This window comes from Kitasatospora sp. NPDC096140 (assembly GCF_040303045.1).
Classification (GTDB): Bacteria; Actinomycetota; Actinomycetes; order Streptomycetales; family Streptomycetaceae; genus Kitasatospora.
This window is the reverse complement of sequence record NZ_JBEOUW010000001.1, coordinates 56699-111965: the sequence shown is the minus strand read 5'-3', so window position 1 is coordinate 111965 and position 55267 is coordinate 56699. Positions and strand designations below refer to the sequence as shown.

Below are 55267 nucleotides of genomic sequence, written 5' to 3'. Positions count from 1 at the left end.
GCGGCGCCGGGAGCGGCCTCACCCGCCGGCAGCTGCTCGGGGCCTCGGCCGCGCTCGGCGGCGCGGCCTGGATACTGCGCGGCACCGTCGGGCCGGACAGCGCCCGGGCCGCCGCGCCCGTACCGCCCGGACTCCCCGCCGACACCGAGCTCTACCAGCGGGTCTTCGAGAACTGGTCCGGCGAGGTCCGCACCGACCAGTTGTGGACCTGCGCGCCCCGCACCCCCGAGGAGGTCCCGGCCCTCGCGGACTGGGCGCACGCCAACGGCTGGCGCCTGCGGGCCACCGGCTACCGGCACACCTGGGCACCGCTCACCGTCGCCGACCGGACCCCGGAGAGCGCCCGGGTCCTGCTCGTGGATACCAGCCGACACCTCACCGCCGTCACCGCGGACTCGCCCACCACCGTGCGGGTGCAGACCGGCGCCACCATGGAGGCCCTGCTCGCCCACCTGGCCGACCGCGGCCTCGGCCTGACCGCCTGTCCGGCCCCCGGCGAGATCACCGTCGGCGGCGTGCTCGCCATCGGCGGCCACGGCACCGCCGTCCCGGCGGCGGGGGAGGTGCGGCCGGACGGGCACGGCTACGGCTCGGTGAGCAACCAGGTCGTCCGGCTCACCGCCGTCGTCCTCGACCCCGCCACCGGCCGCTACGCGCTGCGCACCTTCGACCGCTCCGAGGCCGACAGCGCCGCCTTCCTGGTGCACCTGGGCCGCGCCTTCCTCACCGAGGTCGTCCTCAGGGCGGGCGCCGACCGGCCGCTGCGCTGCGTCAGTCGGCTCGACATCCCGGCGAGCGAGCTCTTCGCCCCGCCGGGAGCCGGAGGTCCCGCCGGTTCCGCCGGTTCCGCGGGTTCCGCCGGGGGCACCGCGGGCACCGGGTCGGGCGGAGGCGGCGGGCTGCTCGGGGGGCTGCTCGGCGGACTTCTGGGCGGTGGCGGCCCGCGGACCTTCGCCGAGTTCGTGGAGCGCGACGGCCGGGCCGAGGCGATCTGGTTCGCCTACACCGACTATCCCTGGCTCAAGACCTGGAGCGTCGCCCCGACCGAGCCGCTCGGTTCCCTCGCCGTCGACCACCCCTACAACTTCCCCTTCTCGGACAGCGTTCCGGAGCCGGTGGCCCGACTCGCCGGCCAGATCGTCTCCGGCGCCTGGGGATCGGCCCCACTGTTCGGCCAACTCCAGTACCTCGTGGCGAAGGTGGGTCTCACCGGCGATGTCACGGACGTCCTGCTCTCCGGTGGGCTGATCCGCGGTCTGCTCACCGGCGACGTCCTCACCCACCTGCTCGCGGGCGGTTTGCGCTCCGACCTCTGGGGCCCCTCGCGCACCCTGCTGCAGTACGTCCGCCCCACCACCCTGCGGGTCACCGCCAACGGCTACGCGGTCCTCGCCCGGCGCGCCGACCTGCAGTGGGTGGTCAGCGAATTCGCCGCGTACTACCGGCAGTTGCTCGCCGAGTACCAGGCCCGGGGTGAGTACCCGGTGAACGGGGCGGTGGAGATCAGGGTCACCGGCCTGGACGACCCGGCGTACTCCGGCGTCCCCGGCGCCCGGCCCCCGCTGCTGTCCGCGCTGCGCCCGCGCGCCGACCGCCCGGAGTGGGACACCGCGGTCTGGCTCGACGTCCTCGCCTTCCCCGGCACGCCCGGACTGGAGCGCTTCGCCCGGGACCTGGAGCAGTGGCTGCTGCGCACCTTCGACGGCACCCGGGCGGGCCTGCGGGTCGAGTGGTCCAAGGGCTGGGCCTACACCGCCGACGCCGCCTGGTCCGACCGTGACATGATCGACCGGGTCATCCCCGCCGGCCTGCGGGCCGGCGGCGGGCCGGGCTGGGACGAGGCGGTCGCCGTCCTGGACCGGTACGACCCGCACCGGGTGTTCGGAAACCCCTTCCTGGACGGCCTGTTGAAGTGAGGCCAGCCGACCGGGGGGCTGACTGAGTCAACTGACGCTGCGTCAGATGTGCTCCATCACGATCACCGCCAGGGTGTCCGGAGCCAGGGCGCGGAAGACGTGCGGGGAGTCGCCCGGGTAGCTCACGTAGTCGCCCGGGCCCAGCTCGACCGGCGCCTCCGTCGGCCCGACCAGGGCGCGTCCGGAGCCGATCATCACGTGCTCGACGGTGCCGGGCATGTGCGGGTCGGAGGCCCTGGTCTCGCCCGGCTGCGCCTCGATCCGGTAGATGTCGCGCCGGGCGTTGGGCGGGCAGGAGGAGAGCACGGTGGCGGCGTAGTCGGCGCGCTCGGAGTGGGTCACCGGGCCCTCGCCGGCCCGGATCACCTTGACCGCGGGGCGCGGCGGGTCGACCAGGCGGCTGAACGGCACGTTCAGCGCGACCCCGAGTGCCCAGAGCGTCTCCACGCTGGGGTTGCCCGCGCCCGACTCCAGCTGGGAGAGCGTCGACTTGGCGATCCCCGCGCGCCGGGCCAGTTCGGCCATCGACAGCCCGCTGCGCTCGCGCTCGCGCCGGATGGAGGCGGCGATCTGGCCGATCAGCTCGGTTCCGGAGCCGCCGGCGGCGATGGCCGGGGTGGTCTGGTCACTCATGCTCGCCACTCACGCTCTCCTCTGGCTCCTTCACTGCCCGCCGGACCTGCCGGGCCGCCGGGCCGCCGGTGCGACCCGTATGACCCGTACGACCGGTGCCGTTCATGCTGCCACGACCGCCCGGGCCTGCGGGCATGCTCGGATCGACCGGCGTTCGGCCTGTCGGTCTCATTGTTCGCCTTGACGAACCCGGGGGAACGGGTTCACTCTAATGGACATGCGTTCGCTACTCCGAACACTGGAGCGTGCCACTCTTCGTGACATCGCCCTGGTCTGCCTGGCCGACGCCCTCGTCGGCGCTTCCTTCGGCGCGATCAGCGTCTCCGGCGGTCTGCCCCTGTGGGTGCCGGTCGTGCTCTCCGTCCTCGTGTTCGCGGGCGGCTCCCAGTTCGCGGCGGTCGGCGTGGTGCTGTCCGGCGGCGGCGTGCTCGCGGCCGTCGCCACCGGCCTGGTGCTCAACGCCAGGCTGCTGCCCTTCGGCTTCACCGTCGCCGACGTCCTCGACGGCCCGTGGTGGCGCCGGCTGGTCGGTGCGCAGCTGATCACCGACGAGACCGCCGCCTTCGTCCTGCAGCAGCGCGGGCCGCGGCGGCGCAGGGCCGTGTTCTGGCTCTGCGGGATCGCCCTGTACGCGGTGTGGAACGTCTCGGTGCTGCTCGGTGCCGTCGCGGGCGGGATGATCGGCGACACCGACGCGCTGGGCCTGGACGCCGCCTTCCCCGCGGTGCTGCTCGCGCTGGTGCTGCCCTCGCTCACGGACCGCCGCACCCGTACGGCCGCGGTCGTGGGCGCGGTGGTGGCGGTCGCGGTCACGCCGTTCGTACCGGGCGGGCTGCCGGTGCTGCTCGCCCTCGTCGGGCTGCTGTTCGCCGGCCAGCCGGGCGCGGCGGAGGCGTCCGACGGGAAGGTGCCCACGGACGAGGCGTCCGCCGGGGAGACGTCCGAGGGGGAGAACGACGGGCGGCCACCCGCGGGCGAGGCGTCCGAGAGGAAGGCTCCCGTGCCGGCCGGCCGGGTGGTTCGGGCGGATCCGCCGATGACGATGAAGGAGGCGGCCCGATGATGCCGCTCTACGCCGTGCTGTTGCTGGCCGTCGGGACGTACGCCTTCCGGCTCGCCGGGCCGCTGCTCGGCGGTCGGCTCACCCTCTCCGACCGGCTGCGGCACCTGCTGGCGGTCGCCGCGGCGGTGCTGCTGGTCGCCCTGGTGGCGACCGGGGCGCTGACCCAGGGGCACGGCTTCGCGGGGTGGGCCCGCCCGGCGGGGGTGCTGGTCGCGGGGGTGCTCGCCGTGCGCCGGGCGCCGTTCCCACTGGTGGTCGTCGCGGGCGCGGCGACGACGGCGGTGCTCCGGCTGTGCGGGGTGGGGTGAGCCGACTCAGCCGCCCAGGGCCTTGAAGAAGACGGTCGTCGGGTGGAGGACCCCCGACGGGTCCGTCGCGTAGTCCGGGACCGAACCGACCCGGGTCCAGCCCGCCGCCGCGTACATCCGCTCCGCGGGGCTCCCCGTCTCGGTGTCCAGGACGAGCAGCCGCAGTCCCAGACCGTGCGCCCGCTGCTCCAGCGCCGCCAGCAGCCGCCCGGCGAGCCGGTGCCCGCGGTCCGCCGGATGCACCATCAGCTTGGCCACCTCGCCCCGGTGCCGGCCGTTCGCGGGTGCCGCCGGGCGCAGCTGGACCGTCCCGGCCAGCCGTCCGTCCGCCCCGGCCCGGACCGTCCACAGCAGCAGCCGGCCGTCCGCGACGTCCGGGCCCAGGGCCCGCCACCACGCGAGGGCCTCGCGGTGGTCCAGCGGTGCGAGGAAGCCCAGCGAGGCGCCGGCGTGCACGGTGTCCACCAGCAGCGCGGCCAGCTCCTCCGCCACGCCGGGCAGCTCCTCCGCCGTCACCGGGCCGATCGCGTACGCGTCGTCGGCCACGAAGCCGTCCATGTCGCTTTCCTCACTCGCTCGCACCCACCACGGCCCGGCCACGTGCGGAATACTCGCCGGTACTCCGCAGACCCACGCCGGGACCGGGCGCCGAGACCGGTACTCCGCCGAGACTACAAGGAGCTTCGATGACGAAGCCGACCCGGATCGACCCGTCCGACCTGCTCGCCGTCGGCGACCTCCTCACCGACGAGGAGCGGCTGATCCGCGACACCGTCCGCCGGTTCACCGAGGAGCGGATCCGCCCCCACATCGGCGACTGGTTCGAGCGCGGCGTCTTCCCGGCCCGTGAACTCGCCCCCGAACTCGGCGCCCTCGGCGTGCTCGGCATGCACCTCGACGGCTACGGCTGCGCGGGCGCCGGCGCGGTGGCCTACGGCGTGGCCTGCATGGAGCTGGAGGCGGCGGACTCGGGGCTGCGCAGCTTCGTCTCCGTCCAGGGCTCGCTCGCCATGCGCTCGATCCACGCCTTCGGCTCCGAGGAGCAGAAGCAGCGCTGGCTGCCCGGCATGGCCGCCGGCGAGCTGATCGGCTGCTTCGGGCTCACCGAGCCGGACTTCGGATCCGACCCGGCGAACATGCGCACCCGGGCGGTCCGCAAGGGCGGCGAGGGCGGCGACTGGGTGCTGTCCGGCAGCAAGATGTGGATCACCAACGGCAGCATCGCCGACGTCGCCGTGGTCTGGGCGCAGACCGAGGAGGGCGTGCGCGGATTCCTGGTCGAGCGCGGCACCCGCGGCCTGACCACCACCGACGTGCACGGCAAGCTCTCCCTGCGCGCCTCCGTGACCAGCGAGCTCGCCTTCGACGAGGTGGTCCTGCCCGCCGACGCCGTGCTCCCCGGGGTGGTCGGCCTGCGCGGGCCGCTCTCCTCCCTCAACGAGGCCCGCTACGGCATCCTCTGGGGCACCGTCGGCGCCGCCCGTGACTGCTACACCGCCGCGCTGGACTACGCCAAGAGCCGGATCCAGTTCGACCGTCCGATCGCCGGCTTCCAGCTGACCCAGCAGAAGCTGGTCGAGATGATGCTGGAGGTCGAGAAGGCCTACCTGGTGGCGCTGCGGATCGGCCGGCTCAAGGAGGACGGCGCGGCCCGCGCGCCGCACGTCAGCTTCGGCAAGCTCAACAACGTCCGCGCCGCACTGGAGATCGCCCGCAGCGCCCGGACGGTCCTCGGGGCGAACGGCATCACCACGGAGTACCCGGTGCTGCGGCACGCCAACAACCTGGAGTCGGTGCTCACCTACGAGGGGACCAGCGAGATCCACACCCTCGTCCTCGGCGAGGCCATCACCGGCGAGCCCGCGTACCGCTGACCGGCCGTCCACCCCGCCTGAGCAGGAGAAATCCGGTGGCCGGGCCCGCGACGACCCGGCTACCGTTCCCTGCCATGACCAGTCAGCACGCCCGGACACCCCGGACCACCACCCTCTGGCGCCCCACCGGGCCCCAGGAGCTGGCGCTGGTCGAGGCCGCCGACTGGCGTGCCTGGCCGGCCCGCCTGCCCGACCAGCCGATCTTCTACCCCGTCCTCGACGAGGACTACGCGATCCGGATCGCCCGGGACTGGAACGTCCCCGCCTCGGGCGTCGGCTACGTCACCCGCTTCGAGGTCGAGACCGGGTTCCTGGCCCGCTACCCCGTGCAGCAGGTCGGCGGCCGGACGATCCTCGAACTCTGGGTGCCCGCCGAGGAGCTGGACGAGTTCAACCGGCACATCGTCGGCCGCATCGAGGTCGTCCACGAGTTCCGGCCCGCGCCGTGACGGGGCCGACCGCCGCGGGGCCGGGTGGGCACGTGGCGGCCGCGTGGGCGGGTGGGCCGGCGGCGGCCGACCGCGTCCTGCTCACCTCGGCCCAGCCGACCAGCACCACCGCCCTGCTCGTCGAGGCGGCCGCCCGACGCGGTCTCACCACCGCCGTCCTGCACGGCCCGGAGACGGTCCGGCAGCTCGCCGGGCGGCCCGTGCACTGGTACGGCGGGCCGCTCGCCGCCGCCCGGATCGCCGCTCCGCTGGGCCTGGCCCTGCTCGAACCCGAGGACGACTGGCTCGCCCGGCTCCCCGAGGAGTTCACCCGCCGCCGGATCGAGCTGACCACGCTCGCCGAGGCCTGGACGCTGCGCCACCCGGCGTTCGTCAAGCCGCCGGCCGACAAGTCGCTGCCGCCCGCCGTCTACCCGGACGGCTCCCGGCTGCCGCGCACCGGGGAGCGGATCGGTCCGGACACGCCCGTGCTGGTCAGCGAGCCGGTGACGTTCGCCGCCGAGTACCGGCTGTTCGTCCGCGACGGCGAGGTGCTCACCGGCAGCCGCTACGCCCGCTTCGGCCGGCTCGACCCGGCGCCGACCACCCCCGAGGCCGTCGCCTTCGCCCGCCGGCTGCTCGCGGCCGTCGGCGACACCCTGCCCGGGGCGGTCGCCCTGGACGTCGGCCCGATCGCCGACCCGTACGACCCGGCCGAGCGGTGGGCCGTGGTCGAGGCCAACCTGCCGTGGTTCGCGCACTGCTACGCCGCCGACCCGGAGCGCGTCCTGGACGTCGTGCTGCACGCCGCCGGCCCGGCCGCCGAGCTCGCGGAGACCGACCGCCGCTTCGTCCGCGCGGTCGCCTGACCGAGGGTCGGTCCGTCCGGTCCTCCGGTGCCGGGTCGGTCGGGACGGTATGGCTGCCCCGGGGCGGTCGGGACGGCCTTCCGGCCCCGGGCCCGTCCGGACGGCCGTCGGACGGCCGATCGGCGATCTCCCGACACCCGGCGGACACCTGCCGTTCGACGGTGCGACGCCGGACGGTACGGCGGCCGGTGAAGCATGGCGCGGTCGGCGGCGGCCCCTGACGGGCGCGGCCGAGCGCGTGCACGACCGAAAGGAACCCCCGCCATGTCCGCTGTCCAGTGGCCCCGCCCCCGGGTGCTCGTCGTCGGGATCGACGGCGTCCGCCACGACTACCTCGCGCAGGTGCCGATGCCGCGCCTCCAGGAGGTCGCCGAGGCCGGGTTCCTGGTGCCGGTCACCGTGGCGGACAGCACGCCGACCATGTCCGGCCCGTGCTGGGCCACCATCGTCACCGGCGTCGAGCCCGCCAAGCACGGCGTCTGGGGCAACCACCTGGCCGGCAACCGGCTGGACGTGTTCCCCGACTTCGCCACCCGTCTCAACCGCGGCGACCGCCGCCGCACCTTCGTCGCGGCCGGCTGGGACCCGCTGATGATCAACGAGTCCGGTGGCCCGCTCTTCCGCGCCCCCGGCCGGCTCTCCTACATCGCCCCGGCTGAGGACACCCCCGAGGCCTGGGAGGTCGTGGACGAGGAGGTCACCCGGGAGGCCGTCCACGTCCTCGGCACCGCCGACCCCGAGGCCTCCTTCGTCTACCTCGGCGCCGTCGACGAGACCGCCCACTTCCTCGGCTGCGGCGACGAGTACCGCGCCGCCATGCTCGCCGCCGACGAGCGCCTCGGCCGCCTCCTGGACGCCGTCCGCGGCCGCGCCACGTACGCCGAGGAGCAGTGGACCGTCATCGTCGTCACCGACCACGGCCACGTCGACGCCGGCGGCCACGGCGGCCGCACGGTCGAGGAGCGGACGGCCTGGGTCGCCTGCGCCGGGCACGGCATTCCGGCCGGACCGCCCGCCAGGGAGATCCGCCACCCGGACGTCGCCGCCCAGGTGTACGCCTCCCTGCTGCGCCCGATCGACCCGCACTGGACCCTCGACGGACGCCCCTTCCCGGTGGCCCGCCCGGTGCCCGTGACGGTCTGACCCGTGGCGGTCCGACTCGTGGCGGTCCGACTCGTGGTCGTCCGACCCCGTGGCGCGGACCGGTGGGCCCGCGCCGATCCGCGCCGATCTGCAGGTCCGCGGCGATCCGCGGGACCCGGCCGAACGCGGCCGGACCCGACGGCGACCTGACGCCCCGGGGTCCCGATGCCCCGGGTGCAGCAGGCCCGGCTGCGGCGGTGCCGGGCTTGAGCGAGGCTCGATCGGGGCTCGGGCGGCACTCGACCCGGGTGTGCCAACCTGAGCGCCGGACCGGCACGTGCCGGTCCTCCGGAGCTCAGCGCCTCTGCCGGACGGCATACGCCTGAAGGTGGAGACGGTACCCCGTGGGTTGGAGACAAGATCGCGACTTGGTGGTGACGCTCCGCCGGAGCGGCACGGGCCACGATGGTTGCACCGGATGGCGCAGTGCGTCGGCCGGGCCGGCAGAGCAGACCCAAGCGGATCCAGATGGCTGCCGGCGGCGGACGCGGGGCGACGGAACCGGGCACGGACACCGGCCGAGAGCACCGGCCACGGACACGGACACGGAGAGGACAGTCGGGCATGAAGGGCATCGTGAGCAAGGTCGCGCTGGGAGTCGCGGGCACCGGCATGGCCGTGGCCGTGGCGGCCGTGGCAGTCGGTCCGAGGGTGTCCGACTGGTACGACGGCCGCCACCAGGAGCAGGCCTCGTACGAGACCGGCACCCAGGCCAAGGCCGACGGCCGCTCGATGCCGGCCTGGCTGCCCGACAACGCCTCCGGCGTGAAGTACCTGATGTCCACCACGGGCGACGACCGCCTGCTGCGCGCCACCCTTCCGGAGGGGCGGCTGCCCGTCGGCTGCACCACCGGGCTGCCGGGCAAGTCCGCGCACCCGGTGCCGATGACGCTCAAGGCCGGCTGGTTCCCGGAGGGCGTCGCGGCCAAGGCCAGCGGCACCTGCGGGCACTACAACGTGACGCTGACCGGTAACCAGCTCTACGCCTGGCAGGACGGCGCGGCGGTGCAGGCGGCCCTCCGCGCCGAGCACGCCGCCAAGCACTGAGCACCCACCGGGCGCCGTGCGCCGAGCGCTGACCGGGCCTGAGCAGCCACCGGGCCTGAGCAGCCGCCGGGCCTGAGCAGCCACCGGGCCTGAGCGCCGGCAGGGTACGGAGCGCCGACCGGCCCGGAGGCGGCGGAACGGCCGATCTGGCCGGGAAACAGACGGACCACCAAGCGGCCCGCCGGGCACCGAGAGGTGCGGGCGGGCCGCCCCCGTGCGTGTACGGTACGTCGGTGTGCGGGAGCGGCGACCGCACTCGGGTGCGCCCCCTGCTGTCGGAACCGGACCGGGCTGCGATAGGACGGAGCGCGAACGACCCCCGTCGCCCCGTCCGTGAGGAGAGCCATGCCCGGCCCGACCGTCGGCCCCACCGATGACACGTCGACCGCAGCCGTCACCACACCCGCCACCGGCCAGGCCGGCACCGGTTGGGCCACGATCGCCGTCCTGGGCGGCCTCACCGCACTCGGACCGCTCACCACCGACCTCTACCTCCCCGGCCTGCCCGCGATCGCCGACGACCTGGTGGCCGAACCGGCCGCCGTCCAGCTCACCCTCACCTTCTCGATGTTCGGGGTCGCGGCCGGGCAGATGCTCTTCGGACCGCTCAGCGACCGCTTCGGGCGCCGCCCGCCGCTGCTCGTCGGACTCGTCGTCTACACCCTGTCCAGCGTGGTGTGCGCGCTCGCGCCGAACCTGTCGGTCCTGATCGCCGCCCGCTTTGTCCAGGGCGCGGCGGGATCGGCCGGGCTGGTCATCGGGCGCGCCGTCTCCCGGGACCGCTTCCAGGGCGTCGCGCTGCTGCGCTTCCTCGCCTCGATCGCGCTGATATCGGGGCTGGCGCCGATCCTCGCCCCGATCATCGGCGCGCAGCTGCTGCGGTTCACCTCGTGGCGCGGCACCTTCGGCACGCTCACCGCGCTCGGCCTGCTGCTCACCCTGGCCGCGTTCGGCGCGCTGCGCGAGACGCTGCCGCCGGAGACCAGGGAAGCCGGCGGGGTGGGCGCGACCTTGCGGGCGATGGGGCGGTTGCTGCGCAACCTGCCGTTCCTCGGGCTGGCGCTGACCAGCTCCCTCGCCTTCGGTGCGCTGTTCGGTTACATCAGCGGGTCCTCGACGGTGCTCCAGCACGTCTACCAGGTCTCGCCGCAGACCTACAGCCTGCTGTTCGGGCTGAACTCGGTGGCGATCGTGGTGATGACGCAGGTGAACGGGCGCGTGCTGGCGCCGCGCTGCACGGCGCGGGCGCTGATGCTGGGCAGCCTCGCGGTGGCGGTCGCGGCCGGGGCGGCGCTGGTGCTGCTGACGACGGTGTGGGACTTCGGGCTGGTCGGGTTCTGTGCGCCCCTGTTCGTGATGATGGGCAGCTTGGGGGTGCTCCTGCCGAACACCGCCGCGCAGGCGCTCGGCCTGGTCGAGCCGCAGGTCGCCGGCACCGCGTCGGCGCTGCTCGGGACGGGCAACTTCCTGGTCGGCGCGGTGGTCGCCCCGTTGAGCAGCCTCGGCGGCCGGCCGTCCGCGGTGCTGCTGGCCGTGGTGGTCCTGGTCTGCGGGCTGCTGGCGAGCGCGGCGTACCTGGCGCTGTGCCGGCCGGCGCGGATGCGGGCGGCAGGGGCCTGAGGCGAAGCCGGGCGGACGGACGAACGGATGACAGCTGACAGATGTTGAAATCTGTCAGCTGTCATCCGTCATCTGTTATTTGTCGGCCGCCATCCGTAGGCCGTCATTCGGCGGCCGTCATACGGCGTCCGGCGTCCGTCGTCCGTCCGGTGCCACCCGCTACGCGATCGAGAAGTCGTCCCCGAACACGTTGCCCTGGCCGTACCAGCCGTGCAGGTACACGGTGACGGTGCCGGAGGCGCCGGTGGTGAAGGGGACGGACAGCTTGGTCCAGCCGGCGGAGTTGGCCCAGGTGGCGGCGCTGGCGCCGCCGCTGACCCCGACGTAGGCGTAGTTGCCCTGCACCCAACCGGACAGCGTGTAGCTCGTGTTGGGCTTCAGCGTGACGCTCTGGGAGCACTGGCCGGTCTGGCTCGCGGTGGCCGCGGCCTGCAGCGCGTGGGTGCCGGAGTGGGCCGGGGTGGAGACCACGGCGCCGCCGCTCTGGCAGGTCCACGGAGCGAGCGCGCCGCTCTCCAGGTCACCGTTGACCACGCCGGTCGTCGGGGTGGTCCCGGTGACGGTCAGCGAGTAGGTCGTGGCGTGGGTGCCGGACGGCGCGGTGGCGGTCACGGTCAGCGGGTAGGTGCCCGCTGCCGCGGCCGAGGTGGTGGAGACGTTGAGCGTGGCGTTGCTCCCGGCGGTGACGCTGCCGGGGGTGACGGTCGCGGTGACGCCGGCCGGTGCGCCGCTGACCGAGAGGTTGACGCTCTGCGCCGAGCCCGCCGTCACGGCCGTCGCGATGGTCGCCGATGCCGACGAACCGGCCGCCACGGTACCGGAGTTCGGGTTCACCGCGACCGAGAAGTCATTGCCGGGCTGGGTGCCGGTGACGTTCAGCGTGAAGACGCCGGTGTGACTGCCGGAGGCCGCCGAACCGGTCACGGTGATCGGGTAACTGCCGGGCGCCGCGGCCGAGGTGGTGGAGATGTTGAGTGTGGCGTTGCTCCCGGCGGTGACGCTGCCGGGGGTGACGGTCGCGGTGACGCCGGCCGGTGCGCCGCTGACCGAGAGGTTGACGTTCTGCGCCGAGCCCGCCGTCACGGCCGTCGCGATGGTCGCCGAGATGGACGAACCGGCGCTGACCGTACCGGAGTTCGGGCTGACGGAGACCGAGAAGTCGTTGCTCACCGTGGAGCCGCTGGTGAACGGCGCGAAGATGTGGGTGAAGTCCCAGGTGTTCTGGTTGATCCCGGAGCAGGAGTCGCTCCCGGCCGTCCCGGGGCAGCCGCCGTTGTCGCGCTGCAGCGCCCAGAAGGACAGGGTGTTGATGCCCTTGGAGACCGCCCAGTTGTACACGGTGGTGGCGTTGGCCACGGTGAAGGTCTCGGCCGCCCCGTAGTCGTCGATGCCGAGCATCTCGGTGATCCCGATCGAACCCCAGAGCTGGGCGGGGGTCTTGGACGGATAGAGCCTGGCCAGCTGGTTGTAGAGGCCCTGCGCGGAGGTCTGGGTGTCGGCCGCCATGTCGTGGGTGGCGCCGTCGTAGTAGTCGAAGGTCATCATGTTGACGACGTCGATCCGCGCGTTGTTGCTGACCGCGTTGCGCAGCACCGCGAGGCCGCTGTCGGCGAGCCCGCCGGTGGTGGTCGGAAGGGTGTAGGAGAACTGGATGCTCCGCCCCTTGGTGGCGGCCCAGTCCTGCACCAGCTTGATCGCCTTGTTGCGGCGGTCGATCCCGGCGGTGTTGGTCAGCGAGTTGTCCTCGATGTCGAGGTCGATCCGGCTGATGTCGTAAGTCGTGATGACGTTCTCGAAAGCGGCCGCGATCTGGTTGACGTCGGTGCAGCTGTCGGCCAGTTCGGTGCCGGTGTTGTCGGCGGTGTAGCCGCCGAAGGACGGGATCACGTCTCCGCCGTTGGCGCGGATGGTGGCGATGTCGGCGCCGAAGGTCGAGGAGGAGACCGGCATGGAGGAGTCGCCGTTCCAGTACGGCGTGCACGAGCCCTTGGTGGCGGCCTGCAGGAACGCCATGGTCAGGTGCTTGGCGCCGGACTGCGCGGCCAGCTGGGCCGGGCTCTGGCCGGTCCAGGCTTCGAAGTAGGGGGCGAAGACCCGGCTGGGGAGTGGGGTGGCGGCCTGGGCGGGGGCCGTTCCGACGGCGACCAGGCCGGCCGAGGCGGCCAGCGTGGCGCAGGCCGTCAGGGCGGCCTGGATCGTTCTGCGAAGACGCATGGATTCTCCAACAGACTTGGTGGGGCAGGACGTTGGGGAGGTGCGATCGATCCCGGGCGGGCGGCCGTGTGGGGAGCGGCCGGGTGAGCCCTGGCCCGGGGATCGGATCGGGAGCGGTGCGGTGTGCGGGCGTGCGGCGGTCCACCGACTCGCGTGGAGGCGGGCGGCGGCGCGTGTGCACGCGGCTGTACGGAGCGGGGGTGGAGCGGAACAGGGCAGGGCAGGGCAGTGCCTCAGCCGCCGGTGGTCACACCCCCACAGTGCATCCCGGTCGGATCGACATGCTTATGTTTGGACTAGACCACTGGTCTGTCAAGAGACCTGACAGTTCGTCAGCATACGGCCCGGGCGGCCGTAGGGCGCGGATTGGCGGCCGGGGTGGAGGGGTCGCCCGGGGGAGCGTCACCGGGGCGGAAGGAGACCGTGGCCGCGCACCCGGTGGGTGGGGCGCGGCCACGGCGGCCCGGCGCTCAGGACACCGGGCGGTTCGGGGCGTCGCGGCGCGGGCGCCGCGAGCGGGGGTGGCGTGACGCGTGGGTCAGCGCGCGGCGGGGCAGAGCGTGGCGCGCAGCGCGTCGTTGATCTTGGCGGCGGTGTCCGGCCCGAAGCCCTGCGGGTGGTCGGGCGAGGTGAAGCGCTGGTTGGCCAGCTCGACCAGCTTCCCCTTGTCCTTGGGGAACTGGTACATCGACTGGCACTGGTTGCGCGCCCGGTCCACGGCCTGGTCCGGCTTGCCGCCGACGATCGCCGGGTCGATCGCGTCCAGTGCGGCGACCAGCTTGCCGGTCAGGTCGGCGCCCGGCTTGGTGGGCAGCCCGGCGTCGGCGGGCGGGGCGGGCTTGGCCGGTGCGGGGGCTCCCGAGGCGCCGGCGTCGGCGGGCGCGGCGGGCGTACCCGCCGAGCCGTCGGCCGTGGGGGCGGCCGTGCCGGGCGCGGGGGCCGCCGGCGTCGGGGCGGCGTCCGAGGGTGCGGCGGCCGAAGCGGTGGAGGCGGCGGTGGCGGTGGGGGAGCCGGCCGCGGAGGTGGCCTTGCCCGAGCTCGATCCGGAGCTGGAGCAGGCAGCGAGGCTCACCGCGGCGAGTGCCGTGAGGGTGGCGGCGAGGAGTCGAGTGCGCATGGCGCCCAGACTGTCATGTTCGCGGCGCGGAAGGGAAGGTCCCCGGGGAGTGCGGGCGGGGGCGCCGGGAACGGCGGACGGCGGCCCGGGGAGCGAGTCCCCGGGCCGCCGTCCGTCGTGCGGGCCGGACCGGTCGTCAGCCCAGGCCGTTGGACTTCAGCCAGTCCTTGGCCACCGCCGACGGGTCCTCCTTGTCCACCGCGACCCGCTTCATCAGCGCCGTCAGCCCCGCGGTGTCGAGCTTGGCCGACACCGCGTCGAGCGCCGCCGTCGCGGTGGCGTCCACACCGGCCTTGTTGACCAGCGGGGTGATGTTCTGCGCGCCGAAGACGTTCTTCGGGTCGGCCAGCGGGACGAGCTTGTACTGGACGATCTTCGGGTCGGTGGTGAACACGTTGCCGACCTGGATGCCGCCGTCCTTGAGCGCGTTCGCGGTGGTGTCGGCGGTGGGCTTCCACTCCTTGAACGTCAGCGCGTAGACGTCCTTGAACTGCTGCTCGCGGCGGGACTTGAACTCCGGCGGGCCGCCGATGGTGAACTCGCCGGCCTTGGCGGCCAGGTCGTCGATGCTCTTGAGGTTGTACTTGGTGGCGGTCTCCTGGGAGACGCTGAGCGAGTCCTTGTCCTCGGCGGGGGAGGAGGCGAGGATCCCCAGCGAGGCCGGCAGCGTCTTGGCGAGCGCCGCGTTCACGTCCTGGGTGGTGACGGCGGTGGCCTTGGCGTCCAGGTAGGCGAGCAGCGCACCGTTGTACTCGGGCAGGACGGTGAGGTTGCCGCTCTGCAGCTGGCCGTAGAGCACCTCGCGGCTGCCGATGTTGAACTTCTCCTCGACCTTGACGCCCTTGGCCTTGAGGGCCTGCGAGTAGATCGAGCCGAGCAGCACGTTCTCGGGGAAGTTCGCGGAGCCGACGACCACCGTCGAACCGGAGCCGCCGCCCGAACCGCCCGCCGCCGGGGCGCCTGATGCCGCCGAGGCGCTGGAACCCCCGCCGAGCGGGTCGCCGCCGGAGGAACCGCAGGCGGTGGCGCCGAGCGCGAGCGCGGCGAGCGTGCCGATCACGACCGCGCGTCGGCTTCGCTTCATTGTCGACATGGTGACAGATGTCCTTCCGGGAGGATGGGGAGAGGTGGTTCAGCTGGCCCGCTGCTGGGCGCGCACCCCGGGCGGGAGCGCGAACCGGGCGAGCAGGGCGAAGAACAACTGGGCGCCGACCGCGAGCAGCACCACCAGCAGCGCCCCGCCCACGGTCACGGCGTACTTGCGGGTCGCCAGCCCGTCGATGACGTAGCGGCCGAGCCCGCCCAGCCCGACGTAGGCGGCGACCGTGGCGGTCGCGATCACCTGGACGGTCGCGGTGCGGAAGCCCGCCAGCAGGGTCGGCGCGGCCGAGGGCAGGCAGACCTGCGTCAGCACCTGGGGGTGGGTCAGGCCGATGCCGCGCGCGGCGTCCCGGACGTCCGGGTCGGTGCCGCGCACCCCCTCGACGGCGGCCACCAGCAGCGGCGGCGCGGCGAGCGCGACCAGCGGGATCAGGACCGCGGTGTCGCCGACCCCGGCGAGCAGCACCGCCAGCGTCACCAGCCCGAGGGTGGGCAGGGCGCGGGCGGCCCCGGCCAGCGCGGTCACCACGGTGACACCGCGCCCGGTGTAACCGATCAGCAGCCCGAGCGGGACGGCGAGCAGCGCCGCGAACAGCACGGCCTCGCCGGAGAGCAGCAGGTGTTCGTAGACCCGGTGCACGATCGCGTCCGGGCCGCTGCGGTGGTCCGGGGAGGTGAAGAAGTCTCCCAGCCAGTCGAGCCAGTTCACGAGCCCGCCCCCTTCTCCCGGACGGCCCAGGGTGCGAGCACCCGCCGGGCCCCCACCAGCACCAGGTCGACGGCCAGCGCGAGGACGGCGATCAGCGCGATGCCGGCCACGATCGGGGTCGGGAAGGTGCGCTGGAAGCCGTCGATGAACAGGTAGCCGAGCCCGCCGCGGCCGACCAGCGCCCCGACGCTCGCCAGCGAGATGCTGGACACCGCCGCGACCCGCAGTCCGGCGATCAGGTACGGGACGGCGGCGGGCAGTTCGACCGAGGTCAGCCGGTGCCACGGCCCGTACCCCATCGCGGTGGCGGCCTGCCGGACGGCGTCCGGGACGGCGCGCAGCCCGTCCACGGTGGTCGGCAGCAGGACGGCGAGGGCGTAGAAGGTGAGCGGGATCATCACCGTCGCCTGGGTGGCGAGCCCGGTGTACGGGATCAGCACCACGAACACGGCCAGCGAGGGCAGTGCGTAGACGATGTTGAACACGGCGGACAACGGCTGGTAGAGCCGGGGGAAGCGGGTGCAGGCGAGGCCGAGCGGGACGGCCAGCAGCAGGCCGATGAGCACGGGGACGAGGGCGATCACGGCGTGGTCGGCGAGCAGGTGGCCGAGGTAGCCGAGGTGGTCGCCGATCCAGTACCAGCGGACGATCGGTTCATCGTCCACCGGAGGCCCCGTCCTGGCCGTCGCCGTTCTCGGTGGTGTCGTTCCCGGTGGCGCCGTGCTCGCGGCCGCCGTTCCCGGTGGTGCCGTCCTTTCCGCCGCCGTCCCCGTTGCTGCTGTTCGAGGGCGGTGCGGCGAAGGGCCCGTCGGTGCGGACGGCACCGTCGGCGCCCGGCCGGAGCGCGGCGAGGACGGCCTCGCGGCTCGCGGTGCCGGTGGCGCGGCCCTCGGCGTCCAGTGCGACCGCGACCCCGGCGGGGGAGAGGACGGCGGCGTCCAGCGCGGTGCGCAGGGTGTCGGTGTCCGGGCGGAAGCCGGCGGCCGGGTGCAGCTCGGCGGTGACCGCGTCGCGGTCGATCCAGCCGATCGGGCGGCGCTCGTCGTCCAGCGCCAACTCCCAGCCCCCGTACCTGAGTCCGCCACCGGAGCCGTTCGTGACGCCGCCTCCCGCGCCGTTCGTGACGCCGACCCCTGAGCCGTCCTTGAGCCCGTTGCCCAGGGGGCGCAGCACGACGGCGTGTGCGGGGCACAGGCCGAGGCCGCGCAGGCCGCGGTCACGGCCGAGGAAGGCGGCCACGCCGTCGTCGGCGGGGGTGGTGAGCAGGGTGTGCGGGTCGGCCAGCTGGGCGATCCGGCCGCGCTCGCGCAGCACCACCACCTGGTCGCCGAGCCGGACGGCCTCCTCGATGTCATGGGTGACGAACAGCACCGTCTTGTGCAGCTCGGACTGCAGCCGCAGCAGCTCCTCCTGGAGCCCGGCGCGCACGACCGGGTCGACGGCGCTGAACGGTTCGTCCATCAGCAGCACCGGCGGGTCGGCGGCCAGGGCGCGCGCCACGCCGACCCGCTGCTGCTGCCCGCCGGACAGCTGGAACGGGTACCGCTTGGCGGTCTCGGGTGCGAGCCCGACCAGTTCGAGCAGTTCGGCGGCCCGCGCGCGGGCCTTCTTGCGGTCCCAGCCGAGCAGGTAGGGGACGGTGGCGATGTTGTCGATCACCTTGCGGTGCGGGAACAGCCCGGCCTGCTGGATCACGTAGCCGATGCCGCGCCGCAGTTTGGCGGGCTCCAGCTCGGCGACGTCGGTGCCGTCCAGCAGTACGCGGCCCGAGGTGGGCTCGACCATCCGGTTGACCATGCGCAGCAGGGTGGTCTTGCCGCAGCCGGACGGTCCGACCAGGACGGTTATCCGACCGGTCGGGACCTCAAGGTCCAGGCCCTCGACGGCGACTGTGCCGTCGGGGTGGCGCTTTCCGGCGCCCTCGAATCTGATCACGGGGTGTTTCCTCGTCAGGGCGCCCGGAGGAGGCGGCGCCTGTGTCGGTCGGTCTTTCGGTTGTTGGCGGTTTGTCGACAAACAGCGGTGCGGATCGGTGCCGGTGGCGCTTGTCGTACCAACCGCCCCGGGCAATCCTCCGCCCGCGTGGCTGCCCAGGATCGGACCGGCGGAAACTCCGATCAGACTATGACCTGCATCATCTCCTGTCTCTGATTTACCGTCGGGCGCGTGCCGTGCGGCCGACACCGTGGCTGGGCCCCGGCGAGGCCCGGCAGCCGCGGTGGTCCCGGGTCAGCCGCCCGGACGGGTCGGCAGACCGGCCGCCGCCCAGCCGACGAACCCGCCGTCCAGGTCGGTCGCCCGGTGCAGGCCCAGTTCACGGAGCGAGGCGGCGGCCAGGCTGGAGGCGTAGCCCTCCGAGCAGACCACGATCACCTCGATGTCGTAGCCCGCGGCCTCGGGGATCCGGTGACTGCCCGTCGGGTCGAGCCGCCACTCCAGCACGTTGCGTTCGATGATCAGCGAGCCCGGGATCTCCCCCTCGGCCGCCCGCTGGGCCGCCGGGCGGATGTCCACCAGCAGCGCGCCGTCCAGCTGCGCCTGGTACGCCTCCCGGGCGCGCGGACGGTGGACGCCCTCGCGGGCCCGCTCCACCAGGTCGTCGATCGTGGTCACCATTGCTCCGGTCCTTCCTCCGAGGTGCGCACGAGCCCTCCGGCCCGCAGGTCGTAGTGCGCCATCGAGCCCAGCGGGGGCGAGTAGGCGTGCAGGGTGACGGCCGGGCCGGACGCGGTGTTGCGCACGTCGTGCACGTACTCGGGGCCGAAGGCGCGGGCGGTGCCGGCCGGCACCCGGCGGATCAGCAGGCCCTGGTCCGGACCGCCGAGGGACAGCTCCTCCAACTCGCCGAGGGCGACGGTGAACGCCCCGCGGGAGCCGCCGTGGTCGTGGAAGCCGGTGGACTGGCCGGGGAGCCAGCTGATCAGCCACACCTCGTGGTCGTCCTCGGCCACCAGGCGCCGGTACCAGCGCTCCTCGGTGGCGAGGCGGACGTGGTGGATCCACCGGTCGGGCTGCTCGGCCAGCTCGCGGACGATGGTCCGCAGGGTGCCGGGGCTGAGCGGGGCGCGGGCGTCCACCGCGGGGGGCGTGGTCGTCGGGGGCTCGGAGACGGGGGCCGGGCCGGTGTGCAGGCTCATCAAGGCGTCCTCGGGTGCGCGGGAACGTCGGCGGGTGTGCCCGGGGGCGGCGCGGATCGGCGGGCGCGGGCCGACGGAGCGGCCCGGTACGCACGGGGTGCGCCGGGGTGCGGGCGGGAAGGTCAGGACTGCGGGTGCGGGTGCGCGGCGTGGGCCCTGGCAGACGTCACAGGGCGGGACCGGCGGGGGAGTGCGAGGTCAACAGGCACAGATGGAACTCGCCTGGCGTCGCAGATCGACGTGCAGGCGGCAGACCAGAGTGGTGCCGGAGTCCATGCCCGGGATCCTTGCCGAGCGAACCGGACGAAGTCAAGCCGCGCCGACCGTCCGTCGATCTTCCGCCGTGCGCTGTCCGCCGCCGCCGCGGCCGAACGGGAACGCGGCGGCTCGAATGAGTAAGGAGGCTACGGACGGGGTAGATGAGCTTTTCATCCCACCCACGGCCGCCCGCGTGTCCGCACAACGAGATCGCCCCAGACGCGTTTCCGCCGACGTATTGTCAGGCCACCAAGGCCCGGCCTACCGTCAACAGATCGCTTTCTACGCACGTAGACCCCCTGCGGATCCCCGAGCGGACCCGCAGGTGAGACCCGCCCCGTCAACCATCTCACCGCGGGCCCGACCGTACGGCCGGGCCGCGGAGTTGCGGAGGTTTCCCATGTCGCAGATCGTCCGTGCCGCCCTCGTCCAGACGCGTTGGACCGGTGACCAGGAGAGCATGATCGCCCTCCACGAGCGGTACGCCCGCGAGGCCGCCGCCCAGGGAGCGCAGATCATCGGCTTCCAGGAGGTCTTCAACTCCCCGTACTTCTGTCAGGTCCAGGAACCCGAGCACTACCGGTGGGCCGAGGCCGTCCCGGACGGGCCGACCGTACGCCGGATGCAGGACCTCGCCCGCGAACTCGGGCTGGTGATCGTCGTCCCGGTCTACGAGGAGGAGCAGACCGGCGTCTACTTCAACACCGCCGCCGTGATCGACGCCGACGGCAGCTACCTCGGCAAGTACCGCAAGCACCACATCCCGCAGGTCAAGGGCTTCTGGGAGAAGTACTACTTCAAGCCCGGCAACCTCGGCTGGCCGGTGTTCGACACCGCCGTCGGCAAGGTCGGCGTCTACATCTGCTACGACCGCCACTTCCCGGAGGGCTGGCGCGCGCTGGGCCTGGCCGGCGCGCAGATCGTCTACAACCCCTCCGCCACGAGCCGCGGGCTGTCCGCCTACCTCTGGCAGCTCGAACAGCCCGCCGCCGCCGTCGCCAACGAGTACTTCGTCGCCGCCATCAACCGGGTCGGCACCGAGGAGTACGGCGACAACGACTTCTACGGCACCTCCTACTTCGTCGACCCGCGCGGCCAGTTCGTCGGCGACGTCGCCTCCGACAAGGAGGAGGAACTCGTCGTTCGCGACCTCGACCTCGGCCTGATCGAACAGGTCCGACAGCAGTGGGCGTTCTACCGCGACCGCCGCCCCGACGCCTACGGACCGCTCGCCGAGGCCTGAGGAGCAGCGCGATGACCACCCGCGACCCGCAGCAGCGCACCGTCGTCCGCGGCGGCCTCGTCATCACGGCCACCGAGGAACTCCACGCCGACGTCCTGATCGAGGGCGAGCGCGTCGCCGCCCTCGCCGCCACCGGCAGCTCCGCCGCCGAGGCCTGGACCGCCGACACCGTCATCGACGCCACCGGCCACTACGTCATCCCGGGCGGTGTCGACGCCCACACCCACATGGAGCTGCCGTTCGGCGGCACCGCGGCCTCCGACACCTTCGAGACCGGCACCCGGGCCGCGGCCTGGGGTGGCACCACCACCATCGTCGACTTCGCCGTCCAACCGGTCGGCGGCTCGCTGCGCGAGGGCCTGGACAGCTGGCACGCCAAGGCCGACGGCAACTGCGCCGTCGACTACGCCTTCCACACCATCGTCTCCGACGTCAACGACGGCGTGCTCAAGGAGATGGACGCCCTCGTCGACTCCGGCGAGTCCACCTCCTTCAAGCTCTTCATGGCCTACCCCGGCGTCTTCTACAGCGACGACGGCCGCATCCTGCGCGCCATGCAGCGCGGCGCCGCCAACGGCGGGCTGATCATGATGCACGCCGAGAACGGCATCGCCATCGACGTCCTGGTCGAACAGGCGCTCGCCGCCGGACACACCGCCCCGCGCTACCACGGCGAGGTGCGCCGCGAACTGCTGGAGGCCGAGGCCACCCACCGGGCGATCAAGCTCTCCCAGGTCGCCGGCAGTCCGCTCTACGTGGTGCACGTCTCCGCCGCCGCCGCCCTCGCCGAGCTCGCCCGGGCCCGCGACGAGGGGCTCAACGTCTTCGGCGAGACCTGCCCGCAGTACCTCTTCCTCTCCACCGACAACCTCGCCGAGGAGGGCGCGGACGGCTTCGAGGGCGCCAAGTACGTGTGCAGCACACCGCTGCGACCGCGCGAGCACCAGGAAGCGCTCTGGCGCGGGCTGCGCACCAACGACCTCCAGGTGGTCTCCACCGACCACTGCCCGTTCTGCTTCGTCGGACAGAAGGAGCTCGGGCGCGGCGACTTCTCGAAGATCCCCAACGGCCTTCCGGGCGTGGAGAACCGGATGGACCTGCTCCACCAGGCCGTCGTGGACGGGCACATCAGCCGGCGCCGCTGGGTCGAGATCGCCTGCACCACGCCGGCCCGGATGTTCGGGCTGCACCCGCGCAAGGGCACCATCGCGCCGGGCGCCGACGCCGACCTCGTCGTCTACGACCCCACGGCGGTGCAGACCGTCTCCGCCGCGACCCATCACATGAACGTGGACTACTCCGCGTACGAGGGCCGCCAACTCACCGGCCGGGCGCGGACGGTGCTCTCGCGGGGCACCGTCGTGCTGGACGGGGACACCTGGCTCGGCCGGGCCGGTCACGGGACCTTCCTGCGCCGCGACACCTGCCAGTACCTGCTCTGATCCACGGCCCGCGCCGTGCGGACGTCCGCTCCCTTCGTACGTCCGCTCCCTTCCGTATCCGCACGTCTTCTTGTCGACCAGCCGCCGCCCGGGCCCGACCGGCGGTCGGGCGGCGGTCCCACCCTTGTCATTGGAGCCAGTCATGGACATCGGCCTCGTCCTGCAGACCGACCCGCCCGCCCGCCTGCTCATCGACCGGATGATCCGCGCCGAACGGGCCGGGTTCAGCCACGGCTGGACCTTCGACTCCTGCGTGCTGTGGCAGGAGCCGTTCGTCATCTACAGCCGCATCCTCGCCGAGACCGAACGCCTGACCGTCGGCCCGATGGTCACCAACCCCTCGACCCGCACCTGGGAGGTCACCGCCTCCCTGTTCGGCACGCTCAACGACATGTTCGGCAACCGTACGGTCTGCGGGATCGGCCGGGGTGACTCCGCCATGCGGGTCGCCGGACGGCACCCGGCCACGCTCGCCCGGCTCTCCGAAGCCATGCACGCCATCAAGGAGTTGGCGGAGGGGCGGACCGTCGAGGTGGACGGCACCGAGATGCACCTGCCGTGGGTCGGCGAGGGCGCCTCGCTGCCGATCTGGATGGGCGCCTACGGGCCCAAGGCACTCGCGCTGACCGGCCGTCAGGCCGACGGTTTCATCCTGCAGTTGGCCGACCCATACCTGACCGAGTTCATGATCAAGGCGGTGCGGGCGTCCGCCGTCGAGGCGGGCCGGGACCCGGATTCGGTCACCATCTGCGTCGCCGCCCCCGCCTACGTCACCGCCGACGACTCGCCCGCCGCCCTCGCCCACGCGCGGGAGCAGTGCCGCTGGTTCGGCGGGATGGTCGGCAATCACGTCGCCGACCTGGTCAACCACTACGGCGAGCACTCCGATCTGGTGCCGGAGGCTCTCACCGACTACATCAAGGGCCGCCAGGGCTACGACTACAGCCACCACGGCCGGGCCGGTAATCCGGACACGGCCTTCGTCCCGGACGAGATCGTGGACCGCTTCTGCCTGATCGGCCCGGCCGAGGTGCAGCGCGAGCGCCTGGCGGAACTCCGCTCGCTCGGCGTCGACCAGTTCGCCGTCTACGCCATGCACGACGCGATCGAGAGCACCATCGACGCCTACGGGACGGACGTCATCCCCCACTTGTGACCTGCCTGTGAATCCAGGTGCGGCAGACGGGAGTTGCCCATGGCCCACACCGCGACCGGCGACGGACGGCAGTGGCATCACCCCGACGGACGGGTCGAACTCGACCCGGCCGCAGGGGAGTTGCCCGACAACGGCTTCACCAGCGACGACCTGCGGCCGGTCCCGGTGGCGCGGCGCACCTGGTCCACGTACAACTTCCTCGCGCTCTGGGTCGGCATGGCCCACAACATCCCTTCGTGGACCCTGGCCTCGGGCCTGGTCGCGATCGGCATGGACTGGAAGCAGGCGGTGCTGACCATCGCACTCGCCAACCTGATTGTGCTGGTGCCGATGCTGCTCACCGGGCACGCCGGCACCAAGTACGGCATCCCGTTCCCGGTGTTCGCCCGGGCCTCGTTCGGGCTGCGCGGCGCCAACCTGCCCGCGCTCCTCCGGGCGGCCGTCGCCTGCGCCTGGTTCGGCATCCAGACCTGGATCGGCGGGGAGGGCATCTTCCTGCTCGCGGGCAAGCTGCTCGGTGAATCATGGCGGACCGCAGGGGAGTTGGGCGGGTACCCGTGGACGCAGTGGCTGTCCTTCCTGGTGTTCTGGGTGATCGAGATGCTCATCATCGCCCGGGGGATGGAGGCACTGCGGCGCTTCGAGAACTGGGCGGCGCCGTTCGTCATCGTCGGCGCGCTCGCACTGCTCGGGTGGATCACCGTCAAGGCGGGCGGGTTCGGACCGCTGCTCGACCAGCCGTCCGCGCTGGGGTGGGGCCGAGAGTTCTGGAGGGTCTTCTTCCCGGCGCTGATGGGCATGATCGGGTTCTGGTCCACCCTGGCGCTCAACATCCCGGACTTCACCCGCTTCGGCGGCAGCCAGCGGGCGCAGATCCGCGGGCAGGCGCTCGGCCTGCCGACCACGATGACCCTCTTCGCGCTCCTGTCCGTGCTGGTCACCTCGGGCTCCCAGGCCGTGTACGGCGAACCGGTGTGGGACCCGATCCAGCTCGCCGCGAAGATGGAGAACCCGGCGGGCATCCTGTTCGCGCTGCTGACAGTCCTGGTCGCGACGCTGTCGGTGAACATCGCCGCCAACGTCGTCTCGCCGGCCTACGACCTCACCAACCTGCTGCCGCGGTTCGTGAACTTCCGCACCGGGGCGCTGATCACGGGCGTGGTCGGGATCGCGATCTTCCCGTGGCGGCTGATCGCCGACCCGCACGTCTACATCTACACCTGGCTGGGTGTGGTCGGTGGGCTGCTGGGCACCGTCGCCGGCGTCCTGATCGCGGACTACTGGCTGCTGCGCGGCACCCGCCTCCGGCTCGCCGAGCTGTACCGGCCGGGCGGGGCGTACTGGTACGCGGCGGGGTGGAACTGGCGGGCCGTGGTGGCCCTGCTGGTGGGCGGCCTGCTGGCCGTCGGGGGCTCCTACTCCACGGTGGACGCCCACGGTGTCGCGCAGGGCCCGTTCCCGGCGAACGGCCTCGTCCCCCTCCTCAAGCCGCTCGCCGACTACGGCTGGGCCGTGGGCCTCGCGGCTGCGGCGAGCCTCTATGTGCTCCTCAACCTCGGTCGGCGGACCGGGGCCGGGGCCGGGGTTGAGGCCGGGGTTGAGGCCGGGTCCGAGCCCGGGTCCGGGCCCGAGCCCGGGGCTGAGGCCTGAGGGCGGCGGGCGGACGGGTGGCGGCGAACAGCTGACAGATTTCGAAATCTGTCAGCTGTCAGCTGTTCGCTGTTTGCTGATCGTTGTTCGTTGTCATCTGTCGCGCGCCGCCTGCCGCTCGTCACGAGCCTGCTGCCGCCCGCTCGACGGCGGCGAGGACCTTTGCGGCGCCGTCCTCGGCGGCGAGGGCGGCGGCGACGGCGCGGGCGCGGGCGCGGTGGTGCGGGGTGTCCAGGGTGCGGCGGAGGGCGGCGGCGAGCCGGTCGGGGGTGAGGGACCGGAGGGGTACGGGGCCGGGGGAGACCCCGAGGGCGGCGAGCCGGGCGGACCAGAAGGGGGCGTCCAGCTGGGCGGGGACGGGCACGGTGGGCGTCCCGGAGCGGAGGGCGGCAGCCGTGGTGCCGGCGCCGGCGTGGTGGACCACCGCGGCGGTGAGGGGGAACAGCCAGTCGTGCGGGGTGTCGCCGATGGTCAGCACGGTGTCCGTGTCCTCGGCGGCCAGGCCGCTCCAGCCCGTCTGCAGGAGGAGCCGCACCCGGGCGCTGCGAGCTGCCGCGAGGACGGTGGCGGTGAGTCGTTCGGGATCCGGGACGACCAGGCTGCCGAAGCCGACGAAGACCGGCGGCGGACCGGCGGCGAGGAAGTCGAGGAGCCTGGCCGGGGGTTGCCAGTCGGGCTGTGCAGCCGGCCACCAGTAGCCCGCCACGTCCAGCCGGGGGTGCCAGTCGGGCGGGCGGGGGACGACCGTCGGCGAGAAGCCGTGCAGGACGGGGTGGTTGCGTCGGGCCCGGGCGATGCCGAGCGGCGGCAGGCCGAGCCGACGGCGCAGCCCGCGTACGGCCGGGACGAACAGCTGGTCGGTCGCGGCCTGGACGGCGTGCCCGGCGAGCAGGTTGCCGGGTCGGGAGAGCGACCGGGCGCCCGTGACGGCGGGCGCGAACTCCCTGGTGGGGGCGATGGGTTGGAGGAACAGTCCGATGGTGGGGACGTCGGCGGCCTCGGCGGCGACCTGGCCGAGCGCGCTGGTGGTGCTGGTGGTCAGCAAGAGGTCGGTGCCGAGCGCGACGGCCTCGGCGATGCCGTCACCGAGTGCGGGCATGAACTTCCGGCCAAGTCGCAGGAGTTGGAGGACGGCCCCCGGTCCGCTGCCGGCCTTCAGCAGTCGCCGCCCCTGTTCGGAGGCGAGTTCGGCGCGCGGGTCGACCGGCAACGCCCGGAACTCCAGCCCGGCCGCTCGCACGGAATCGGCGAAGGCGGTGTGAGTGGCGACGGCCACCTGGTGGCCGGCCGCCCGCAGACGGACCCCGAGCCCGGTGAAGGGGGCCACGTCGCCGCGGGACCCGGCGGTGGCGATCAGGATGCGCATGGCCGCAGTATTCCGGCGCGGGCGGCCCTCAGGAAGGACACCACGCAGGGTGGGACGGGGAAGGGCGGTGGCCGGTCCCGGGTGCGGCGCCCCGCACCGACGGAACCGCGCGGCGGGAGGCGGCGTCCTTCGGGGCAGAGCGGACGGAACGGGGCCGTCGCGCCGGGACGGGAAGGAAGACGGATGAGCATCGTCGCGTGGATCGTGCTGGGCCTGGTGGCAGGTGCGCTGGCCAAGCTGCTGCTGCCAGGGAAGGACCCGGGCGGCCTGATCGTGACCACCCTGATCGGCATCGCCGGATCCTTCGTCGGCGGCTGGATCGCCTCGCACTTCATGCACCGGTCGATCAACGCGCACTTCTTCGACGGTGCGACCTGGGCGTCGGCGATCGGCGGAGCGCTGGTGCTGCTGATCGGCTACCGGCTGCTGTTCGGCAACTCGCGCCGCTAGGGCCCGTCTTCAAGCCCGGGTCGTCCGCCCGCAGGGCGGGCGGGGCGGCGTTCCGGCGCGGGGTCGTCCGGTGGCCGGTTCGGGTCGGTCGTCGCGGGTACCGGAAACCAAGCAGCCCCCTCCGGCGTCCTTCGGACCGGACCCGGTGTCTCGACGGGGCCGTCACGCCGATGACGCGAGGGGCGACTGATGAGCTGGATGGCGTGGATCGTGCTGGGCCTGGTGTCGGGGACCTTGGCCAGGATGGCGATGCCGGGGAAGGGCGAGCGCGGTCTGATCGGGACCACCCTGATCGGCATCGCCGGCTCCTACGTCGGCACCTGGATCGTCTTGCACTGGATGCACGGGTCGGTGAAGGTGAGCTTCCTCGACCTGACGACCTGGGTGTCGGCGATCGGCGGCGCGGTGGTGCTGCTGTTCCTCTACAGGGTGCTGCTGCGCATCGTGCGGCGCTGACCGCTCGGCTGGTCCTGCTGGTCGCCTGACGCGCCCGGCCCGTCCGCGGTGTCCGGTCCGTCTGGCGCGCCGGGTCCGTCTGGCGCGTCCGGCCCGTCCGCGGTGCCCGTGACCCAGGCCGGCAGCGCCTCGCGGGCGTCCAGCCAGGCGGCCGGGACGTCGGCGAGCCCGGTACGGGCGGCGACCACGCCGGCGGCGATCGCGCAGGTGGTGTCCTGGTCGCCCCAGCCCTCCAGGGTGTGCCAGAGGGCCTCGGGCAGCGAGTCCGGGTGCCCGGCGGCGGACCACAGGGCGAACGGGACGGTGTCCGGGGCGGAGATCAGGGCCCCGGAGCCGAGCACGCCGGCGGCGTGCCGGACGCTGGTGTGCTCGGGCAGCCGGGCGGCGATCCGCAGGCCGGAGCGGACGTCGCTGTCCGGCAGCCGTCCGGCGACCTCGGTCAGCAACGCGGCCCGGCCGGGCGGGGTCCCGCCCCGGCTCCGCACGGCGAGCGCGGCCGCGAGGGCGACCGCCACCGAGCCGACGACCGCCTCCGGGTGGAAGTGCGTGGTGAGCGCCTGCAGTTCGGCCTGCCGGGCCACCGCGTCCAGGTCGTCGGCGAACCAGGCGCCCAGCGGGGCGACCCGCATCGCGGCACCGTTCCCGTACGATCCCTGGCCCTCGAACTGGCCCGCGGTGATGGCCCGCCAGTCCCCGCCCGCCCCGATCCCGCGCAGCACCCGGTGCATCGACGGGCCGTACTTGCGGCCGTACTCGCGGGTGTACTCGGCGGCGAACTCCCCGGCCAGCGCGTCCTGTCGGACCTCGCCGTGGGCGGCCAGGTGGCGGACCAGCACGAGAGCCATCGCGGTGTCGTCGGTCCAGTGCCAGGGGGCGGGGCGGGTCAGCCGCGCGGCGAGGGCGACGGGCGCCTCGTCCACCGGGACCGAGAACCAGCGGTCGCCGAAGGCATCGCCGAGGGCGAGCCCCTGCAGGCTGTCCAGGACCGGGCCGGCCGCACGCATGTCATCCTCCGAGTGAGATCGATGGTGCGGGCAGTCTGCCGGACGGCCGAGGCGCCGGCGACCGGATATCCCTCCGGGCGTCGGCGCCTCGATCGTTCGGGGTGGTGCGTCACTTGGCCCTGAGGCCGCCGAGGACGAGCTTCCAGACGGCCTCGAAGCGGTCGTCGGCCTCCGGCGCCGACCAGGTGGCCGCGTAGGCCGGGTCGTGGAACGGGGCGGTGGCGTCGAAGACGGCGCGGGCGGTGTTCAGGATGTGGGCCAGCTTGAACTCCTTGCCGTCGATGCCGTCCTGGACGATCTGCGCGATCTGCTTGACCAGGGTGTCGATGTGCGCGTCGACGGTGCCGCTGTTCTCCTCGACCAGCACCATGTACGTGGCGAACAGCTCCGGGTCGTCGAGCGCCTTCTTCCGCTTGGCCGCGAACAGCGTCGTCAGCCAGCGGTGCAGGCGCTCGGCGGCGGAGCCGCCCTCGGTGGAGATGGCCGCGAGTCGGTGGTGCGCCTGGTCGAGCCAGCGCTGGGTGACCGCCTCGCGCAGCGCGGCCTTGCTCGGGAAGTGGCGGTAGACGCTGCTGTGGCTGACGCCGAGGATCCGGGCGACGTCCACGACGGTGGCCTTGGCCGGGCCGAACCGCCGGAGGACGTCCTCCGCCGCGATGAGGATCTGCTCGGCGGTGAGTGTGGTGTCCGTGGTCACGGGGGAGGTCCGTCCTTAGGGTCGTCCGGTTGGTGCGGCGGTGCTGTGGTCCGGCGGTGCGGTCGTTCGCGGCTGCGGCTGCGGCTGCGGCTGTTGCTGTTCCGGCCCGGGCCGGTCAGCGCTCGCTGTCCAGGTGGGCCATCTGGGCGGCAGCGTACCGGTCACCTGCGGCGGAGCCGGCGGGGACGGCCGCCTCGACGGCGGCGAGGTCGGCCTCGGTCAGGGTGAGGTCGAGGGAGCCGAGGGCCTCGGTCAGGCGCTCCCGGCGGCGGGCACCGACCAGCGGGACGACGTCCTGCCCGCGCGATGCCACCCAGGCGATGGCGACCTGGGCCACGCTCGCGTCCTTCGCGGCGGCGATCGTGCGCAGCGCCTCGACCAGCGCCAGGTTGTGGGCCAGGTTCTCGCCCTGGAAGCGCGGGCTGTGGCTGCGGAAGTCGGTGCCCGCGAGGTCGCGGCCCTGGTTCCAGTGGCCGCTGAGCAGACCGCGGGAGAGCACGCCGTACGCGGTGATGCCGATGCCCAGCTCGCGGGCGGCGGGGAGAACGGCGGCCTCGATCGAGCGGCTGAGCAGGGAGTACTCGATCTGCAGGTCGCTGATCGGGTGGACGGCGGCGGCGCGGCGCAGGGTGTCGGCGCCGACCTCGGAGAGGCCGATGTGCCGGACGTAGCCGCCCTTCACCAGGTCGGCGATGGCGCCGACGGTCTCCTCGATCGGGACCTTCGGGTCGAGGCGGGCCGGGCGGTAGACGTCGACGTGGTCGGTGCGCAGGCGGCGCAGGGTGTAGGTCAGCGCGGTCTTGGTGGCGGCGGGGCTGGCGTCGTAGCCGAGCCACTGGCCGTCGGGGCCGCGCTGGGCACCGAACTTCACGCTGATCTGCACGCTCTCGCGGTCGCGGCCGCGCAGGGCCTCGTGGATCAGCAGCTCGTTGTGGCCCATGCCGTAGAAGTCGCCGGTGTCGAGGAGGGTGATCCCGGCGTCGAGGGCGGCGTGGATGGTGGCGATGCTCTCGGCCTCGTCGGCCGGGCCGTACAGGTCGGACATGCCCATGCAGCCGAGGCCGAGGGTCGAGGTGACGGGCCCGGTGGTGCCGAGGCGGCGCTGTACGGGGCGGGTGGTGGAGGACATGGGTACTCCCGGAGGGGTGGTGGGGGCAGGGTGGCCCGGGTGCCACTATGGCACGATGGCGAACAGATTTCAAAATCTGTTCGCTGTCGTCTGTTATCTGAAAGTTGAAATCTGTCGATTGTCATCTGTTAGGGCTTGTCGCACACCCCGGATCGGTCGCCGTACGGCCTGGCCGGAGCCGGGCCAAGCCCCAGTCCTGTGCCCGGTCCATCATCGAGCGGCCGGGGCTGCCCCGCCCGTCGGTCCGGGGAGCGGAGGAGGTGAGCGCGGGCGGGCGGCAGATTGCGCCACACCGTGCGCTCGCCCAGCCCGTACGCCGCCTCGAACTGCCGCAGCAGCCGCACCACCGCCCGGTGGCGGGCGCCCCGGCGGGGGCCCGAGGCGAGGGTGCGCGCCGTCGTGGTGCCGAGGTACCCGAAGTACGTCAGCTCACCGCCGGGCGTCAGCAGGCGCAGGTAGAGGTCGAGGATCTCGCGGACCTGCGCGGGGCGGAAGTTGGTGAACGGCAGCCCGGACACGATCGCGTCGTACCGCTCCTCCGGATCCGCCGGGCCCGCCCCCACCTCCGTTCCCCTCCCCGTCGATGCCGATGCCGATGTCGACGCCGAGGGGCGGCGGTGCGCCAGCTCCTCGACCCGGCAGGCCGAGAGCCGCAGCCCGATCCCCGGGTGGCGGGCGGCCAGCACCGGGTCGTCCCGAAGCCGGCCGGCGAACCGCGGGTTCGCCTCGACGACGTGCAACCGGTCGCCCGGGCGCAGCGCTCGGACCAGACGGCGGGTCACCACGCCCGTGCCGGCGCCGACTTCGAGCACCGAGATCGGGTGGTTCGGGCGGCTGGTGACCGGTACCACCAGCGCGTTCACCAGTTCCGGGCCGCTCGGGGCCAGCGCGCCGGTGTCGTGGAACGTGCGCAGGGCCTCGGAGAGGAACAGCAGGCCGTCCCCGCCGGAGGGCCAACCGTGGTTTGAGGGCGACGAGTCGGGGTGAAGCCGGAGCTGGTCGTTCGTCATGTCTTCGACGGTAGGAAGGGCGGGAGTACGGCGGATCGGCCGGTCGGCGACGCGCACCCCCGACGAAAGTCGAGGGTGCGGTTGGCCGGAAGACAGAGGCAACCAGGAGCCGGGCGCGCCTAGCATCGAGCCCGGGTTCACGCCCGAGCCGGTGGTCACGTCAGAGGCCGTGGCGCACACCCGCGACCGTGCTCAGGTCCGAGCGGCGGACGGCCGGCAGGACGTCGGAACGAGGAAGGGGGAAGCCCGATGCGCAGGAGTCCGCTCGGCTGGTACGGCCCGGATCAACGGCCCTGGATCGAGACGTCGCTGCTGCTCGGCCTGCTCGCCCTGACCGTCGAGGAGGCCCTGGTCCAGTGGCTGAGCGCGGACGGCCCGCTGCGCGTACCGCGTACGGTCGTGGCCGCGCTGGCCTCGCTCTCCCTCCTCTTCGCCCGCCGCCACCCGGTCGCCTCCGCCGTCCTGCCGGTGCTCACCGCAGGGCTGTTCGACCGGGCCTTCCCCGGCATGTTCAGCGTCTTCCACCTCGCCTACCTCGGCCGGACGGGGCCGGCGTCGGTCGGGGGCGTGGTCATCGCCGTGGTCAGCGCGTTCGACGCGGACTCACCGGCCGGCTGGGCCGGTGCGTTCGGCTCCCAACTCCTCTTCCAGGGCGCCACCTTGGCGGTCGGGCTGTGGCTGCACGGCAGGCGGGTGCTGATCCGTACCCTGCACGAGCAGGTCGACGCGTTGCGCCGCGAGCGCGAGCTGCGCGCCGGACAGGCCCGGGCCGCCGAACGCGCCCGGATCGCCCGGGAGATGCACGACGTGCTGGCCCACCGTCTCAGCCTGCTGGTGCTGCACGCCGGAGTCCTGCGCGACCAGTCCAGGGCCGGGACCGTCGCGGCCGACCCGGACCGGCTCGCCGACCGGCTCGAACTGCTGCGCACCACCGCTGCCCGCTCGCTCGACGACCTGCGCGACGTCCTGGGAGCGCTGCGCGCCGACCCTCCGGCCTGGCCCGCCGCCGGGGACGGGCCCGCGCCGCCGAGCACGGCCGCGTCCGTCCCGGGGCCGGCCCTGCGTGACCTCACCGAGCTCGTCGGCGAGGTGACCCAGGCCGGGCAGCAGGTCGAACTGGCCCTGGCCGGAGACCCGGAGTCCGTCCCGACCACCCACCGGCTGGCCGTGCACCGGCTGGTCCAGGAGGCCCTCACCAACGCCCGCAAGCACGCGCCCGCCGCGACGGTCACCGTCCGGGTCGGCTACGGGGAGCCGGCCACGGTCGTCGAGGTCCGCAACGGCCCCGGCGGGGTGCCACCGGACGGTCCGGGGAGCGGCGGCGGGTACGGCCTGGTGGGGCTGGGCGAGCGGGTCGCCGCGCTCGGCGGTCAGCTCGACGCGGGCCCGGACGGGGAGGGCGGCTTCCGGCTCTCCGCCCGCCTGCCCAGCCGGTCACCCACGTCGGGCGGCCTGCCGCAGACGGTGCCCGAACCGGTGCCCGAAGCGGCTCCCGAACCGGCTCCCGCCCGTATCGACGGTTCGCTCCCGGACCCGAACCCGCCGGACCAACCGCACCCGTGGGACCGACCGAACCGGCCGTGGTTGCCGAAGCGGTTCGAGCAGCGAGCGCAGTCCGAACAGCTCCGGCAACCGACGCAGCAGCCGAAGGGGACCGCATGATCCGAACGATGGTGGTCGACGACGACGCCCTGGTCCGCCTCGGCCTGGTCGATCTGCTCGCCCAGGACCCGGCGCTCACCGTGGTCGCCGAGGCCGCCGACGGGCTCCAGGCCGTCGAACTCGCCGGGAGCCGGCGGATCGACGTGGCGTTGATGGACATCCGGATGCCCCGGCTCGACGGCATCGCCGCCACCCGTCGCCTGCGCGAACTGCCCGACGCCCCCCGGGTCATCGCGCTCACCACCTTCGACCTGGACGAGTACGTGTACCAAGCGCTCGCCGCCGGGGCCGACGGCTTCCTGCTCAAGGACACTCCGCCCGCCGAGATCGCCCGGGCCGTGCACGTCGTGGCCGGCGGCCAGGGGATGCTGCACCCGACGGCCGCGCGACGCCTGATCGACCGCTACCACCGCGTCGGCGCTCCCCGGTCGGTCGCCGCCCGCAGCCGGGTGGCCGGCCTCACCCCGCGCGAGACCGACGTGTTGCGCGAACTCGCCGACGGGCTCTCCAACGCCGAGATCGCGGGCGTCCTGGGGATGCGCGAGAGCACCGTCAAGGCGCACGTCAGTCGGATCCTGACCGGGCTCGGCGTCGGCAACCGGGTCCAGGCCGCGCTGCTGGCACGCGATGCCGGGCTGGTCGGGGACGGCGCCTGAGGGCGGCGGCCGCGCGGTCCGGAGCGGTTGGGCACGGCGGCGGTGCGGTGCCCGGTGGCGTTCGTGGCATTCACGACCATGCACGGTGTTCATGGCTTTCATGACGTTCACGGCTTTCATGGTGCTCATGAGTGTTCGCGTCGTTCATGGCATTCATGGCATTCATGGCGCTCATGGGCGTTCGCGGTGTTCGTGGCACTCGGTGGCGGCGCACGGCGGGGCTCGTCGGGGCACCGCATCGGCCGGTGTTCACGCGGGTGTTCCCCGGACGTTCCCGTGGAGTCGGGCCGGGAGGCCGGGCGGGCTTCCCTGAGCCGTCGCGTGCTCCCGGTTCGTACCGCATGCTGAGCGGCTGTCACCCATCCGGCGTGGAAATGCCGTGCCTTGGCGGTTTGCGCTGCCGAACTCGGGCGGCGGGTCCATGGTGGAGATGGGCGCGATCCGGCGACCGCGCCCGCGCGCCGATCCAGGCCCGCGCGCCGTGCGCCCGCCGCCGTTCCCCGACGGGTGTCCGAGGCTGGGCCCGGAACCGGCACGCTGGGAGCAGGGCCACCTCGCAGGAAACCGAACGGTTCTTCTAGGCTCACATCTCGGCTTCCCTGCGACGGCCCGGCCACCGTGCCGCCGTGAGGAGGCCGCCGTCCACGGGGCTCCGGGCGGACCGGGGCCACCGGATCGAGCGAGGAGGACGCAATGCCAAGCACGCCGCCCAGCCGTTCCACCGCACTTGGGCCAGACGGGCCGTTCCGGCGGGCCGCCGACCATACGGGCAGAACGGTGCGTTCCGGCCGGGCCGGGTACCCGGGCGGGGGCGGTCGGCCGGCCCGACCGCTGAATACCGGCGGCGGCCGCGGAGGCGAGCGTTGAGTCCCCAGATCGTCGGGCCGCCCGCCGCACCGGAGGCCGCCGCGGAACCCGACAGCAACCAGCTCCCCGTTCCGGCCGCTGCCGACGGTGAAGCCCTCGCCGCTGCCGCCACAGCCACAGTTGTGGCGGCAGCCAGTGCCACCGCCGTGACCGTCACAGCCGTCGCACCCCCGGCATCGGCCGCTGCGAACCCGGCCACTGCTGCCACTGCGAACCCGGCCGCTGCAGCCTCCGCCGCCCCCGCCGCCCCCGCGACCCCCGCCGCCAACGTCCCGGTCACGGCGGCGCTGCCCGGTCTGCCGCAGGCGCTCAGCACCCGCGCCCGTACGCTCGCCGGCGCCGTCCGACGTCGTTGCGCGGACCTGGCCCGGATCGAGTCACCCAGCGGGGACGCACCCCGACTCGACGCCCTCGCCGAGGAGTTGGCCGCCGGCTTCCGCGCCACCGGTGCGACCGCCCGCCGCGAACCCGGTCCGGCCGGTGACCACCTCGTCCTGGAGTGGGAGGGTCGGGACGAGTCCCTGCCGCACCTGCTGATCGTCGGCCACCACGACACCGTCTGGCCGGTCGGCACGCTGGCGGACTGGCCCGTCGCCGAGCAGGACGGTCGGCTCACCGGCCCCGGCGTGGTCGACATGAAGGGCGGACTCGCCATCCTGGAGGGCGCGTTGGCGCTGCTCGCGGACCTGGGCGAGCGGCCGCACCGGACCGTGCGCCTGGTGGTGGTCTCCGACGAGGAGGTCGGCAGCCCGGACGGGCGCCGCCTGGTCGAACGCCAACTGCGGGGAGCCGCAGCGGTGCTGGGCCTGGAACCGCCGCACCCGGACGGTCGGTTGAAGACCGCGCGGCGCGGCAGCACCAGGGTCCGGCTCACCGTGACCGGTCGCGAGGCGCACGCGGGCAACGACGCCCACGACGGGGTGTCGGCGGTCGACGAGCTGGTGGACCAGCTCGTGCTCGTCCGCGGCCTCGCGGTCCAGCCTGGTACGGAGCTCAACGCCGGTCGGATCAGCGGTGGTTCGCGTGCAAACGTGGTCGCGGGCCGGGCCGAGGCCGAACTGGGCCTGCGGTTCTCCACCGCCGAGGCGCAGCGCCGCACGCTCGACCACCTCGCCCGGCTCACCGCGCTGCGCCCGGGTGCCCGGGTCCGGACGGAGGTGCTGTCCAGCCGTCCGGCGTGGCCCGAGCGGACCGGCAACCCGCTGCTGCGGCACGTGCGTTCGCTCGCCGCGGTGCTCGGGCAGCAGCTGGACGGCGCTCCGGCGGGCGGGGCCGGCGACACCAACCTGCCGGGATCTCGCGGGCTGCCGACCCTGGACGGCTTCGGCGCGGTGGGTGCCGGGGCCCACGCCCGGCACGAGCACATCCGGCTGGACCAGATCGCCCCCCGGATCGCCCTGCTGGCGGCGCTGCTCGCCGTACCGCTGCCGCGACTGCGTGATCGCGCGGAGGGGTGAGCGGACGGGGAAGTGGAGGGCGGAGCGTGGCCGGAGTGGCGGAGCGCGGCCGGCGGCGAGCGGGTTGCAGGTGACGAGCACCAGGTCGCGGGAACCGCGTGACGGGTAGCAGGTAACAGATAACAGCTGACAGATTTCGAAATCTGTCAGCTGTTATCTGTTTCGTGCCTTGCCATCCCTCCGCCCCGCCGCGCAGAATGGTACCGACCGAACGGTCAGTCGGTTGGTGCCCGAGTTCCGGGCGGGCCGACGGCGCAGGACACGAGAGGGGACCGTGGTGACAGCAGAGGTGGCCGAGGCGGTCCCCGTGCAGGCGCCGGAGGACCGGTTCGAGGCGGTCGTCGCCGCCGAGCAACGGATCGAGCCCAGGGACTGGATGCCCGACGCATACCGGGCCACCCTGATCCGCCAGATCGCCCAGCACGCCCACTCCGAGATCATCGGCATGCAGCCCGAGGGCAACTGGCTCACCCGGGCCCCGTCGCTGCGCCGCAAGGCCATCCTGCTCGCCAAGGCCCAGGACGAGGCCGGCCACGGCCTCTACCTCTACGCCGCCGCCGAGACCCTCGGCGTCGACCGCGCCGAGCTCACCGAGAAGCTGATCTCCGGCCGCCAGAAGTACTCCTCGATCTTCAACTACCCGACCCTCACCTTCGCCGACGTCGGTGTGATCGGCTGGCTGGTGGACGGCGCGGCGATCTGCAACCAGGTGCCGCTCTGCCGCTGCAGCTACGGTCCGTACGCCCGTGCGATGGTGCGGATCTGCAAGGAGGAGTCCTTCCACCAGCGCCAGGGCTACGAACTCCTGATGACGCTGATGCGCGGCACCGAGGCCCAGCGCCGGATGGTCCAGGACGCGGTGGACCGCTGGTGGTGGCCGTCGCTGATGATGTTCGGCCCCTCGGACGCGGACTCGCCGAACACCGCGCGCTCGATGGCCTGGCGGATCAAGCGCCACACCAACGACGACCTGCGCCAACGCTTCGTCGACATGACCGTCCCGCAGGCCGAGCACCTGGGCGTCACGCTCCCCGACCCCGAGCTGCGCCGGAACGAGGAGCGCGGCGGCTGGGACTTCGGCGAGCCGGACTGGTCCGAGCTGAACCGGGTCATCCGCGGCCAGGGCCCCTGCAACGCCCAGCGGATCGACCGCCGCCGCGCCGCCCACGAGGAGGGCGCCTGGGTCCGCGAGGCCGCCGTCGCCTACGCCGCCAAGCGCGCCGCGGAACAGCCCACCGCGGAACAGCTCACCGCGGAACAGCCCGCCGAACAGCACGTCGCCGCGCCTGACGGCGCCGGACAGCACGCCACCGAACAGGAGAACGGAAAGTGACCGAGCCCAAGGCCGAGTCCGAGGCCGCGCCCACGACCGGGTCCAAGGCCGGCTGGCCGCTGTACGAGGTGTTCGTGCGTCCCCGGCGCGGCCTGAACCACGTCCACGTGGGCTCGCTGCACGCCGCCGACGACCGGATGGCCCTGCTCGCCGCCCGCGACCTCTACACCCGCCGCAACGAGGGCGTCAGCCTCTGGGTGGTCCGCTCGGACGCGATCACCGCCTCCACCCCGGACGAGCGCGACCCCTTCTTCGAGCCCAGCGGCGACAAGGTCTACCGCCACCCGACGTTCTACGACATCCCCGAGGATGTCCCGCACATCTGACGGGGGAACCGCCATGCAGGACCACACCGCCGCACCGGGGCACACCGCGACCGGCACCGGCCACGACAGCCGCGGCAGCCACGACGGTCACGACGACCACGTCTACCTCAGCCTTGCCGAGGCGACCCCCGGCCCCGAGGGCGAGGGCCGCTGGGCGTACGGGACGGGCTTCGCCGACCCGCTGCTCGGAGTGGACACCACCCTGCCCGCCGGGACGGACGGCGCGGACCTGGCCGCCTACTGCCAGATGCTCGGCGACGACGCCCTGATCCTCTCCCAGCGGCTGATCGAGTGGTGCACCCGGGCGCCCGAGCTGGAGGAGGAGGTCGCGCTCGCCAACCTGGGCCTCGACCTGCTCGGCCAGTCCCGCCTGCTGCTGACCCGGGCCGGCCAGGCGGACGGGACCGGCCGCAGCGAGGACGACCTGGCGTACTGGCGCGAGGAGCACGAGTTCCGCAACGTCCGGCTGGTGGAGGCGCCGAACGGCGACTTCGCGCACTCGATCGCCCGGCTGCTGCTCTTCGCCACCGCCCGCGGCGCCCTGTACGAGGCGCTGAGCGCGCACCCCGACCCGGTGCTCGCGGCGGTGGCCGCCCGGGGCGTCAAGGAGCTGGCGTACCACCGTGAGTACGCCACCGCCTGGACGCTGCGCCTGGGCGACGGAACGAAGTACTCCGCCGAGCGGATGCAGGCCGGGCTGGACGCCGTCTGGCCGCTGCTGGAGGAGCTGTTCACGGCCCACCCGGTGGAGCTGCGGGTGGGCGTCGACCCGGCGACCCTGCGCGAACCGGTGCTGCGCTCGCTCGCCGCCGTACTCGCCGAGGCCGGGCTGACCGTGCCGGACGTGGCGCCGCTGGCCACCGTCCTCGGCCTGGCCGGCCGCGACGGCGTGCACACCGAGGCCCTCGGCCCGCTGCTCGCCGAACTGCAGGTGGTGGCCCGCGCACACCCGGGGGCGACGTGGTGACGGGAGCCATCGGCGTGACCGGCACGACCGGCGTGACCGGCACGACCGGCGTGACCGGCACGACCGGCACGACTGCCAGGACCGGTGCGACGGGTACCGGGGTCGCGGGCACCACCCGCGACCTGGCCCGGGCGGTCGCCGCGGCCGTCCCGGACCCGGAGCTGCCCATGCTCACCCTGGCCGACCTCGGCGTCCTCGCCGACGTCGAGGTGGACGACGCCACCGGCGCGGTCACGGCCTGGCTGACCCCGACCTACTCGGGCTGTCCCGCCGTCGCCGAGATGGCCGGTGACGTGGACCGTCGGCTGCGCGCGGCCGGCTACCCGGACGTCCGGGTGCGGCTGCGGCTGGACCCGCCGTGGTCCACCGACCTGATCACCGCCGAGGGCCGCCGCAAGCTCGCCGAGGCGGGCATCGCCCCGCCGCGTCCGACGTCCGCCGTCGCCGCGGCCGGACCGGTCGCGCTCGTCCTCGGCCCGATCCGTACGGGCGCCGGAGCGGTCACCGCCGCGCCTCCCGTGCCGTGCCCGCAGTGCGGCGGAACGGAGACGGAGGAGCTGTCCCGCTTCGGCTCCACCGCCTGCAAGGCGCTCTGGCGCTGCCGCGCTTGCCGGGAGCCCTTCGAACGCGTCAAGGAGATCTGAATGCCCGCCGCCGTCCCGTCCGCCGCCGCCGACACCCGGGCGACCGGCATCCGCCCGGCCCGCCGCCCCACCTTCCACCGGCTGCGGATCGACCGGGTGGAGCGGCTCTGCGAGGACGCCGTGGCGGTGACTTTCGAGGTGCCGGACGAGCTGGCGGAGGAGTTCGCCTTCCGCCCCGGGCAGACCCTCACGCTGCGCAAGCTGGTGGACGGCGCGGACGAGCGCCGCTCGTACTCGATCTGCGCCCCCGTCGGCGGCCCGCTGCGGATCGCCGTCCGGGAGGTGCCGGGCGGGCTGTTCTCGCGCTGGCTGGTGCGCGAGGCGCGGCCCGGCGAGGAGGTGGAGGTGCTGACGCCGTCGGGCCTCTTCACCCCCGAACTCGGCGTCCCCGCCGACCACGTGCTGCTCGCGGCGGGCTCCGGCATCACCCCGATGCTGTCGATCGCCGGCTCCGTGCTGGCCGCCGACCGCCGCTCCACCGTCACCCTGCTCTACGGCAACCGGCGCAGCGACACCGTGATGTTCGCGGACGAGCTGGCCGACCTGAAGGACCGCTACCTCGGCCGCTTCCAGCTGGTCCACGTGCTCTCCCGGGAGACCAGGGACGCCGAGCTGCTCAGCGGCCGCCTGGACCCGGAGCGGGTGCGGGCGCTGCTGGCGGCGCTGGTGGACGTCGACGGCGTCGGGCACTGGTGGCTGTGCGGCCCGTTCGGCATGGTCACCGGGGCGAAGGAGCTGCTCGCCGAGCTGGACGTCCCGGGCGAGCGGGTGCACCAGGAGCTGTTCCACGCGGAGGACGAGCCGCTTCCGGAGCGCGACGAGGACTGGGACAGGGCGGACGCCGCGTCCGACGCCGATCCCGGCGGCGTGCACAGCGAGGTCACCGTCGTCCTCGACGGCCGTGGCAGCACCCTCTCCCTCCCGCGCGACCGCACGATCCTGGACGGCGCCCAGCGCTCCCGCCCCGATCTGCCGTTCGCCTGCAAGGGCGGGGTCTGCGGCACCTGCCGCGCCCTGGTGACCGAGGGCGAGGTGGAGATGCGCCGCAACTTCGCCCTGGAGGAGAAGGAACTGGCCGCCGGTTACGTCCTCACCTGCCAGGCCCGCCCGCTCACCGACCGGGTGACGGTCGACTACGACCGCTGAGCCGGGGCCGCCGGGCCACGCCCATCCGGTGCGTGGTCCGGCGGCGGCCTGCGGTTGAGCGCGGCCGCGTGTGGTCGTGAACGGTCGTGTGCGGCCGCCTGCGGTCGTGAACGGTTGAGTGCGGTCGGGGCGGCCAGGGGCGGTCGAGGCGGCCGTGGGCGATCAGGGCGCCGTCAGACTGCCGCCGGGGCGGGCTGCCGGGCCGGGTCGCCGAGCAGCTTGACCAGGTCATTGACGGCCGCGCGCCCGGCCCGGTTGGCACCGACGGTGCTGGCGGACGGGCCGTATCCGACCAGGTGGACGCGTGGATCGGCGGTGGCGCGGGTGCCGGTGAGCGCGATGCCGCCGCCCGGGGAGCGCAGTCCGAGCGGGGCGAGGTGCCCGACCTCGGGCCGGAAGCCGGTGGCCCAGACGATCGCGTCCACCGCCAGCTCCTCGTCGCCCCAGGCGACCCCGTGCTCGGTGAGGCGGTCGAACATCGGCCTCCGGTGCAGCGCGCCCAGTTCCTCGGCGCGGCGGTAGGCGACGGACGGGCCGAGCCCGGTCACGCTCACCACGCTGCGCACCGGCAGGCCCTGCCGGACCCGCTCCTCCACCATGGCGACCACCGCGCGCCCGTACTCGGGAGTGAACGGCCCGTCGTGGTAGACGGGTTCGGAGCGGGTGACCCAGACCGTCTCGCCGACCGCCGCCACCTCGGAGAGCACCTGGATCGCCGAGGCGCCGCCGCCCACCACCAGGACGCGCTTGCCTGCGAACGCCTCGGGCCCGCGGTAGTCGGCGTAGTGGAGTTGCGGGCCGGCGTAGTGGCCCGGGTAGTGCGGGAAGAAGGGGCGGGTCCAGGTGCCGGAGGCGTTGATCAGCGCGCGGGTGGACCAGGTGCCGCGGTCGGTCTCCACCCGCAGCCGGGAGTCGGGACGCTCGGACTCGGCGCGTACGGCGCGCACCGCGACCGGGCGTACGACCGGGAGCGCGTGCCGCGCCTCGTACGCCGCGAAGTACCCCGGCACCACAGCGCGCGCGGGGCTCTCGGGGTCGACCGGCGGGAGTTCTGCGTCCGGGAGGTCGTGGAAGCCGTGCACGGTGGCCATCCGCAGGGACGGCGAGCGGTGCGCCCAGGCGCCGCCGGGCTCGGCGTTGGCATCGAGCACGACGAAGCCGCCCTCGGTGCCGGGCCGGTACGGGGCGAAGCCGCGGCGGCGCAGGTGGTAGGCGGCGGACAGTCCCGCCTGCCCCGCGCCCACCACCAGGACGTCCACGCGCTGCGGCGTGCCGTCCGTCGCGCTTGCGAACGTCGCGCTTCCGTCCGTAGCGAGGCCGGCCGTCGCGCTTGCGGTCGTAGCGCCATCGGCCTCTGCAGCCGAGGCAGCTGCGCCCGAGATCGTTGCACCGTAAACAGTCACGCCCGTGAAACATCGGGGGCCCGGCGCCTGTTCCCGCCGTTGCCGTGGTTCGCACTGGTCCCGCTGCTTCCGCTGCCGCCGCTGCTTCCGCCGGCCCCGCTGCCTCCGCCGGCCCCGCTGTTCCCATGGGCGGAGCCCTGGGTGTCAGCTGGTCGGGGAGATCACGGCGGCGGTGCCGTAGGCGCAGACCTCGGTGCCGACGTCCGCGGCCGCCGTCACGTCGAAGCGCATCATCAGGACGGCGTTGCCGCCGCGCGCCCTGGTCTGCTCCACCAGCCGCTGCATCGCCTCGTTTCGGCTCTCGACCAGGGTCTTCGTCAGACCGCGCAGCTCCCCGCCGACCAGTGACTTCAGTCCGGCACCGATCTGGCTGCCGACGTGGCGGCTGCGCACGGTCAGTCCGAAGACCTCGCCGATCACGTGATCGACGCGGAATCCGGGGACGTCATTGGTGGTCACGACCAGGACATCGGCGTTCGGGCCCTGCCCGCCGCCGTACTCGTTGATGTCAGCCATGGGACTCATCCTGCCCATGTCGGGTGTCCGGGTGACAGAGGCCGGGCCGGTAGGTGGCCGAGAAGGCTTCCGGAAGCTGGTCCGCACCGGTGATCGGGCGGCCGAAAGGCCGTACCGTAGCCCCATGGGCGAGCGAAGCGATCATCCACAGGGGCCGGGCGCGGCGGAGGACTCCGGCGCGCAGGAGATCGAGGCGACGGTGGTGCTGGGCCTGCGGATCACCGACTGGCCGGCGTTGCGCGCGGCCGCGATCAGGGCCGTCGAGGAGCTGGACTTCGAGGGTATCGACCCGGCGGGCCAGCGCCGTGAGCTGCTGCGCGAGGTCGCCGAGGACGCCAACGCGGCGCTCGGCGCGCTGTTGCACCCGGACCGGCTGGTGGCCGCCATCCCCGGGGTCGAGGCGATGGGCGGCACGCTGGAGATCAGCGTGACCGAGGACTTCACGCCGGACTTCGCCGAGCTGTTCCCGCTGGACGGCGACGACGAGGACGGCGGCGCGGGCGCGGACTGGACGCTCACCCCGCGCACCGCCTGCCTGCTCCACGCCCAGCTGCTCGGCCTGGCCGACGCCGCCTACGACGACCTCGACGAGCACGGGGACGAGGCGGTCGCCGACGGCGAGGACATCGACTGGACGGTCTTCGCCCGGCTGCCCCAGCGCACCTGGCGGATGCACCGGGGCTGGCGCCGCGCGATGGCCCGGGCCTTCGACGACCTGGCCGACGACCTCGCGCTCGGCGAGTGGCCGCTGCCGCGCTGCCTCGCCGAGGAGATCGCGCTGCGGATGGCGCTGGTGGACGCCAGGGCGCTGCTCGGCGCCCAGCCCGAGTCGGTGGCCGACATGATGGGCGACCTGCCGGCCGACCTCTACGACTACGACTGGGACGGCTGCAACGACGAACTGTTCGGCGTCTACGGGCCCGACGACGGCGACCCGGAGCTCGGCGCGGAACAGCGGACCGAGGTGCTGCTGGCGGCCACGCACCCGGAGGGCTGGTTCCTGATGTACGAGGACGCGGAGGAGCGGGACCCGCAGCGCGGCTACCGGCGCTGACCGGGCGTCCGGGCCGGGGCCGGGGCTGAGGCCGGGGCAGGGGCCAGGCCGGGGCTGTCAGTCGGGGGTCGTCGGTCGAGGGCTGCCGGTCGGGGTTCTCGGCCGGGCGGCGCGGGCCGGTGGGTGGGCGGCTAGGCTGCGGGCATGTCCGATGTGTCTGGTATGCGCGATGTGCCCCCGGAGGGTTCCGGCCGGGCGGACGAGTCCCCGGCCGGTGGGGACGAGTCGGCGCTGGGCCGGATCGCGCTCGGCCTGGACGGTGTGCGGGCGGCGCAGCGCGGTCGGACGGCCGAGGCGCGGGCCGGCTTCGAGGCGCTCTGGGACGAGCTGGGGGAGCAGGACGTCTTCCACCGCTGCGTGCTGGCGCACTATCTGGCCGATCTGCAGGACGATCCGAGGGCCGAGCTGGAGTGGGACCGGCGGGCGCTGGCCGCCGCCGACTCGTTGACCGCCGAGCGCGCCCAGACCTACGAACCGGCCCTCCAGGTCCGCGCCTTCTATCCCTCACTGCACCTCAACCTGGCCTCGGACCACCTCAAGCTCGGCGAGCCCGACCTCGCCCGTGAGCAGTTGGAGCGGGCGGTGCGCAGCCTGGACGCGCTGCCCGAGGACGTCTACAGCGCGGGTATCAGGGCCGCCGTGGACGAGCTGCGGCAGCGGCTGCGCTGACCAGGGGTCCGGCAGGGCTGTGCGGGTCGGGCGAGGCCGGGCGGGGGGTCGGGCCGGAGTCGACGGGGTGGGCCGGGCCGGGCCGAGCAGGGCTGGCATGCTGGACGGGTGACTTCTCCGTTCGATGCCCCGGCCGCCGCGTCCTCGCCCGCCTCGTCCACCCCGGCCTCGCCCGTCGACCCGGGCTCGGGTGACTCCCCGGCCCCGGAGGAGCGTGACGCGCGCCCGCAGTACGTGCTGCCGCTGGTCGTCCGGGTGGAGCGGGCCACGCCGCCGGGGCGGACGGACGCGCTGGAGACCTCGGCCCGTGCGGTGCTCACCCTGCTGGCCGACCCGCGGGTGACCGCGGCGGACGGCGAGTGGGCCGAGCGGGTCGCGGCCTGGGAGGACGCCCGGATCCGCAAGGTGGTCCGGCGGGCCCGGGGCGGGGAGTGGCGTCGGGCGGGCGAGCTGCCGGGCGTCACCGTGCGGGGGCGGGAGGCGGAGGTGCGGGTGTTCCCGCCGGTTCCGCTGGACGGCTGGCCCAAGGAGCTCGCCAAGCTGCAGGTCTCCGGGACGGACCTGGAGGAGACGGCCGAGGTCGGCGTGCCCGAGGCGGGACTGCCGGTGCTGTGGCTCAACCCGGAGCTGGAGATGAGCGCGGGCAAGACGATGGCGCAGACCGGCCACGCCGCGCAGCTCGCGTGGTGGCGGCTGGACGAGGCGCAGCGCAAGGAGTGGGCCGAGTCCGGCTTCGCGCTGGCGGTGCGCACGGCCGGGCCGGAGCGTTGGGAGGAGCTCGTCCGCAGCGGGCTGCCGGTGGTCCGGGACGCGGGCTTCACCGAGATCGCCCCGGGCAGCTGCACGGTGATCGCGGAGCATCCGGCACTGCGGTGAGTGCGGCGTTCCTGCAAACAGCGAACAGATGACAGATTTCGAAATCTGTCATCTGTTCGCTGTTATCTGTTCGCTGCCACCTGTCACCTGAAACCTGTCATCCGTCCGCCGGCGGCGGCCGCGCGGGCTACCCGCCCGAGGCCTCGTACCGGCGCAGTGCCCGCAGGCCGCCGTACACCGCCAGGGCGGTCCAGAGCGCCATGATCAGCAGCCCGGTCCAGTACCCGTAGTGGACGCCCGGCTCCGGCTGGGTGCGCATCGCGTACAGGCCGGCCCGGTCGGGCAGGAACTGGCCGACCTCGCGGACGCCCGGAATGGCGGCCAGCCAGGTGGTGCCGAGGAAGACCATCGGGGTCAACAGGCCGAGCGCGGCGCTGAGGTTGCCCAGCATCGTGGTCAGTCCGAGGCAGATCAGCACCATCATCGGGTGGTAGAGCACACCGGCCAGGAAGCTGCGGGTCAGGCCCGGGGTGGAGAGGTCCAGGCCGACGGTGGCGTCGACGGCCAGGAACGAGCCCGCCGTCGAGACCAGCCCGAGCAGCAGGCCGAGCCCCGCGCCGATCGCGAGCTTGGCGCCGTACAGCCGGCCGCGTCGCGGGACGGCGGTGAGCGAGCCGCCGATCATGCGGGTGTTGAACTCCTGCCCGATCAGCAGGATTCCGAAGCAGGCCACGGCGACGTGGCCGAACAGCAGCCCGTAGTGGATCCCGCCGGCCGGATCCTCGCCGGGGGTGTGGTCCTTCACCCCGTAGGCGGCGTTGACCGCCGCGGTGATGCCGACGGTCAGCACCAGAGCCACCAGCGGGGCCGCCCACTGCGAGGGCAGGGTGGTGAACTTGATCCGTTCGGCGCGCAGGGCGTTGGCGGTCGGTCCGGGGTTCATGCCCATCGTCCCTTCGTCCGTGGTCACTTGGTGCGGCGCAGGGCGCGCAGTCCGGCGTACGAGGCTGCGGCGGCCCAGAGCGCCATGATCAGCAGTCCGGTCCAGTGCCCGTACACGACGTGCGGGTCGTCGACGTAGTGCAGGGCGTACTGGCCGGCGCGGTCGGGCAGGAACTGCGCCAGTACCCGGGCGCCGGGCAGGCCGCCGAGGGCCGGCGAAACCAGGAAGACGGTCGGGGTGACCAGACCCATGGCGGCGGTGAGGTTGCCGAACAATGTGGTCAGCCCGAGGCAGAACACCACCAGTAGCGGCGGGTACAGCACCCCGGCGACGACGGCCCGGGTGAACGCGGGGCCGTGCCAGGCACCGGGGACGGTCGCCGCGTACCCGGCGAAGGCGCCCGCCGTGCCGGCCGCGCCGACGGCGAGGCCGACCAGCGCGCCGAGCGTGAGCTTCGCGCCGTACAGCCGGGCGCGGCGGGGGACGGCGGTGAGCGAGACGTCGATCATGCGGGTGTTGAACTCCTGGCCGATCAGCAGGATGCCGAAGCAGGCCAGCGCGACATGGCCGAAGTTGAGCCCGTAGAAGACGCCCACGCCGGGGTCGTCGACGATGTTGGGGTCCGCGCCGCCGAGCCAGGCGCCCACGGCCGTGGTGATTCCGGCGCTGAGCAGCAGGGCGAGCAGCGGGGTGAGCCAGAGCGAGGGCAGGGTCGTGAACTTGATGCGCTCGGCGCGCAGGACCGGGAGGGTCGGGCGGACCGGGTGGCCGGTGCTCATGCCGCCACCTCCGCGCGGTACTCGACGCTGTCGGCGGTCATCCGCATGAACGCGTCCTCCAGTGAGTCCTGTTGGACCGCGATCTCGTACAGCACCACACCCCGGGCGGCGGCGAGCGCCGCGATCCGCTCGGGTTCGGCGCCGGTCACCTCCCAGGCACCGCCGCCGACTTGGGTGGCGTCGAGGCCGTGGCCGGGGTCGGCGAACAGGGCGACCAGCTTGGTCGGGTCCACGGCGCGGACCCGGATCCGGGTGCGGCCGTGCCGGTCGATGAAGTCGGAGGTGGCTGCGTCCGCCAGCAGCCGGCCGCGGCCGATCACGACCAAGTGGTCGGCGGTGAGGGCCATTTCGCTCATCAGGTGGGAGGAGACCAGCACCGCCCTGCCCTCGGCGGCGAGTTCGCGCAGCGTGGTGCGGATCCAGCGGATGCCCTCGGGGTCGAGGCCGTTCACCGGCTCGTCCAGCAGCAGCACCGCCGGATCGCCGAGCAGTGCGGCCGCCACTCCGAGGCGCTGGCGCATGCCCAGCGAGAAGCGTCGGATCCGTTGCCCGGCGGCGTCCGTCAGGCCGACCTGCGCGAGCACCTCGCCGACGCGGCGCTCCGGCAGGCCGTTGCTCGCGGCGAGCCAGCGCAGGTGACCGCGCGCCGTCCGGCCGCCGTGCAGGGCCTGGGCGTCCAGCAGGGCGCCGACCTGCCGCAGTGGGTCGGCCAGTTCGGTGTACGGACGGCCGTCGATCAGGGCGTGCCCGGCGGTGGGCCGGTCCAGGCCGAGGACCAGGCGCATGGTGGTGCTCTTGCCCGCGCCGTTCGGGCCGAGGAAGCCGGTCACCACACCGGGGCGGACCTCGAAGGACAGGTCCTCGACGACACGTCGGCCGTCGTACTCCTTGGTCAGGCCCTGGATCTCGATCACGGCCGTGCTCCCTTCGGGTCGTTCGGTGGCGTGCTGCGGCCGGTGGTCCCGGCCGGTGGTCCCGGTCGGTGTTCGGCCGGTGGTCACATTCGACCGGATCGGGCCGGAGCGGCGGATCCCGCAGCGGAGTGGAGCCGTCTCCCTCTCGGGAGGGAGCCGGTTCACACCCGGGGCGGGAGCCGGGAACCGCCGCTGAACTGGCAGGATGGCGCAGTGACCAAGATCGCCGTGCCCAGGATCCTCGCGCCGCTGCTGGCCGGTGCCACCTACGCGCGCCTGCTGCACCTCCTGGTCGGATGGATCTTCATGGGCGTCGTCCTGCTGATCTATCCGGGGACGGTGGGGCTGACGCTCCCCCGGATCGTGGCGGAGTGCGTCGCCGTGGACTCCGTCCTGCTGATGCTGGTCGCCCTCATCCCGGCGACGCGGCGGGCGGAGGGGGTCCAGGCCCGGCTGCTGCTGGTGCCCGACCGCGAGCAGGACATCGCCGCCGACTCCTCCCGCGGCTGGGCCGACCGGTGGCGCACCGCCCTCTGGCTGATCGGCCGGGTCGCGCTCGGCTCGGCCGTCGGGATGGCGACCGTCGTCGGCGTCAACGACGGGGGCGGACTGCTGGCGGGGCCCCGGGGGCCGAGCTACCTTCCGCTCCTGCCGGTGGCGCTGTTCGCCTACGGTTGGCTGGTGGTGGCCGCCGGTCGCCTCCAACTCGCCATGGCTGTCCGACTGTTGGGTCCGTCACCGGCGGAGCGGCTGGCGGAGGCCGAGCTGCGGGCCGAACGGCTGCTGGAGCGCAACCGGTTGGCCCGTGAGCTGCACGATTCCATCGGCCACGCACTGACGGTGACGGTCCTTCAGGCCGGCGCGGCGCGCGAGGTCGGGGACCCGGCGTTCGTCGCCAAGGCGCTGGAAGTCATCGAGGAGACCGGGCGCCGGGCCATGGACGACCTCGAACGCACCCTGGTCCTGCTGCGGGAGACACCGCCCGGGGCGAACGGCACGGCCACTGAGCAGCCCGGGATCGAGCAGCTGCCGGTGCTGTTCGACACCGCCCGCGCGGCCGGCAGTCCGGTCGAGGCGTGGATCGACGTACCGGCCGGAACGCTGCCCGGGGTGCTCGCCCGCGAGTCCTACCGGATCGTCCAGGAGGGCGTCACCAACGCGCTCAAGTACGCGCCCGGCGCGCCGCTCAGCGTCCGGATCGCCGTCCGGGACGGGCAGTTGGAGCTGCGCTGCACCAACCGGGCACCGAACGGCACGGGCGGAACGGGCGGTGCGGGCGGAGCCGGTGGTGCGGGCGGCGCCGGGGGCGTGCCGCGTCAGGCCGGCGGGGGGCGCAAGGGCGGCAAGGGCCTGCGCGGCATCCGCGAGCGCGCCATGCTGCTCGGCGGCGAGGCCACGGCGGGGGCGGCAGCCGACGGGAGCGGGGAGTGGGTGCTGGCCGTCCGGCTGCCCCTACGCTTGGGGTCGTGACGGATGATCTTGCCGGAGACAGGTCCGGCGGGAGGCGGCACGGGGACCGTGGGGAGGGTGGTGCGGTGATGACGGACATTCTGCTCGCCGACGACGAGGAGCTGGTCCGGTTCGGGCTGCGGGCCGTCCTGGAGGCGCAGGGGGACCTCCGGGTGGTCGGTGAGGCCGCCGACGGCGCCGAGGCGGTGGCGATGGCCCGGACGCTGCGCCCGGACGTCGTGCTGATGGACGTCCGGATGCCGGTCATGGACGGCCTGGCGGCCACCCGCGAGCTGCTCCGCCCCGGGGCCCCGGGGGAGCGGCGGCCACGGATCCTGGTCGTGACCACCTTCGAGAACGACGACTACGTCTACCAGGCGCTGCGCGCGGGCGCCGACGGCTTCCTGCTCAAGCGCTCCCGCCCGTCCGAGATCGCCCACGCGGTACGGCTGGTCGCGGCCGGTGAGTCGCTGCTGTTCCCGGCCGCGATCCGCCGCCTCGCCGCCGGGCACGGCAACCCGGCCGCCCGAGCCGCCATGGAGCGGGCGGCGCTGACCGAGCGCGAGGCGGAGGTGCTGCGGCTGGTCGCCCGGGGCCTCAGCAACGGGGAGATCGCGGAGCAGCTGTTCCTCGGCGTGCAGACGGTGAAGACGCACGTCAGCAGCGTGCTGGCGAAGCTCGGCGCGCGCGACCGCACCCAGGCGGTGATCGCCGCGTACGAGTCGGGGTTCGTCGAGCCGTCGGAGTAGCCCCGCGACCGGCAGGAGGCAGGAAGCAGGAAGCAGGAGGCGGGGAGCGGGACGACGGGGCCGGCGGTCGGGCCTCCCGACCGGCCCCGGTTCAGGCCGGGTAGGCGTGGGTCTGGGTGGCCTTGACCGAGGCCCAGACCGTGACCCCCGGCGCCAGCTCCAGCTCCGCGACGGCGGCCGGGGTGAGGTCGGCGGCCATCGGCAGGCGGCCGGCCAGGTCGGCGCGGACCCGGTCGCCGTGCAGGTCCAGGCCGGTGACCTCGGCCTGCCACAGGTTGCGCGCGCTGGACTGCGGCCGCTCCCGGTGGAGGGTCACCGCGGACGGCGGGAACGCGACGAACGCCGGGCCGTCCAGCTCCTCGGTGGTGACCAGCACGGTGCCGTCCGGGAGCGTGACGTGCGTGCCCTCGGACCGGCCCTGGTACAGGTTCAGCCCGACCAGGCGGGCGATGTAGTCGGTGCGCGGCCGCCGGGCGACCTCCGCCGGGCTGCCGGACTGCACCTCGTACCCGTCCTCGATCACCACCAGCCGGTCGGCCAGCACCATCGCGTCCAGCGGGTCGTGGGTCACCAGCACCGCGACGGCCTCGAACTCGGCCAGGTGCCGCCGCAGTCGGGACCGCACGTCCAGGCGGGTGCGGGCGTCCAGGGCGGCCAGCGGCTCGTCCAGCAGGAGCAGCCGGGGGCGGACGGCGAGGGCCCGGGCCAGCGCCACCCGCTGCGCCTGGCCGCCGGAGAGCTTGCCCGGGCGGACGGAGGCGTGGTCGGCCAGACCCATCCGCTCCAGCCAGGCGGCGGCTTCGGCCCGGGCGTCCCGCTTGGAGCGGCCCTGGCAGCGCGGCCCGAAGGCGACGTTGTCGAGCGCGCTGAGGTGCGGGAAGAGCAGGTAGTCCTGGAACACCACGCCGACCGGCCGTTCCTCGGCCGGGGTGTGCACGCGCTCGGCCGGGTCCTCCAGGGTGCGGCCGTCCAGGCGCAGGTGGCCGCCGGTGAGCGGGAGCAGGCCGGCCAGGGCGCGCAGTGCGGTGGACTTGCCGGCGCCGTTGGGCCCGAGCAGCGCGATCACCTCGCCTGGGGCGGCGGTGAGGGCGAGGTCGAGGGTGAACGCGGCACGTTCGACCCGCAGTCGGGCGTCGAGGGCGGTGCTCGGGAGGCGTTCGGTGCTCATCGGGGCGGCGTCCAGACGTTCGAGCGGGCAGTCGAGCGGGCGTCCGGGGAGACGCGCGCGTCCGAGGAGTCGTGGGCGTCCGGGAAGACGCGGGTGTCCGAGGAGTCGTGGGCGCCCGGGGCGACGCGGGCGGGGGCCGGCGGCGTCACGGGGTCGACAGCCAGCGGTCGCGCAGGCCGACCAGGACGGCGACGGAGACGGCCAGCAGCACCAGCGACAGCGCGATCGCGGCCTGCGGGTCGGACTCCATGGCCAGGTAGACGGCCAGCGGCATGGTCTGGGTGCGGCCCGGGAAGTTGCCCGCGAAGGTGATCGTCGCACCGAACTCGCCGAGCGCCCGGGCCCAGGCCAGGACGGCACCGGCGGCGATCCCCGGTGCGATCATCGGCAGGGTGACCCGCCGGAACGCGGTCAGCCGCGAGGCGCCCAGGGTCGCGGCGGCCTCCTCGTAGCGGGGGTCGGCGGCCCGCAGCGCGCCCTCCACGCTGATCACCAGGAACGGCATCGCCACGAAGGCCTCGGCGATCACCACCCCGGTGGTGGTGAAGGGCAGCGTGAGGCCGAAGGCGGAGTCCAGCCAGGTGCCGACGATGCCGCGCCGGCCGAGCACCAGCAGCAGCGCCACACCGCCGACCACGGGCGGCAGCACCAGCGGCAGGGTCACCAGTGCCCGGATCACGCGCCGGCCCGGCAGCTCGGTGCGGGCGAGCAGCCAGGCCAGCGGCACGCCGAGGACCAGCGACACGGCGGTGGCCGCCGTCGCGCTGATCAGCGACAGGCGCAGCGCGTCCCAGACAGCGGGGCTGGTGAGCTCGTCGGACAGGGCGCTCCACGGCGCCCGGACGAGCAGGCCGACCAGCGGGAGGATCAGGAACGCCAGCCCGAGCAGCGCCGGGAGCAGCAGGGTGACCGGGACGCGCTGCGTCCGCGACCGGCGCCGGGGGCGGCGCGGCAGGGCCTTCGCGGGGCCTGCCGCGCCGTCGGCGGTCCGGTCGTGGCCGGGCTGACCCGACGGGTGCTCCCCGGAACCGGTGGTGCGGTCGCTCACGGTGCCTGGAAGCCCGCCGCGGTCAGCACCTGCTTGGCCTCGGGCGACTGGATGTACGCGACGAATGCGGCGGCGCCGTCCTTGTTGGGCGCCTTGGCGAGCGCGGCGATCGGGTAGTCGTTCACGGCCTTGTCGGCCTCGGGGAAGTCCACACCATCGATCTTGGCAGCGTCGGCCTGCACATCGGTCTTGTACACCAGCGAGGCGTCGACCTCGCCGAGTTCGACCTTGGTGAGCGCGCCCTTGACGTCCTGCTCCAGGGTGACCGGGGTGAGGTCGACACCGGCGGCCTTGAGCGCGGTCTGCGCGGCGGCGCCGCAGGGCACCTCCTTCGCGCAGAGCGCGACCTTCACGCCGGAGGCGGTGAGGTCCTTGAGGCCCGCGACGTGCTTGGGGTTGCCCTTGGGGACGGCGATGGTGAGCGTGTTCTTCACGAAGACCGCCGGCTGGCCGCTCGCACCGCCCGCGTCGGTCACGGTCTTCATGGTGGCCGGGCTGGCGGCGGCGAACACGTCGGCCGGGGCACCGGAGTTGATGCTGGTGGCGAGGCTGGAGCTGCCGCCGAAGTTGAAGGTGACCTTGCTGCCCGGGTTGGCGGCCTCGAACTTCTTGCCCAGCTCGGTGAAGGTCTCCTTGAGCGAGGCGGCGGCGAAGACGGTGACGGTGCCGCTCGCCTTCGGCACGCTGCCACCGGCCGCGGGGGCCGAGGAGCCGGACGAGGAAGCGGAGTTCGAGGCCGCGGAGCCGGTGGACTTGCCGCCGTCGCTGCCGCAGGCGGTGACCCCGAGGCTGAGGACGAGGGCCGCTGCGGCGGCGACGGCGAGTCTGCGGGTGGTGCCGGTCGTACGGGTGCTCATCGGGGCTTCCCCTCCGGGGTGCGCGCCGGACGGGGCGCGAGGGACTGGCCGCAGCTGCGGCCATTACGGCGATCATAGTGCCGCAAATGCGAGCGATAAATCCTCTGTCGGTTTGCACAGGCGGGGGCTGGTGCGGGCCTCGGGCCCGCTGTGCGATGGCTCAAACGGGTGTACCCGGGGTGCGCGCAGGTATGTCCGGAGGTGCCTCCAGGGGTGGGATCGGGGCTGCCGGGGTACGGCGGGGCGGGTGCCGCATCGGGTGCCGCGCCGGGTGCCGCGCCGGGTGTGAGCCGGGTGCCGCGCCGGGTGCCCGGGCCTGCGGAAAATGCGTCGCGTCGGAGCGGTGCGAGCGGTCAGAGTGGTCGCCGTCCGTACGTTCGTACCTGCGACCGGGCCGCGGAAGTGTGCCGCCACGGTCGAGCCAAGGGGAGGAGTCCGTCCATGTCCATGCTGCGCGTCACCGCCGAGAAGCTGACCATCCTGGAGCACCCGAACGCCGATGCCCTGGAGCTCGCACAGGTCGGCCTCTACCGCGCGGTGGTCGCCAGGGGCGTGTACCGGACCGGAGACTACGCCGTCTACATCCCCGAACAGTCCGTCCTCCCCGAAGAGTTGATCGCCGAACTGGGGCTGACCGGCAAGCTGGCCGGCTCCGGGGCGAACCGGGTGAAGGCGGTACGGCTGCGCGGCGAACTGTCCCAGGGCATCGTCTGCCGGCCCGCCGCGCTCGCCGCCGCCGACCTGGCCGCCGCGGCCGAGCAGGGCGAGGACTTCGCCGACCTGCTCGGGGTGGTCAAGTGGCAGCCGCCGGTGCCCACGTCGATTAGCGGCGAGGTGGTCGGCGCCCCGGACCTGCTGCCCTGGGTGGACATCGAGAACCTCAAGCGCTACCCCGGGATCTTCGAGCCCGGCGAGCCGGTGGTGCTGACCGAGAAGCTGCACGGCAGCTGCTGCCTGGTCACGTACACCGCCGGGACGGGCGAGGTGCAGGTGTCCTCCAAGGGGATCGGCGCGCAGGGGCTGGCGCTGGTCGAGGACGAGCGCAACCTGTACTGGCGGGCGGTGCGGGCGTACGACATCCCGGCGGTGGCGGCCCGCTTGGCGGAGCGGCTCGGGGCCGAGCGGGTCGGCGTCTTCGGCGAGGTCTTCGGCGAGGGCGTGCAGGACCTCGGCTACGGCGCCTCCGCCCGCACCGACCGGCCCGGGTACGCGGCGTTCGACGTGTCGGCCGTGGTGGACGGGCAGCTGGTCTGGCTGTCCGCGGCCGAACTGCTCGACGGCGAGCTGCCGTTGGCGCCCGAGCTGTGGCGCGGGCCGTTCGACCCGGAGACCGTGCTGCGCCACGCCCAGGGCAGGGAGACCTTCTCCGGGCGTGAACTCCACCTGCGCGAGGGGGTCGTGGTGCGGCCGGTGACCGAGCGCTGGAGCCCGGTGCTCGGCGGCCGGGCGATCGCCAAGGTGGTCAGCGACGCCTACCTGACGCGCAAGGGCGGCACCGAGTACGAGTAGGCCCGTGGGCGGGGACGGGACGCGCACCTTCCGGAAATGACTACTCGTCAGTAGAGTCGAAGGTGCGCATTCCCGTGCAGAAGGAGTCGTCCATGGCCGCCAGAACTGCCGTACCCGGACCGGTCGGCAATCCGCTGGTCGGATCGCTGTTCGACCTCACCCGCCGGCCGCTGCGCACCTACCTGGCGGCCCGCCGCGACCACGGCGACGTGGTGCGGCTCCGGGTCGGCCCGCCCGGGCTGCGGGCCGACTTCTACGCGGTGTTCTCCCCGGACGGGGTCCAGCAGGTGCTGGGCGGCGAGGCGGCCAACTTCCGCAAGGAGAACGCCTTCTACGACGAGCTGCGGACCAGCGTCGGCAACGGGCTGCTGACCAGCCAGGACGGCGAGTACCAGCGCCAGCGCCGACTGGTCCAGCCGCTGTTCACCCGTCGTCGGGTGGACGGGTACGCGGGCGCGGTCGCGCAGGAGGCGCAGTCGCTCACCGAGCGCTGGCGGGCGGCACCGGACGGCGTGGTGGACGCGGCGGAGGAGACGTCCCGGTTCGCGTTGCGGGCGGTCGCGCGGATCCTCTTCGGCGCGGACGTGGAGGAGGCGGTGGCCGTGGTCCACCGCAACTTCCCCCTGCTCGGCGAGTACGTCAAGGAGCGCGGCTTCGCCCCGGTCCGCCTCCCGCGCACCTGGCCGACGCCGGGGAACCGGCGCGGGCTGGCGGCCCAGGGGGCGCTGTACGAGGTCTGCGACCGGATCATCGCCGAGCGCGCCGCGCGCGGCGGCGGCGACGAGGACGCGGACGACCTGCTCACGCTGCTCGGACGGGCGCGCGGCGAGGACGGGGAGCGGCTGGATCCGGCCGAACTCCGGGACCAGGTACTGGTGTTCCTGCTCGCCGGACACGAGACCACGGCCACCTCGCTGGCCTTCGCGCTGCACCTGCTGGCCAAGCACCCGGAGCACCGGAAGCTCGCCCGGGAGGAGGCCCGGACCGTCCTGGCCGGGCGGGCGCCGACGGCGGCGGACCTGGAGGCGCTGCCGTACATCACCCGCGTGCTGAAGGAGGCGATGCGGCTCTACCCGGCGGCTGCGCTGGTCGGCCGCAGGGCGGTCGAGGAGACCGTCATCGACGGGTACGTCATCCCGGCGGGGGCGCAGGTCATCGTGGCGCCGCTGGTCACCCACCGGCACCCCGAGCACTGGACGGACCCGGAGCGCTTCGACCCGGACCGCTTCCTGCCGGAGGAGGAGAAGGCCCGGCACCGCTACGCCTGGTTCCCGTTCGGGGGCGGGCCGCGGGCA

55 protein-coding genes (2 of these 55 cut by a window edge) are annotated in these 55267 nt (G+C 73.8%); 30 read left to right on the top strand and 25 right to left on the bottom strand.

From position 1 onward, the window contains the following. Positions 1 to 1916: the 3' portion of a cholesterol oxidase substrate-binding domain-containing protein gene (locus ABT048_RS00515; protein ID WP_350519050.1), read on the top strand. It extends 82 nt beyond the left edge of the window; only the last 1916 of its 1998 coding nucleotides appear in the window; its start codon lies beyond the left edge, outside the window; its stop codon occupies positions 1914 to 1916. A gap of 42 nt (positions 1917 to 1958) precedes the next feature. On the opposite strand, the gene ABT048_RS00510 is transcribed toward ABT048_RS00515, so the two are convergent. After that, complete coding sequence (locus ABT048_RS00510) at positions 1959 to 2549, bottom strand: helix-turn-helix domain-containing protein (protein ID WP_350519272.1); 591 nt, start codon at positions 2547 to 2549, stop codon at positions 1959 to 1961. 217 nt (positions 2550 to 2766) lie between these two features. Between ABT048_RS00510 and ABT048_RS00505 the strand changes: the two genes are divergently transcribed. Together ABT048_RS00505 and ABT048_RS00500 are read left to right on the top strand one after the other, a co-directional pair. Continuing rightward, positions 2767 to 3612: an AzlC family ABC transporter permease gene (locus ABT048_RS00505; protein WP_350519049.1), complete on the top strand. Its 846-nt coding sequence runs from the start codon at positions 2767 to 2769 to the stop codon at positions 3610 to 3612. After that, the gene (locus ABT048_RS00500; RefSeq protein ID WP_402802169.1) at positions 3612 to 3920 is read left to right on the top strand and encodes an AzlD domain-containing protein; all 309 of its coding nucleotides are present in this window, start codon (positions 3612 to 3614) and stop codon (positions 3918 to 3920) included. Before ABT048_RS00505 ends, ABT048_RS00500 begins: the two co-directional genes overlap by 1 nt. Before the next feature lie 6 nt (positions 3921 to 3926). Here ABT048_RS00500 and ABT048_RS00495 read toward each other — a convergent pair whose 3' ends face one another. Beyond that, on the bottom strand, positions 3927 to 4478 hold the full coding sequence (locus ABT048_RS00495) for a GNAT family N-acetyltransferase (protein WP_350519047.1): 552 nt from the start codon (positions 4476 to 4478) through the stop codon (positions 3927 to 3929). A 128-nt stretch (positions 4479 to 4606) separates the two neighbouring features. Between ABT048_RS00495 and ABT048_RS00490 the strand changes: the two genes are divergently transcribed. From ABT048_RS00490 to ABT048_RS00465, 6 genes are all read left to right on the top strand, one after another. Next, complete coding sequence (locus tag ABT048_RS00490) at positions 4607 to 5794, top strand: acyl-CoA dehydrogenase family protein (RefSeq protein WP_350519046.1); 1188 nt, start codon at positions 4607 to 4609, stop codon at positions 5792 to 5794. 74 nt (positions 5795 to 5868) lie between these two features. Then, positions 5869 to 6243: a hypothetical protein gene (locus ABT048_RS00485; RefSeq protein WP_350519045.1), complete on the top strand. Its 375-nt coding sequence runs from the start codon at positions 5869 to 5871 to the stop codon at positions 6241 to 6243. A 77-nt stretch (positions 6244 to 6320) separates the two neighbouring features. Next, complete coding sequence (locus ABT048_RS00480) at positions 6321 to 7091, top strand: ATP-grasp domain-containing protein (RefSeq protein WP_502893953.1); 771 nt, start codon at positions 6321 to 6323, stop codon at positions 7089 to 7091. A 264-nt stretch (positions 7092 to 7355) separates the two neighbouring features. Further along, positions 7356 to 8234 carry an alkaline phosphatase family protein gene (locus ABT048_RS00475; protein WP_350519044.1) on the top strand — a complete coding sequence of 293 codons (879 nt, stop codon included), beginning with the start codon at positions 7356 to 7358 and terminating at the stop codon, positions 8232 to 8234. A 564-nt stretch (positions 8235 to 8798) separates the two neighbouring features. Beyond that, positions 8799 to 9281: a hypothetical protein gene (locus ABT048_RS00470; protein WP_350519043.1), complete on the top strand. Its 483-nt coding sequence runs from the start codon at positions 8799 to 8801 to the stop codon at positions 9279 to 9281. 345 nt (positions 9282 to 9626) lie between these two features. Beyond that, complete coding sequence (locus tag ABT048_RS00465) at positions 9627 to 10901, top strand: multidrug effflux MFS transporter (RefSeq protein WP_350519042.1); 1275 nt, start codon at positions 9627 to 9629, stop codon at positions 10899 to 10901. A 159-nt stretch (positions 10902 to 11060) separates the two neighbouring features. Here ABT048_RS00465 and ABT048_RS00460 read toward each other — a convergent pair whose 3' ends face one another. From ABT048_RS00460 to ABT048_RS00420, 9 genes are all read right to left on the bottom strand, one after another. Beyond that, positions 11061 to 13115: a glycosyl hydrolase family 18 protein gene (locus ABT048_RS00460; protein ID WP_350519041.1), complete on the bottom strand. Its 2055-nt coding sequence runs from the start codon at positions 13113 to 13115 to the stop codon at positions 11061 to 11063. Positions 13116 to 13653: 538 nt separating this feature from the next. Then, on the bottom strand, positions 13654 to 14232 hold the full coding sequence (locus tag ABT048_RS00455; protein WP_350519040.1) for a hypothetical protein: 579 nt from the start codon (positions 14230 to 14232) through the stop codon (positions 13654 to 13656). A 136-nt stretch (positions 14233 to 14368) separates the two neighbouring features. Then, the gene (locus ABT048_RS00450; protein ID WP_350519039.1) at positions 14369 to 15316 is read right to left on the bottom strand and encodes an ABC transporter substrate-binding protein; all 948 of its coding nucleotides are present in this window, start codon (positions 15314 to 15316) and stop codon (positions 14369 to 14371) included. 48 nt (positions 15317 to 15364) lie between these two features. Beyond that, positions 15365 to 16042 carry an ABC transporter permease gene (locus tag ABT048_RS00445; protein ID WP_350519038.1) on the bottom strand — a complete coding sequence of 226 codons (678 nt, stop codon included), beginning with the start codon at positions 16040 to 16042 and terminating at the stop codon, positions 15365 to 15367. Then, complete coding sequence (locus ABT048_RS00440) at positions 16039 to 16707, bottom strand: ABC transporter permease (RefSeq protein WP_350519037.1); 669 nt, start codon at positions 16705 to 16707, stop codon at positions 16039 to 16041. The genes ABT048_RS00445 and ABT048_RS00440 overlap by 4 nt, the downstream gene beginning before the upstream one ends. After that, complete coding sequence (locus tag ABT048_RS00435; protein ID WP_350519036.1) at positions 16697 to 17977, bottom strand: ABC transporter ATP-binding protein; 1281 nt, start codon at positions 17975 to 17977, stop codon at positions 16697 to 16699. Before ABT048_RS00435 ends, ABT048_RS00440 begins: the two co-directional genes overlap by 11 nt. A gap of 294 nt (positions 17978 to 18271) precedes the next feature. Further along, on the bottom strand, positions 18272 to 18658 hold the full coding sequence (locus tag ABT048_RS00430) for a rhodanese-like domain-containing protein (protein WP_350519035.1): 387 nt from the start codon (positions 18656 to 18658) through the stop codon (positions 18272 to 18274). Continuing rightward, complete coding sequence (locus tag ABT048_RS00425) at positions 18652 to 19179, bottom strand: cysteine dioxygenase (RefSeq protein WP_350519034.1); 528 nt, start codon at positions 19177 to 19179, stop codon at positions 18652 to 18654. Before ABT048_RS00425 ends, ABT048_RS00430 begins: the two co-directional genes overlap by 7 nt. A 198-nt stretch (positions 19180 to 19377) precedes the next feature. Continuing rightward, entirely contained in the window at positions 19378 to 19455 is a 78-nt protein-coding gene (locus ABT048_RS00420) for a putative leader peptide (protein ID WP_101948289.1), read from the bottom strand. 382 nt (positions 19456 to 19837) lie between these two features. On the opposite strand from ABT048_RS00420, the gene ABT048_RS00415 reads away from it, so the two are divergent. The 4 genes from ABT048_RS00415 (at position 19838) to ABT048_RS00400 (ending at position 24928) form a co-directional block, all read left to right on the top strand. Then, complete coding sequence (locus ABT048_RS00415) at positions 19838 to 20680, top strand: nitrilase-related carbon-nitrogen hydrolase (RefSeq protein ID WP_350519033.1); 843 nt, start codon at positions 19838 to 19840, stop codon at positions 20678 to 20680. Between the two features lie 11 nt (positions 20681 to 20691). Next, the gene (gene hydA, locus ABT048_RS00410) at positions 20692 to 22122 is read left to right on the top strand and encodes a dihydropyrimidinase (RefSeq protein ID WP_350519032.1); all 1431 of its coding nucleotides are present in this window, start codon (positions 20692 to 20694) and stop codon (positions 22120 to 22122) included. 142 nt (positions 22123 to 22264) lie between these two features. After that, positions 22265 to 23278: a TIGR03842 family LLM class F420-dependent oxidoreductase gene (locus tag ABT048_RS00405; protein WP_350519031.1), complete on the top strand. Its 1014-nt coding sequence runs from the start codon at positions 22265 to 22267 to the stop codon at positions 23276 to 23278. A gap of 39 nt (positions 23279 to 23317) precedes the next feature. After that, on the top strand, positions 23318 to 24928 hold the full coding sequence (locus ABT048_RS00400) for an NCS1 family nucleobase:cation symporter-1 (protein WP_350519030.1): 1611 nt from the start codon (positions 23318 to 23320) through the stop codon (positions 24926 to 24928). A gap of 121 nt (positions 24929 to 25049) precedes the next feature. Here ABT048_RS00400 and ABT048_RS00395 read toward each other — a convergent pair whose 3' ends face one another. Next, a complete protein-coding gene (locus ABT048_RS00395; RefSeq protein ID WP_350519029.1) occupies positions 25050 to 26294 on the bottom strand; it encodes a glycosyltransferase in 1245 nt (414 codons plus the stop codon). 183 nt (positions 26295 to 26477) lie between these two features. Between ABT048_RS00395 and ABT048_RS00390 the strand changes: the two genes are divergently transcribed. Together ABT048_RS00390 and ABT048_RS00385 are read left to right on the top strand one after the other, a co-directional pair. Then, entirely contained in the window at positions 26478 to 26744 is a 267-nt protein-coding gene (locus tag ABT048_RS00390) for a GlsB/YeaQ/YmgE family stress response membrane protein (protein ID WP_350519028.1), read from the top strand. 189 nt (positions 26745 to 26933) lie between these two features. After that, positions 26934 to 27200 carry a GlsB/YeaQ/YmgE family stress response membrane protein gene (locus ABT048_RS00385; RefSeq protein ID WP_350519027.1) on the top strand — a complete coding sequence of 89 codons (267 nt, stop codon included), beginning with the start codon at positions 26934 to 26936 and terminating at the stop codon, positions 27198 to 27200. On the opposite strand, the gene ABT048_RS00380 is transcribed toward ABT048_RS00385, so the two are convergent. The 4 genes from ABT048_RS00380 to ABT048_RS00365 all read right to left on the bottom strand — a co-directional run bounded on the left by ABT048_RS00380 (position 27167) and on the right by ABT048_RS00365 (position 31040). Next, positions 27167 to 28204, bottom strand: coding sequence for an ADP-ribosylglycohydrolase family protein (locus ABT048_RS00380; RefSeq protein WP_350519026.1), 1038 nt, complete (start codon positions 28202 to 28204; stop codon positions 27167 to 27169). The two genes, ABT048_RS00385 and ABT048_RS00380, sit on opposite strands and share 34 nt — an antisense overlap. Before the next feature lie 109 nt (positions 28205 to 28313). Then, positions 28314 to 28901, bottom strand: a complete 588-nt coding sequence (locus tag ABT048_RS00375; protein ID WP_350519025.1) for a TetR/AcrR family transcriptional regulator — start codon at positions 28899 to 28901, stop codon at positions 28314 to 28316. 115 nt (positions 28902 to 29016) lie between these two features. Further along, positions 29017 to 30030: an aldo/keto reductase gene (locus tag ABT048_RS00370; protein WP_350519024.1), complete on the bottom strand. Its 1014-nt coding sequence runs from the start codon at positions 30028 to 30030 to the stop codon at positions 29017 to 29019. A gap of 128 nt (positions 30031 to 30158) precedes the next feature. Continuing rightward, a complete protein-coding gene (locus ABT048_RS00365) occupies positions 30159 to 31040 on the bottom strand; it encodes a class I SAM-dependent methyltransferase (protein WP_350519023.1) in 882 nt (293 codons plus the stop codon). 249 nt (positions 31041 to 31289) lie between these two features. Here ABT048_RS00365 and ABT048_RS00360 point away from each other — a divergent pair, with 249 nt between their 5' ends. The 8 genes from ABT048_RS00360 to paaE all read left to right on the top strand — a co-directional run bounded on the left by ABT048_RS00360 (position 31290) and on the right by paaE (position 40098). Continuing rightward, positions 31290 to 32702 (top strand): sensor histidine kinase, encoded by a 1413-nt coding sequence (locus ABT048_RS00360; protein WP_350519022.1) that lies wholly within the window; start codon positions 31290 to 31292, stop codon positions 32700 to 32702. Beyond that, positions 32699 to 33358 (top strand): response regulator, encoded by a 660-nt coding sequence (locus tag ABT048_RS00355; protein WP_350519021.1) that lies wholly within the window; start codon positions 32699 to 32701, stop codon positions 33356 to 33358. The genes ABT048_RS00360 and ABT048_RS00355 overlap by 4 nt, the downstream gene beginning before the upstream one ends. 863 nt (positions 33359 to 34221) lie before the next feature. Continuing rightward, positions 34222 to 35682 (top strand): M20 family metallopeptidase, encoded by a 1461-nt coding sequence (locus ABT048_RS00350; RefSeq protein WP_350519020.1) that lies wholly within the window; start codon positions 34222 to 34224, stop codon positions 35680 to 35682. Between the two features lie 289 nt (positions 35683 to 35971). Continuing rightward, entirely contained in the window at positions 35972 to 37015 is a 1044-nt protein-coding gene (gene paaA / locus ABT048_RS00345) for a 1,2-phenylacetyl-CoA epoxidase subunit PaaA (protein WP_502893952.1), read from the top strand. After that, on the top strand, positions 37012 to 37341 hold the full coding sequence (paaB, locus tag ABT048_RS00340; RefSeq protein WP_350519018.1) for a 1,2-phenylacetyl-CoA epoxidase subunit PaaB: 330 nt from the start codon (positions 37012 to 37014) through the stop codon (positions 37339 to 37341). The genes paaA and paaB overlap by 4 nt, the downstream gene beginning before the upstream one ends. Before the next feature lie 13 nt (positions 37342 to 37354). Further along, on the top strand, positions 37355 to 38308 hold the full coding sequence (paaC, locus tag ABT048_RS00335) for a 1,2-phenylacetyl-CoA epoxidase subunit PaaC (RefSeq protein WP_350519017.1): 954 nt from the start codon (positions 37355 to 37357) through the stop codon (positions 38306 to 38308). A 122-nt stretch (positions 38309 to 38430) separates the two neighbouring features. Beyond that, positions 38431 to 38952 carry a 1,2-phenylacetyl-CoA epoxidase subunit PaaD gene (gene paaD / locus ABT048_RS00330; protein WP_350519270.1) on the top strand — a complete coding sequence of 174 codons (522 nt, stop codon included), beginning with the start codon at positions 38431 to 38433 and terminating at the stop codon, positions 38950 to 38952. Then, the gene (gene paaE / locus ABT048_RS00325; protein ID WP_350519016.1) at positions 38953 to 40098 is read left to right on the top strand and encodes a 1,2-phenylacetyl-CoA epoxidase subunit PaaE; all 1146 of its coding nucleotides are present in this window, start codon (positions 38953 to 38955) and stop codon (positions 40096 to 40098) included. 173 nt (positions 40099 to 40271) lie between these two features. Here paaE and ABT048_RS00320 read toward each other — a convergent pair whose 3' ends face one another. Both ABT048_RS00320 and ABT048_RS00315 read right to left on the bottom strand, forming a co-directional pair. Then, positions 40272 to 41357, bottom strand: coding sequence for an NAD(P)-binding domain-containing protein (locus ABT048_RS00320; RefSeq protein WP_350519015.1), 1086 nt, complete (start codon positions 41355 to 41357; stop codon positions 40272 to 40274). Between the two features lie 288 nt (positions 41358 to 41645). Then, entirely contained in the window at positions 41646 to 42017 is a 372-nt protein-coding gene (locus ABT048_RS00315) for a YbjQ family protein (RefSeq protein ID WP_350519014.1), read from the bottom strand. 124 nt (positions 42018 to 42141) lie between these two features. Here ABT048_RS00315 and ABT048_RS00310 point away from each other — a divergent pair, with 124 nt between their 5' ends. The 3 genes from ABT048_RS00310 to ABT048_RS00300 all read left to right on the top strand — a co-directional run bounded on the left by ABT048_RS00310 (position 42142) and on the right by ABT048_RS00300 (position 44616). Next, the gene (locus ABT048_RS00310; protein ID WP_350519013.1) at positions 42142 to 43071 is read left to right on the top strand and encodes a hypothetical protein; all 930 of its coding nucleotides are present in this window, start codon (positions 42142 to 42144) and stop codon (positions 43069 to 43071) included. 144 nt (positions 43072 to 43215) lie between these two features. Next, positions 43216 to 43740, top strand: coding sequence for a hypothetical protein (locus ABT048_RS00305; RefSeq protein WP_350519012.1), 525 nt, complete (start codon positions 43216 to 43218; stop codon positions 43738 to 43740). Between the two features lie 108 nt (positions 43741 to 43848). Next, entirely contained in the window at positions 43849 to 44616 is a 768-nt protein-coding gene (locus ABT048_RS00300) for an aminoacyl-tRNA hydrolase (protein ID WP_350519011.1), read from the top strand. 127 nt (positions 44617 to 44743) lie between these two features. On the opposite strand, the gene ABT048_RS00295 is transcribed toward ABT048_RS00300, so the two are convergent. The 3 genes from ABT048_RS00295 to ABT048_RS00285 are packed head-to-tail and all read right to left on the bottom strand — an operon-like array spanning position 44744 to position 47192. After that, positions 44744 to 45499, bottom strand: coding sequence for a hypothetical protein (locus ABT048_RS00295; protein ID WP_350519010.1), 756 nt, complete (start codon positions 45497 to 45499; stop codon positions 44744 to 44746). A gap of 23 nt (positions 45500 to 45522) precedes the next feature. Further along, complete coding sequence (locus ABT048_RS00290; RefSeq protein ID WP_350519009.1) at positions 45523 to 46278, bottom strand: hypothetical protein; 756 nt, start codon at positions 46276 to 46278, stop codon at positions 45523 to 45525. Further along, positions 46275 to 47192, bottom strand: coding sequence for an ATP-binding cassette domain-containing protein (locus ABT048_RS00285; RefSeq protein WP_350519008.1), 918 nt, complete (start codon positions 47190 to 47192; stop codon positions 46275 to 46277). Before ABT048_RS00285 ends, ABT048_RS00290 begins: the two co-directional genes overlap by 4 nt. A 213-nt stretch (positions 47193 to 47405) precedes the next feature. On the opposite strand from ABT048_RS00285, the gene ABT048_RS00280 reads away from it, so the two are divergent. Both ABT048_RS00280 and ABT048_RS00275 read left to right on the top strand, forming a co-directional pair. Continuing rightward, on the top strand, positions 47406 to 48662 hold the full coding sequence (locus ABT048_RS00280) for a sensor histidine kinase (protein WP_350519007.1): 1257 nt from the start codon (positions 47406 to 47408) through the stop codon (positions 48660 to 48662). Positions 48663 to 48730: 68 nt separating this feature from the next. After that, on the top strand, positions 48731 to 49390 hold the full coding sequence (locus tag ABT048_RS00275; protein ID WP_402801764.1) for a response regulator transcription factor: 660 nt from the start codon (positions 48731 to 48733) through the stop codon (positions 49388 to 49390). A gap of 91 nt (positions 49391 to 49481) precedes the next feature. Here the strand turns inward: ABT048_RS00275 and ABT048_RS00270 are convergent, their stop codons facing one another. The 4 genes from ABT048_RS00270 to modA all read right to left on the bottom strand — a co-directional run bounded on the left by ABT048_RS00270 (position 49482) and on the right by modA (position 52463). Continuing rightward, positions 49482 to 50558, bottom strand: coding sequence for an ABC transporter ATP-binding protein (locus ABT048_RS00270; RefSeq protein ID WP_350519005.1), 1077 nt, complete (start codon positions 50556 to 50558; stop codon positions 49482 to 49484). Next, positions 50555 to 50707, bottom strand: a complete 153-nt coding sequence (locus ABT048_RS00265) for a hypothetical protein (RefSeq protein ID WP_350519004.1) — start codon at positions 50705 to 50707, stop codon at positions 50555 to 50557. Before ABT048_RS00265 ends, ABT048_RS00270 begins: the two co-directional genes overlap by 4 nt. Continuing rightward, positions 50704 to 51513, bottom strand: coding sequence for an ABC transporter permease (locus ABT048_RS00260; protein ID WP_350519269.1), 810 nt, complete (start codon positions 51511 to 51513; stop codon positions 50704 to 50706). The genes ABT048_RS00265 and ABT048_RS00260 overlap by 4 nt, the downstream gene beginning before the upstream one ends. 89 nt (positions 51514 to 51602) lie before the next feature. Further along, a complete protein-coding gene (gene modA / locus ABT048_RS00255; protein ID WP_350519003.1) occupies positions 51603 to 52463 on the bottom strand; it encodes a molybdate ABC transporter substrate-binding protein in 861 nt (286 codons plus the stop codon). 441 nt (positions 52464 to 52904) lie between these two features. Between modA and ABT048_RS00250 the strand changes: the two genes are divergently transcribed. Further along, positions 52905 to 53972, top strand: a complete 1068-nt coding sequence (locus ABT048_RS00250; RefSeq protein WP_350519002.1) for an RNA ligase (ATP) — start codon at positions 52905 to 52907, stop codon at positions 53970 to 53972. A 92-nt stretch (positions 53973 to 54064) separates the two neighbouring features. Then, positions 54065 to 55267, top strand: partial view of a cytochrome P450 gene (locus tag ABT048_RS00245; protein ID WP_350519001.1) — the 5' portion only. The gene runs 162 nt beyond the window's last position; the window shows 1203 of its 1365 coding nt (coding positions 1–1203); its start codon is at positions 54065 to 54067; the stop codon falls past the right edge of the window.

What these genes read in the sequence shown, in the direction of transcription:
- ABT048_RS00510 (WP_350519272.1), bottom strand. Translation starts at nt 2,549, where the DNA reads ATGAGTGACCAGACCACCCCGGCCATCGCCGCCGGCGGCTCCGGAACC.
- ABT048_RS00505 (WP_350519049.1), top strand. Translation starts at nt 2,767, where the DNA reads ATGCGTTCGCTACTCCGAACACTGGAGCGTGCCACTCTTCGTGACATC.
- ABT048_RS00500 (WP_402802169.1), top strand. Translation starts at nt 3,612, where the DNA reads ATGCCGCTCTACGCCGTGCTGTTGCTGGCCGTCGGGACGTACGCCTTC.
- ABT048_RS00495 (WP_350519047.1), bottom strand. Translation starts at nt 4,478, where the DNA reads ATGGACGGCTTCGTGGCCGACGACGCGTACGCGATCGGCCCGGTGACG.
- ABT048_RS00490 (WP_350519046.1), top strand. Translation starts at nt 4,607, where the DNA reads ATGACGAAGCCGACCCGGATCGACCCGTCCGACCTGCTCGCCGTCGGC.
- ABT048_RS00485 (WP_350519045.1), top strand. Translation starts at nt 5,869, where the DNA reads ATGACCAGTCAGCACGCCCGGACACCCCGGACCACCACCCTCTGGCGC.
- ABT048_RS00475 (WP_350519044.1), top strand. Translation starts at nt 7,356, where the DNA reads ATGTCCGCTGTCCAGTGGCCCCGCCCCCGGGTGCTCGTCGTCGGGATC.
- ABT048_RS00470 (WP_350519043.1), top strand. Translation starts at nt 8,799, where the DNA reads ATGAAGGGCATCGTGAGCAAGGTCGCGCTGGGAGTCGCGGGCACCGGC.
- ABT048_RS00465 (WP_350519042.1), top strand. Translation starts at nt 9,627, where the DNA reads ATGCCCGGCCCGACCGTCGGCCCCACCGATGACACGTCGACCGCAGCC.
- ABT048_RS00460 (WP_350519041.1), bottom strand. Translation starts at nt 13,115, where the DNA reads ATGCGTCTTCGCAGAACGATCCAGGCCGCCCTGACGGCCTGCGCCACG.
- ABT048_RS00455 (WP_350519040.1), bottom strand. Translation starts at nt 14,232, where the DNA reads ATGCGCACTCGACTCCTCGCCGCCACCCTCACGGCACTCGCCGCGGTG.
- ABT048_RS00450 (WP_350519039.1), bottom strand. Translation starts at nt 15,316, where the DNA reads ATGAAGCGAAGCCGACGCGCGGTCGTGATCGGCACGCTCGCCGCGCTC.
- ABT048_RS00430 (WP_350519035.1), bottom strand. Translation starts at nt 18,658, where the DNA reads ATGGTGACCACGATCGACGACCTGGTGGAGCGGGCCCGCGAGGGCGTC.
- ABT048_RS00425 (WP_350519034.1), bottom strand. Translation starts at nt 19,179, where the DNA reads ATGAGCCTGCACACCGGCCCGGCCCCCGTCTCCGAGCCCCCGACGACC.
- ABT048_RS00420 (WP_101948289.1), bottom strand. Translation starts at nt 19,455, where the DNA reads ATGGACTCCGGCACCACTCTGGTCTGCCGCCTGCACGTCGATCTGCGA.
- ABT048_RS00415 (WP_350519033.1), top strand. Translation starts at nt 19,838, where the DNA reads ATGTCGCAGATCGTCCGTGCCGCCCTCGTCCAGACGCGTTGGACCGGT.
- hydA (WP_350519032.1), top strand. Translation starts at nt 20,692, where the DNA reads ATGACCACCCGCGACCCGCAGCAGCGCACCGTCGTCCGCGGCGGCCTC.
- ABT048_RS00405 (WP_350519031.1), top strand. Translation starts at nt 22,265, where the DNA reads ATGGACATCGGCCTCGTCCTGCAGACCGACCCGCCCGCCCGCCTGCTC.
- ABT048_RS00400 (WP_350519030.1), top strand. Translation starts at nt 23,318, where the DNA reads ATGGCCCACACCGCGACCGGCGACGGACGGCAGTGGCATCACCCCGAC.
- ABT048_RS00395 (WP_350519029.1), bottom strand. Translation starts at nt 26,294, where the DNA reads ATGCGCATCCTGATCGCCACCGCCGGGTCCCGCGGCGACGTGGCCCCC.
- ABT048_RS00390 (WP_350519028.1), top strand. Translation starts at nt 26,478, where the DNA reads ATGAGCATCGTCGCGTGGATCGTGCTGGGCCTGGTGGCAGGTGCGCTG.
- ABT048_RS00385 (WP_350519027.1), top strand. Translation starts at nt 26,934, where the DNA reads ATGAGCTGGATGGCGTGGATCGTGCTGGGCCTGGTGTCGGGGACCTTG.
- ABT048_RS00380 (WP_350519026.1), bottom strand. Translation starts at nt 28,204, where the DNA reads ATGCGTGCGGCCGGCCCGGTCCTGGACAGCCTGCAGGGGCTCGCCCTC.
- ABT048_RS00370 (WP_350519024.1), bottom strand. Translation starts at nt 30,030, where the DNA reads ATGTCCTCCACCACCCGCCCCGTACAGCGCCGCCTCGGCACCACCGGG.
- ABT048_RS00365 (WP_350519023.1), bottom strand. Translation starts at nt 31,040, where the DNA reads ATGACGAACGACCAGCTCCGGCTTCACCCCGACTCGTCGCCCTCAAAC.
- ABT048_RS00360 (WP_350519022.1), top strand. Translation starts at nt 31,290, where the DNA reads ATGCGCAGGAGTCCGCTCGGCTGGTACGGCCCGGATCAACGGCCCTGG.
- ABT048_RS00355 (WP_350519021.1), top strand. Translation starts at nt 32,699, where the DNA reads ATGATCCGAACGATGGTGGTCGACGACGACGCCCTGGTCCGCCTCGGC.
- paaC (WP_350519017.1), top strand. Translation starts at nt 37,355, where the DNA reads ATGCAGGACCACACCGCCGCACCGGGGCACACCGCGACCGGCACCGGC.
- paaE (WP_350519016.1), top strand. Translation starts at nt 38,953, where the DNA reads ATGCCCGCCGCCGTCCCGTCCGCCGCCGCCGACACCCGGGCGACCGGC.
- ABT048_RS00315 (WP_350519014.1), bottom strand. Translation starts at nt 42,017, where the DNA reads ATGGCTGACATCAACGAGTACGGCGGCGGGCAGGGCCCGAACGCCGAT.
- ABT048_RS00310 (WP_350519013.1), top strand. Translation starts at nt 42,142, where the DNA reads ATGGGCGAGCGAAGCGATCATCCACAGGGGCCGGGCGCGGCGGAGGAC.
- ABT048_RS00305 (WP_350519012.1), top strand. Translation starts at nt 43,216, where the DNA reads ATGTCCGATGTGTCTGGTATGCGCGATGTGCCCCCGGAGGGTTCCGGC.
- ABT048_RS00295 (WP_350519010.1), bottom strand. Translation starts at nt 45,499, where the DNA reads ATGAACCCCGGACCGACCGCCAACGCCCTGCGCGCCGAACGGATCAAG.
- ABT048_RS00290 (WP_350519009.1), bottom strand. Translation starts at nt 46,278, where the DNA reads ATGAGCACCGGCCACCCGGTCCGCCCGACCCTCCCGGTCCTGCGCGCC.
- ABT048_RS00275 (WP_402801764.1), top strand. Translation starts at nt 48,731, where the DNA reads ATGACGGACATTCTGCTCGCCGACGACGAGGAGCTGGTCCGGTTCGGG.
- ABT048_RS00270 (WP_350519005.1), bottom strand. Translation starts at nt 50,558, where the DNA reads ATGAGCACCGAACGCCTCCCGAGCACCGCCCTCGACGCCCGACTGCGG.
- modA (WP_350519003.1), bottom strand. Translation starts at nt 52,463, where the DNA reads ATGAGCACCCGTACGACCGGCACCACCCGCAGACTCGCCGTCGCCGCC.
- ABT048_RS00250 (WP_350519002.1), top strand. Translation starts at nt 52,905, where the DNA reads ATGTCCATGCTGCGCGTCACCGCCGAGAAGCTGACCATCCTGGAGCAC.